Below are 51,582 nucleotides of genomic sequence, written 5' to 3' on the forward strand. Positions count from 1 at the left end.
GGTGCACACGAGTATTGAGCATAGTCGAGATTGGTGCAGATCACTTCTGATATTGAACTGTCAGGAGCTGGCTGCACAACAGCCATTACGCCCAATCAACTGGTGCAGTCGTCTTCTGAAAATGACACCCTCCATAGCGTCCACAGAACGACCGTTTGGGAGACGTGCGGCATGGGTGATATTCTGGGCTATGCCCGCGTCAGCACCGGCGATCAGGACGTTGCGGGCCAGACCATGCGTCTGGAGAAGGCTGGCGCCATCAAAATCTTCACCGATGTCATTTCAGGTAAGAGCATGGAACGGCCCGGTCTGGCTGAGCTAATCGCCTATGCCCGCAAGGGTGACACGCTGGCGGTGGTCTGCCTCGATCGGCTTGGGCGCTCGCTTGCCGAACTTCTCACCACGGTTGAGACGCTACGCAGTCAGGGCATCGCGCTCCTGAGCCTTGAAGAAAAGATCGACACTTCGTCAGCTGCCGGCGAGCTCATCCTCCATGTGTTTGGGGCCATCGCCCATTTTGAGCGACGGCTGATTTCTGAGCGAACCAGAGATGGTATTGCCGCCGCCCGTGCTAAGGGCAAACAGCCTGGCCGTCAGCCGCTGGACATGTCCAAAGTGGATGCGGCCATCAAGCTGGTCGAAGCTCGTATCTCGCCTACCGAAGCAGCGCGGCAACTCGGCATCGGCCGATCGACCATTTATCGCGAAATGCGTAGGATGGGAATCGAACGGCCCGCCTGATTAAGCGTCCGTCCGTTCGCATCGAGCGTTCGCCATGCGTTCTCGCTTAGCGTTGTTTAGCGTACTTTCCACGCTATGCCCTCCTGCTGGCATCTGCTCGAAGGGCTGCGTCCGGCGATGGGCTGGTGGCGCTGGCTGACCTTCGTCCTGCTGGTCGCCGGCATCGCCTGGTCTCCGCTCGGCCATGCGGGCTTCTACTATGTCGGCATGGCCTACAAGACGATCCTCGAAACGCCGGCCGCGGCCCATGGCGCGCTGCTCGATCTCGGCCAGCACTTCTACCATGTCCTGCTCATCGCCTGGTTGATGCCGATCGTGACGCTGGGCCTGGCGCTGCTGCTCCTCGGGATCGTCATCGCGCTGGGCCGCACCGCCTGGCCACGCTGGTTCGCAGCGCTGGCCAATCCCGTCTCGCTGGTCGCGATCGGCATGCTGATCGCGCGCATCCTGCCCGAGCCGGCGCACACCTGGCTTGACGGCGCCGCGTTCAACCTCGGCTGGCTCGTTGTCTATGCCGTCTCGACGGCGCTGCTCTGGAATGGTGGCCGTTCGCCGGTCGCATCACGGGACGAAGCAGCATGACCGAAGCTGCGACAGCGACAGGCGACGAACAAGTGGGGGAGGAAGCATCAGGCGCTTTCAGCATGAAGCCACTGATGTTCGAGACCTTCGTCTGCTCGATGGCGATGATGTCGTTCGTGGCGCTCGCGGGCCCCATCGCGCGCGTGCTCGGCCTCGAGCCATGGCAGGTCGGCGGGGCGATGACCGCGTCGGGCATCGCCTGGATGATCATGGCGCGGTTCTGGGGCGGCCTTAGCGATCGGCGCGGCGCTCGTCGCTTGACGGCTTGATTGGATCGGGGGCGCCGCGATCAAGCGTTACCGCTCGGTTAGAGAATGGGATGACCAAATTATCGCTGCAACTTTGCCATCGCTTCCACTTCGATGGTTGTAAGCTCGTCGATTGTCAGGTCGAGCGCAGAGCGCTGCGTCTTCAAGTCGACCAACCTTTCCCGGATGCGGGCAATCAATCGCTCCATTTGCTCCTTATGCTCGGGATCGGCATCGTAGAGATCGAGAAACTCCTTGATTTCCTTGATGGAGAAGCCAAGGCGTTTGCCGCGCAAAATCAGCTGTATGCGTCCGATCTCACGCCTGGAATATGCCCGGGTACTGCCTACCCGTTGAGGGGCGATAAGCCCCTCCTTTTCGTAGAAGCGTAGCGTGCGAAGTGTCAGTCCGAGTTCCTGAGCGACATCCTGGATGCCGTACACTTGTAAATCCGCATCCTTTGCGCGGGTTCTCCCCTTGTGCGTGGGGTTGTCGCGATCCGCGTCCTTAAGCGTTTCATCGTCCTCGGCGAGGTGGAGCGAGTTCCCCATGCCATCCACTCCCTGTCCTCCAATCACGGCTACCCTACCACTCAAGCGCATAAGCCTCGTAGCTTGACAGGGGATAGAGGCTCAGGCGAGCTTTTTGTTCTCCTCCTCGATCAAATCCTTCTTCGAAAGTTTGCCGATCAACGTCTTGGGCAGGCTGTCCCGGAATGCGAAGGCCTTGGGCATCTCGATCTTGCTGAGGCGATCCTGCAAAAAGACCTTGAGTTCATCGACGGTCAGGTTCGATCCCTCGTGCAGCGCGATGAACAACTTGGGAGATTGACCTCTGTAGGCGTCAGGAATCGCGATTGCGATCGCCTCCTTTACCGCCGGGTGCTGGTAGGCCGCATCCTCGATGATCCGGGGATATACATTATATCCGCCACAGAAGATGATGTCCTTGATGCGGTCGACGAGGAAGAGATAGCCATCCTCATCAAAATAGCCGATATCGCCGGTTCGTAGCGCGCCATCGACGAAGACAGCACTGGTTTCTGCAGGGCGCTGCCAATAGCCCTTCATCACCTGAGGGCCGCGGGCGCACACTTCTCCGCGTTCTCCCTGGGGAAGAACCCGCGAGGGATTCTCCGGATCTCGGATCTCGATGATGGTGCCGGGGAAACTTGGGCCGCAGCTATTGTCCTTCACCGTCCCAAACAACGGGTTGCAGGCGATGATCGGGGCGGTTTCGGAGAGCCCATATCCTTCCACGACCCTGGCACGCGTGCGTGCCTCGAACTCCTCGCGTACCTCGAGCGGGAGCGGTGCGCCGCCGGATATACAGGCGCGCACGGCCGAGAGATCGGGTATCTCGTCGTCCGGAAGCGCGTTCAGGGCAACATAGATCGTAGGCACGCCGAAGAACTGTGTCGGCGGCTTGCGCTTCATCGTGTTGAGAACCTGCTTCATCTCAAACCGTGGCAGCAGGACGATTTCGGCGCCGATTTCGACTGAGAAGTTGAGCACCGTCGTGAGTGCGAAGACGTGAAACATGGGCAGGACGCCGAGAGTTCTCTCCTGCTGCGGGCGAAGTCCTCCCACATGCACCACCATCTGGGCGCTGTTCGCCGTGAGGTTGGCGTGGGTCAGCATTGCGCCCTTGGGCACGCCGGTTGTGCCTCCGGTATATTGAAGGACCGCGACATCATCAGGGTGACGTTCTACCGCGTCAGGTTCGGCATCATGGGCGAGAAGCGCCTTGAGCCGGACATGAAGGCCTTCGTCGAGTATCCGCGCGTGGTCTTTTCGCTTGAATAGCGCAAAGCCCAGGCCTTGCAGCCAGGGCAGCATATCCCTCATGCCGCACAACACGATCTTGTCCAGCCCGGCACGTGGCGCGACGGCTTGCACTTTCTCGTGGATTATCCGGACGTCCGGTACCGCCATCATGCGCGTTCCCGAGTCCCGGATCTGATGCTCCAGTTCGCGCTCCGTGTAGAGCGGGTTGAAGTTGACCACGATCGCACCCACGCGCAGCGCCGCGAAGTACAATATCGCGAAATAGGGGCAGTTCGGCAGGCACAGGCCGAACCGATCGCCCTTGCGCAGCCCCTGATCCTGCAATCCACGTGCTGCACGGCGAACGAGTTGCCCCACCTGCGCATAAGTCCAGGTTCGCCCGAGAAAGTCGATGGCGACGCGTTCGGGATAAAGGTTCAACGCATTGTCGAGGAGGTCGGTCAGGAGCCGTGGCGGAATTGCCGGTTCCGGTATCGACGGGAAGGCGCTGATGGCGGGCTGGGGCATGGCGATCTCCAGCATCAGAAGTGGAAACGTCCGCCGAGTGACAGCACGACGGCGTGCGCGTCCTCGAGCTTGCCGTCCATCAGGATCGGCGTCTGCACGGCCGTGCCGGCATAGGCCGCTGTCGTGCGATCAATAGTCGTATCCTTGAACGTAATATACGCTGCGCCCGCATCGAGCGTGAACCGGGAAGACACGGCATAGCTTGTGCCGGCAGCGAAATTCCAACGGTTGCTGTCAGGCACTCGAGCGTCCCGATTGCCGTTGCGCGTCGGGGTCTGGGCGTGTTGAACGCCGGCACGAACGGTCCAGGCTGGTGTGACCGCGTAATCGATGCCGCCTGCGAAGCTCCAAGTGTCCCGGTAATTTTCCGGGATTGAAACGTTGAGCGGCGCGCCGAGCCGGATAGCGTCGAATTTCGACCAACCCATGCGGGTCACCTGACCGTTGAGGGTGACCTTGGGCGACACCGCCACGCGCGCTCCGAAGATCGCCTGCCAGGGGGTCTCGAACGTGGCGTTTGCATTCACTACGCTGTTTTGCCCGGCGAGCGGACCAAGAAGACCGGTCGTCGTCACCGAACCGTCGAGATTATGCTTCACGCTCGACTTGTAGCTGGCGCCCAGTTGCATGGGGCCGGCGCGATATTGCAGCCCGGCCGACCAGCCAAGATCCCAACCATTGCCTTTCAGCTCCTGGTGGCCGTCGGCGAGAAGAGGCGATAGGTTCGGCAGATAGTTGGACAATGATGCGTCGGCATATTCGATATTAAGCGCGGCGCCGATGCTGAGATTTGGCGTAACGAGGTAGGCGATCGATGGCTGGATGTCGTATGTTCGCAGCTTGGTCTTGTCGGCGCTATACCGTGCCCAGCTGTCGGCATCATAATTGGTTGTGAAGCTATAAGGGGAGGCGACGGTCAGCCCCAAAGCGAGCCGTGATGTCAGGCCGACGGCTATCGCGCCGGAGGGTAGTACGCCATTATTGATCGGATCACGAGAGCGTTGGCTCCCGCCTACAGCCGCAGCCGACTGCCCGGGACGGACAATGAGCGTGTTGACATTGTCAACCGACCCTTTGGGAAGGATTACGCTTACGGCCTGGTGGGCATCGACTCCTTCCATGCCTGCGATCGCAGCCGGATTCCACCAGAGGGACTGTACGCCCTGGTCGGCGACCTCGCCCGAAAAGGCTCGTCCGGCACCTCTGGACGATTGTTCCTGAAGGTAAAAGGCCTGCGCGCTCGCGGCTTGCGGCGCGAGCAATCCAGCCGCCACGGCCGATGTTGCGATCCCAACTTTCCAATTTTTGCCTGCCACGCCCATCTCCCCTTTCGTGATTGTCAAATTCCTCGTGCTTATCGGAGGCGCGTCCATGTCTGCGTCTTGCACAGGGGCCAGACGATGCAGCCCTTGAGGCGCAAATGATCCCGATCGGCTAACGTGACCGTCGCGCTGTATGTACCGCCATCCTCAGCGTTGTAGATGGAACCACCCGACCAACTGCCCGACTTCCACGTAAAACCCTGCAGAATCTGCAATCCACGAAGCGGACGACCGCGCAACGCAGCGGTCTTGTTCTTTTCGTCACGTAGTTCGGGGTTGGCTTTGATCCCGTCGGAACTGATCAAGGCACCGCAGATCGATTGCCCGCAGCGGGTGATTTCCACGACGCCATGACGGCTCTCGGTTTGCCAGCGACCGACAACGGTGTCGGCGGGCAATGCAGTGCTCGAAGCCAGTAGTGTCAGAATGATCGACATTGTTCCTCTCCGCGCGCCTTCAGGCGACCGTCTGTTTCACGTCTGGAGCCAATATGCGGCAAATCAGCGTCCCATAACCATCTCAATGACGTATAGGTAAGTCAATAGCTCAATGCGTCATCAAAATGCCTATTAGGTTGTGTGCGAATTGGAGGGGGCAGGCGCTGCTGGCCCCGTCGTCAGGGTTCGGGCGTGTTCGTGTGTGACGCCGTCAAGCTATTGATCTGTGCGTGCCTTCAAGCAAGGAAAGATTGCGATAATTGCCCAGTTCCTGAATGCGCTGGATGGAACGCGACACTTCGCCGTCAGCCGCCCCGTTCGCGGCAACGACCAGGCGCCCGTAGCCGCCGGCGTGAATGCGAAAGTCGCTCCAGATCCGGACGCTATCCCCGATGATGCAGGAGACGAGATGGCCCGGATGGAAGTCGGCCCGATCGACAACCGGCTCGGCGTAGCTATCGTTCGCCACAACGACGATGTGGGTTGCGCGGATGATCAGGCCCGGCAGCGTTTCCATCCACTGCAAGGTATCACTGAAGGGGCCGACGTCGGGAGCAGACCAGAACTGCGCGTCCGCGCTGACCGAGGTTGACGTTAGCGTCGTGGTGACCGCTTCACTGTGCCTTTCCCAGGCCAGCCGCCCGTTGGCGGACCACTCCGTTTCCAGGTGGCGCAGGTTGCGATCGAGTCCAGAGGCACATCGCTGCTGCAGGATCAGCCATTCCTTCTCCCGGTCATTCTCATCGACCAGGCGAACCGTCTGAAATGCCATGGCGGGCAATTCGAGTGCAGGAAAACGGCGCAGATGCATTTCGCCGACGATCTGACGCCGGAGGGGATGCTCAGAAAATCGCATGTGTGCGCCTTCGAAAACAGGTGCAGTGGCGCTTGGGGAGAGGCGCAGCCGTCGATAAGACGGGCGCGAGCATCATCGCCGGGATGAGAGTGCGCGGTTTTTCACTGGCGAGCATCCGTACGTTCCTCGGCCAAGACCTCCGATATCAAGCCTCCCGGGAACCGGTGCATGACGATTCCCTCGACGGCGTGAGAAGAGTGCCAAAGATTTTAGTTGACGTAAACGTCATTTCACGCACCATTAGGTAATCAGATGTCCGATTCCCTGGAGAGGCTATCATCGATGCGTAATGTGGTTGTTGCGGGCTATGCCCGGTCCCCCTTTCACCTGGCAGGCAAGGGCGCGCTGGCGCGCGTCCGCCCTGACGATCTGGCCGCTCAGGTCATTCGCGGACTGATTCAGCAGACCGGCGTGAAGGCCGAAGATATCGAGGATATCGTGCTGGGCTGCGCTTTTCCTGAAGGCGAGCAGGGCTTCAACATCGCGCGCCTTATCGGTCTTCTCGCCGACCTGCCGCTCTCTGTCGGCGGCATGACCGTTAATCGCTTCTGCGGATCGTCGATGAGCTCGGTCCACATCGCTGCGGGCCAGATTCAGCTTGGCGCCGGCGAGGCCTTCATCTGCGCGGGCGTGGAGTCGATGAGCCGCGTGCCGATGATGGGGTTCAATCCGCTGCCGAACCTCGAGCTCGCGAAGAAGAGCGCCGCCTATATGGGCATGGGCGACACGGCGGAGAATATCGCGACCAAATATCAGATCACCCGTGCCCAGCAGGAAGCCTTTGCGGTCGCCAGTCAGGACAAGGCGGCCGCGGCTATCGCGGCCGGCAAGCTCGAGACCGAGATCGTGCCGATCACGACCAAGGCGGGCGTGGTCGACAAGGATGGCACGCCGCGTGCCGGCACGACGACGGAAACCCTCGCCGGGCTGAAGCCGGCCTTCAGCCAGGACGGCACGGTAACGGCGGGAACGTCCTCGCCGCTGACCGATGGCGCAAGCGCAATCCTGGTCACGAGCGAGGATTATGCGCGCGCGCATGGACTGCCGATCCTTGCCCGCATCAAGTCGGTTGCTGTCTCTGGCTGCCAGCCGGAGATCATGGGCATCGGACCGGTCGAGGCCTCGCGCAAGGCGCTGCAGCGGGCGGGGCTCAGTGTGGACCAGCTTGACGTTGTCGAGCTCAACGAAGCCTTTGCGAGCCAGTCACTGGCCTGCATCAGCGACCTGGGGCTTGACCAGTCGAAGGTCAATCTGGACGGCGGCGCCATCGCGATAGGCCACCCTCTGGGGGCGACCGGTGCGCGGATCGTGGGCAAGGCCGCGGCTCTGCTGAAGCGCGAAGGCGGCAGCTATGCGCTTGCCACCCAGTGCATCGGCGGCGGTCAGGGCATCGCCACCGTGCTGGAGGCGGCGGAATGAGCGAGCAGGCCATCAAGCCAGTCGGCGCCCCGCCGGAAACCATCAAAAAGGTCTGCGTGATCGGCGCAGGCGTCATGGGCGCCGGCATCGCAGCGCAGGTCGCCAATGCCGGCGTGCCGGTGCTGCTGCTCGATATCGTGCCCAAGGAGGGCGGCGATCGTGACGCCGTGGCGAAGGGTGCGGTCGCGAAGATGCTGAAGACCGATCCGGCGCCCTTCATGTCGAAGGCTGCGGCGAAGCTCGTTGAAACGGGCAATATCGACGACCATCTCGAGCGGGTGGCCGAATGCGACTGGATCGTCGAGGCGATCGTCGAACGGCTCGACATCAAACAGGCGCTCTACGCCAAGCTCGAGCAGCTCAAGCGTCCGGGCACGGCGGTATCGTCCAATACCTCGACGATTCCGCTTGGCCATCTGGTCGAGGGGCGGGACGATCAGTTCAAACAGGACTTCCTGATCACCCATTTCTTCAATCCGCCGCGCTACATGCGGCTCAGCGAAATCGTGACCGGCCCCGACACTGATACGGCTGTGGCGAGGCGCGTCTCGGATTTCGTCGATCGAAAGCTCGGCAAGCGCATCGTGCCGGCGCGGGACACGCCGGGCTTCATCGCCAATCGCATCGGTACCTACTGGCTGGCCGTCGCGATCAATGCCGCGATGGACCAGGGGCTGACGGTGGAGGAAGCCGACCAGATCGGCGGAAAGCCGATGGGCGTGCCCAAGACCGGCATTTTCGGCCTTGTCGATCTCGTTGGCGTCGACCTCATGCCGCTGCTCACGAAGAGCCTGTCCTCGACGCTGCCGGCAGGTGACGCCTATTTCGACACGGTGAGGCCGATGCCGCTCGTCGACAGGATGATCGCGGAAGGCTTTACCGGGCGGAAGGGCAAGGGCGGTTTCTACGCGTTCGACAAGGCGACGAAGACCAAGAAAGCGCTCGATCTCGCGACCGGCGAATATCGCGTATCGGTGAAGCCGGCTTCCTTGCCGGGCCGGGCCGAGAAGGACCTGGCAGCATTGGTTGCTGCGTCCGGCAAGGTCGGCGCCTATGCCTGGGAAATTCTCGGCAAGGTTCTTTCCTATGCCGCGAGTCTGGTCGGTGAAGCTGCGGACAACATCGTCGGCATCGATGACGCGATGAAGCTCGGCTACAACTGGAAGTTCGGGCCGTTCGAACTGATCGATCGCCTTGGGCCGGGCAAGCTCGCCGAACGGCTGGCCGCCGAGGGGCGGGATGTTCCCGCGATCCTCAAGGTAGCCGGAGATCGGCCTTTCTACCGGGTGCAGGACGGCCGTCGGCAATATCTCGATGCCGCCGGCGACTATCATGATGTCGTGCGGCCCGAGGGCGTGCTGCTGCTGGAAGACATCAAGCTCCATAGCCAGCCGATCCTCAAAAATGGTTCGGCGGCACTCTGGGATGTCGGCGACGGCGTTGCCTGCCTTGAGTTCACCGGCAAGATGAACGCGCTCGACGGCGATGTGATGAAGCTGATCGGTCAGGCGATCCCGGTCGTGCAGGACAAGTTCAAGGCGCTCGTCGTCTATAATGAGGGCAGCAATTTCTCCGCCGGCGCCAATCTCGGTCTTGCTCTGTTCGCACTGAACATCGCGGCATGGGGCGAGATCGAAAAGCTCGTCGCGGGCGGGCAGCAGGCCTACAAGGCGCTCAAATATGCGCTGTTCCCGGTCGTGAGCGCTCCGGCCGGCATGGCATTGGGCGGCGGTTGCGAGATCCTGCTCAACAGTGATGCCGTGCAGGCCCATGCCGAAAGCTATGTGGGTCTGGTCGAGTGCGGCGTGGGTCTGATCCCTGGCTGGGGCGGATGCGGTGAAATGATCGATCGCTGGCGCTCCAGTCCCGGCATGCCCAAGGGGCCGATGCCGGCCGTAGCCAAGGTCTTCGAGACGGTATCGACAGCCACTGTGGCAAAGTCGGCCGCCGAGGCGAAGGAGCATGGCTTCCTGCGTCCCTCGGACGGCATTACGATGAACCGGGACCGTCTGCTGGCGGACGCCAAGGCGAAGGCACTGGAACTGGCCGACGGTTACAAACCGCCTGTGGCTCCGGAATTCCGCTTGCCTGGCGCGGGAGGCAAGTCCGCTCTTTCGATGGCTGTCGAAGGCTTCCAGGCCCGTGGCCTCGCCACATCTTACGATGGTGTCGTATCCGGCGCGCTCGCCGACGTCCTGACGGGCGGCGAGAAGGATCTCATCGACATCGTGACCGAAGAGGATCTGCTGGCGCTCGAGCGCAAGGCCTTCATGCAACTGGTGCGCGACCCGCGGACCCAGGCGCGCGTCGAGCAGATGCTCGTCACCGGCAAGCCGCTGCGTAACTGATTGGCGGCCGGCGGCCGGATGGCCGACCGGTCAGGAGATATAAATATGCAAGTCTATGACGCCCCGTTGCGCGACATGCGCTTCGTGCTCAACGAACTCCATACCGATGACGGCTTCGGGGATATTCCCGCGCTGTCGGAGTTCACACCGGATCTGACCGATGCCATCCTCGAGGAGGCGGCGCGCTTCTGTCGCGACGTCCTGTTGCCGATCAACCGGTCGGGCGACGAGGAGGGGTGTCATCTGGAAAACGGCGTTGTGCGGACGCCGGCGGGGTTCGCGCAAGCCTATAAGCAGTTCGCCGAAGGTGGCTGGACCGCGCTCGCATCCGATCCGGAATGGGGTGGGCAGGGGCTGCCGGAAGCGGTCAACAAGCTGGTCGAGGAGATGATCTGCTCGTCCAACCTCTCCTTCGGCCTCTACCCGGGCCTCACCCATGGTGCCACCACTGCGATCGAGGGCCATGGCAGTGACGCGCTCAAGCAGGCCTACCTGCCCAAGATGGTGAGCGGCCAGTGGTCCGGCACGATGTGCCTGACCGAGCCTCATTGCGGTACCGATCTCGGGCTCCTGCGCAGCCGCGCGGTCCCGCAGGGCGATGGCAGCTACAAGGTCACCGGCTCCAAGATCTTCATCTCCGCCGGTGAGCATGACCTGACCGAGAATATCATCCATCTCGTGCTCGCCCGCCTGCCCGACGCCCCCAAGGGCGTGAAGGGCATCAGCTTGTTTCTCGTCCCCAAATATCTGCCCAGGGAGGACGGTACTCCCGGTCAATCGAACGGCGTCGCCTGCGCCGCGATCGAGCACAAGATGGGTCTCAAGGCGTCGGCGACGTGCCAGATGAACTTCGATGATTCGATCGGCTGGATCGTCGGTGAGCCTGGCAAGGGCATGGCCGCCATGTTCACGATGATGAACACGGAGCGTGTCTCCGTCGGCATCCAGGGCCTGGGTGTGGGCGAGGCGGCGTATCAGGCGGCGGCCTGGTATGCGAAAGATCGTATTCAGGGTCGGGCGCTCTCGGGACCCAAATATCCCGATCAGGCAGCCGATCCGATCATCGTTCACCCCGATGTTCGCCGCATGTTGATGACGATGCGGGCTTATAATGAGGGATGCCGGGCGCTCTCGGCCTGGGTCTCGCGCGCCCTGGACGCGGAAAAACATTCTCCCGAACCCGAAGTGCGCCAGCGTGCGAGTGACTTCATTGCGCTCATGACCCCCGTCGTCAAAGCGCTCTTCACCGACCTTGCGTTCGACAGCGCGAACCTTGCGGTCCAATGCTATGGTGGCCACGGCTACATCCGCGAAAGCGGCGTCGAGCAATATGCCCGTGATGCCCGGATCACCATGATCTATGAGGGGACGAACGGCGTTCAGGCGCTCGATCTCGTCGGCCGCAAGCTCGGCGCCCATATGGGCCGCTATCTGCGCAGCTTCTTCCATCCGGTGTCGGCTTTCATCGAGGAAAACAACGTCGACGGACCGATGAAGCCGATGATCGAGGCGCTCGCCAAGGCGTTCGGGGCGCTGCAGCTTTCGACGGCCACGGTCGCGCAGCGGGCGCTCAAGGATCCCGAAGAGGCGGGCGCGGCGTCGGCGGACTATCTGCGTCTGATGGGCCTGGTGGCCATGGGCTATTGCTTTGCCAAGGCGACCAAGATCGCAGGCTTGCAGCTCTTCTTCGGCAGCGAGGACAAGCGCTTCTACGATGCCAAGATCAAGACGGCGACGTTCTTCTTCGAGCGTATCCTGCCTCAGGCGACCGCCAGCTTCCTGGCGATCAAGGCGGGCAAGAAGTCGCTGATGGCGCTGGAAGACGACGTGTTTTGACGCTTCCGGCAAGCCTCGAAAAGCGGCTGGCCATTCCAGCCATCGTTGCGCCGATGTTCCTTGTGTCGGGACCGGACCTTGTCGTCAGTTGCTGCGAGGCGGGACTGCTTGGTACTTTCCCGGCGCTCAACCAGCGCACCAGTCAAGGTTTCGGTGAATGGCTGGATGAAATCGAGGAGCGGCTGGCTCCCATGCCGGGAGCGGCGCCCTTCGGCGTCAACCTCATCGTCCATAAGAGCAATCCGAGGCTCGACGCCGATCTGGAACTGATCGTTCGGCACCATGTGCCATTGGTCATCACCTCGCTCGGCGCCATCGCGGATCTTGTCCAGGTGGTTCAGGGCTATGGCGGGCTGGTCTTTCACGACGTGACGAACGTGCGTCATGCGGAAAAGGCGCTCGAAGCTGGCGTCGACGGTCTGATCGCGGTCGCTGCCGGCGCGGGGGGACATGCCGGCACGATGAGCCCGTTCGCACTGGTTGACGAGATACGGCGCTTCTTCCAGGGGCCGCTGGCGCTTTCCGGCGCCATCACGCGCGGCCACCAGATCGCGGCCGCGCAGATGATGGGGGCCGATCTTGCCTATATCGGATCCCACTTCATCGCGTCGGAAGAGAGTCTCGCCTCGCCGGCACAGAAAGACATGGTGATCGGGGCCGGACCAGCGGATATCGTCTATACGGACCGGGTCACCGGCGTCGGGGCCAATTTTCTCCGGCCCTCGCTGGAAGCCGCGACTCTCCCTGAGCCACATGGCGCGCTTTCGGCTTCGGAGGAGGCCAAGGCCTGGAAGACGATCTGGTCGGCAGGCCACGGTGTCGGCGCTACCACTGCCGTCCAACCGGCCCGATCCATCTGTGAGAGACTCATTGCCGAATATCAGGCGGCATTACAATCAGAGTAGGATTGATCCATGAAGGTGCTTGTGCCCGTCAAGCGGGTTATCGATTATAATGTGAAACCGCGCGTGAAGGCGGATGGGACGGGCGTCGATTTGGCGAACGTGAAGATGTCGATGAACCCGTTCGACGAGATCGCCGTCGAAGAGGCTATCCGCCTCAAGGAAAAGGGAGTCGCGACCGAAATCGTGGTGGTGTCGATCGGCGTCGCCAAGGCGCAGGAAACGCTGCGCACCGCGCTCGCCATGGGGGCCGACCGCGCGATCCTCGTCCAGACTGACGATGAGGTCGAGCCGCTCGCCGTCGCCAAGATCCTGAAGGCCATCGCCACCGAGGAGGCTCCGGGCCTGGTGATCCTCGGCAAGCAGGCCATCGACGATGATGCCAATCAGACCGGCCAGATGCTGGCAGCCCTTCTCGGTTGGGGGCAGGGCACATTCGCCAGCAAGGTCGAAGTATCGGGCGAGACTGTCGCGGTGACCCGTGAGGTGGATGGCGGTCTGGAGACCGTAAGCCTCAAACTGCCGGCGATCGTGACGACCGATCTGCGTCTCAACGAACCGCGCTATGCGAGCCTGCCCAATATCATGAAGGCCAAATCCAAGCCGCTGGCGACGAAGACGCCGGCCGATCTCGGTGTTGAGATCGCCTCGCGCCTCAAGACGCTCAAGGTGACCGAACCCCCCAAGCGCTCGGCGGGCATCAAGGTGGCCGACGTCGATGAATTGGTCGCCAGGCTCAAGGAAATGGCGATTTGATAAACTTTCAAACGCGCCGAACTTGCCGAACCTCTCCCATGCAAGTGACGGCGCACCCCGCTTCATCCTGTGCGCACAGAGATGAAGCGGGGGCGGATTTCTCGGAGAATAAGTTATGAATACGCTCGTCTGGGTTGAACATGACAATGCGTCGGTCAAGGATGCGACGCTATCGGCCGTCACCGCCGCTGCCAAACTTGGTGAGGTCCATCTGCTGGTTGCCGGTGCGGGCATCGGCGGCGTGGCCGAGGCTGCTGCGAAGGTCGCGGGTGTCGCCAAAGTCGTAACGTTCGACGATGCGGCGTTCAAACACGCTTTGCCCGAGAATGTCGCGCCGGCCGTCGCGGACCTGATGCGCGGCTATGACGCGTTCGTGGCGCCTTCCACTTCGAATGGCAAGAACATCGCGCCGCGCGTGGCGGCCTTGCTTGATGTGATGCAGGTCAGCGACATCCTGTCGGTGGAAAGCGCTGACACGTTCACGCGTCCCATCTACGCGGGAAATGCGATCGCGACGGTCCAGTCGTCTGATGCAAAGAAGGTTATCACGGTGCGTGGCACAGCCTTCGAGAGGGCGGCCCGCGAGGGTGGCTCGGCCAGTATCGAGGCTGCGACGGGCACGGATGCGGGACTTTCCAGCTTCGTGGGTGCCGAGATCGCCCAGTCCGAGCGCCCGGAACTCACCTCGGCCAAAATCATCGTCTCGGGCGGGCGAGCGCTGGGCTCGGCCGGGCAGTTTCATGGCGTGATCGATCCGCTGGCCGACAAGCTGGGCGCGGGTGTGGGCGCAAGCCGCGCGGCGGTCGATGCTGGCTATGCGCCCAACGATTTTCAGGTCGGCCAGACCGGCAAGATCGTGGCGCCGGAAGTCTATGTCGCCGTCGGCATATCGGGTGCGATTCAGCACCTTGCTGGCATGAAGGATAGCAAGACCATCATCGCGATCAACAAGGATGAGGACGCGCCCATCTTCCAGGTCGCCGATATCGGCCTGGTCGGCGACCTCTTCAAGATCGTTCCTGAACTGACCGAAAAGCTTTGAGGTAAGCGATGACCGGTCTGGAAGAGATCGAACAGTTTATGGCGGCCGGCACCCGGCCGCCCATGATGGACCTGTTCGACATCGATCTGCTTGAGGCGGAGGAGGGGAAGGTCGTCTTTGTCGCGACGCCCACCTCGCAGACCTACAATTTCATGGGCATCGCCCATGGTGGCTATGCCGCGACGCTGCTGGATTCGGCCTGCGGCATCGCGGCGAACTCCGCGGCCCAAGTGCCCATCAACTGCGTCACGCTCGAACTCAAGGTCGCCTATCATGCGCCCTTGACCGACAGGGTCGGGATGGTCCGTGCAATCGGCCAGGTGGTGTCGATGGGCAAGAGGGTGGCGCATACCGAGGCGCGTCTGATCGACATGGCCGGCAAACTCTATGCCTCCGCGACATCGACCTTGCTGCTCGTCGATCGGACGGCCTGAACAGGAAAGAAGATATGGAAGTCGTTATCCCGCACAGCCTTGGTAAAATCGAAGCGAAGAGCAGGATCGAGGCCGGCCTGCCCAAGCTGGCAGCGCATATCCCGGGAGGCGGTTCGCTCAGTTCCGAGTGGGTATCGGACTACGCACTACACTTGGTCATCGGGGCGATGGGGCAGAATATCCCGGTGCAACTCGACATTGAGGATAGCGAGATTCGCGGCGACGTCAGCGTACCGCTGTTCCTCAAAATGATGTCAGGACAGATTTCGGATTTTGTGAAAACGAGCGCCGAGAAAATGCTCAGCAAGGCATGATGAATTTACTGGCCGCAGGACAATATCGTTGCTCTGCGATGATTGAGTTTACGAGAATCTGCCCTGTTTCCTAGCCGATAGTGTCCGCGCGAGGGCTTTGTGATGGAAGAAATCGCTCCCCGAGTTTTCAGGATCATTAGCCGTCAGCTCGGCGTCTATCCGGATCAGATTGCCCTTGCTTCGTCTTTCTACGATGACATCGGCGTGGATAGTCTCGATGTGCTGGAAGTTGTGATGGCGCTTGAAGACGAATTCGGACTCACTATCCCGGATGAAGCCGCCGGTGAGGTCAAAACAGTAGAGGATGCGGTCAAGCTGGTCGAAGCATGGATAGCCAAGTGAGATAAAACCCACGATCCTCTGAAACCGCAATTCACGACGACAATGAAATCTAGACAGCTCTTTGGTCGCCTGACGTATCACTTCCATGATCAAGGCTACCGTGATCGCGCATAGCCGCCATATGCTTTGCGCCAGAAACGGGATTTCATCTATCGCTTTGCCCACTCGATGACGGAATGGTGTTTCCGAAAAGAATATAGCGAACCATGTTATCTAATGACGAATCGCTGTCTTCTCACATTTGACGAACTGGCTGGTAACGTCGGAGCGGGAAGATGCATGAAAGAGGTAGATCATGCGATACCGTTCATTAGGCCTGGCTACAGTCTTGATTGTCACGAGCACCGCTTGGGCGCAAACGCCGTCGGATAACCAACATGCGCTGATCGGACCGCCCCAACTCCACGCCCTTCCCGTCACCGCTCCGACGCTCGTCGAGGCCTATGGTCCTGATCCTCTGCAGATCGGTGAACTGCGCTTGCCTGCAGGTCCTGGCCCGTTTCCCGTCGTCATGGTCATTCACGGTGGCTGCTGGACCAAAGGCTATGAGACACTGGCAGGCACGGCGCCGTTGGCGAGCGCCTTGACGGACAAGGGCGTGGCGACATGGAATATAGAGTATCGACAGGTTGGTGACACCCGCGGCGGGTGGCCTGGGACCTTCCAGGATTGGGGAGCGGGGCTCGATCACTTGAGGGTGCTGGCACGAACCCAGCCTCTGGACCTGAAGCATGTGGTGACGGTGGGACATTCGGCCGGCGCCCACGCTGCCCTGTGGCTGGCGGCCCGTCCCAGATTGCCTGCCGACAGCGAGGTCCGCGGCGCTGATCCACTGAAGGTTTCCGCCGCGGTCGCCATCGACGGCCCAGGCGACCTGCGAACCCTGTACGGGTTCGACAAGGATATTTGCGGCCGCCCGATCTTCGTCAACCTGTTCGGGGGCGCTCCTGACGCACAGGCGGGCCGCTACCGTCAGGCAAATCCGATCGAATGGCTGCCTCTGGCCGTGCCTCAATTCATGGTCGCTTCCGTCGTGCTGGAGCCTTCAGCCGCGCAAGCCTATGCAGCAGCCGCACAGTCGGCCGGCGATAAGGCGACGGTGATCACCCTGGAGAATGCGGGCCACTTCAACATGCTTTCGCCTGCGGACCCCACCTGGGCGCCGGTAGAGGCCGCGATCCTCGCGGCGGCGAAAGCAGAGCAATAGTCGAGGCAGCCTCCGGTTTATCCCCATCTCGGTGATCTCTATCTGATGAAGCCCTGCAGAGGTCCGCTTCGAACACCTCCCCCTGGGTTGCGCCAAGGTCGCGTCGGCCGGGGCGAGAGGGTTGCACTTGGGGTGCCCCTGACGATCTCGTTCCATTGAGGCGTCAGTCAGGCTTGAGAGGCTGAAGGTCCGGCGCGGAAATCTTCGTGAAGCGCCACCAGGCCAGGCCTCCGTAGACCAGAATGAGGATGGCGAGGTTGAGCACCTCCCGCGTCTGCTCGGCAAGGCTCGCGCCCATCTGATTGAGCCCGACCATGAGATGAATGCCCGCGGTGGTTGGCAGGAGGCGCGCGAGGAGCGCCAGCCAGGCCGGCGTCGCCTCCGCCGGCCAGGAGAGACCCGCGAGGAAGAAGATGGCGAGCGACGTGCCCATCCACAGTTGCAGGGGTCGTTCCCGTGTCCGGAAGAGGCTGGCCAGCGCAAGCGCCGCCGCCACAGTCGCGCCCACGAACAAACTGCCGCCCACGATCAAGGCGCCAGGAGAGCCGGCGGCGCGGGGATAGTCCTGAAACCAGAACACAAAACCCGCATAATAGGCCACGTCGGCCCAGCCGATCACGAAGAAGGCCAGGGCAATTCCGATAAGGGTGCGCGAGGGCAGACGAAAGCGTCCCAGTGTCTCGCGCAGGGTGGCGGCGAGCATCGTCAGGCCCATCAGCAGGGTCTGGTGAATGATGAGGAAGCCGACCCCGGGGAACACCGTGCTGCCATAGCCTTCGCGCGTGTTGAACAGCGGGCGCTGAACGAGCGACAGGGCAGGGCGGGCGGGTGCGCCCTGCGCCATGGCCTGATCGCTCGCCGCCTCGCCGGCGATCGTGGTGACCGCCAGGCCGATGCCTGACAGCGCCGTGCTGCTGCGCAGCAGATAGGCGCCGTTGCCGTAGAGCGCGACCGTGCCCTGGGCGCCGTTCAGAATATGTCGCTCGAACCCCTCGGGGATGATGACCACGGCCCCTGCGCCGGTCGTCTCGAGCCAGAGCCGGGCGGCTCCTGGAGAGGCCGGGCGCGCGGCAAGATCGGCCTGCTGGAGCGCTGCGATCCGGCGCACGAGACTGCGGCTTGCGCCGCTGTCGTCGAGATCGACGACGGCCACCGGAATGCGGACCGCGACCTCCCCGGAATAGGCTGAAGGGTAGAAGAAGGAATAGAGGATCGTCGACACGACGATCAGCATGAAGGCGGAGCGGTCGGAGAGAACGGCGCGGAAGGTAGCGAGGAAGGCGCGGCCGATCATCGTCGTCCCCAGACCTCCGGGCTCATCCGCGCCGAGACATAGCGCGGCAGCCCGGCGCCCGAGCCGACGACGAGAAAGGCAAACAGCGCCAGGATCGATCCAAGAGATGCGAGCACGGGTGCGCCGATCATCCATTGCTCCGCGACCAGCCGCGCGAAGCGGGTAAAAGGCAGCAGCGCGCTCCATAGCCGGGCGAAGGCGGAGGCCGACTCGATCGGGAAGATCGCCCCGGCGAAGGCGAAGGAAGCGCCCGCATAGAGGGCGGTCATCGACAGCGCCTGCCCCATGGAAAGGGTGGCCCCGACGATGAACAAGGCCATGCCCGCATAGGCGAGATAGAGGGCGAGATAGCCGCCCATCAGCATCGCCACGCTCCCTTGCACGGGCCAGCCCCGGTAGACCGCGAGATAGCCGGTCGCAAGCGCCCCCCAGAGCAGGAAGATGAGGATATAGGGCGCGATCTTGCCGGCGACGGCGGCGACCGCCTCGCCTCGAGGCCCTGCAAGCCATGCTCCGATGGTCCCGTCCCGCAGCTCGCGACCGAGCGCGCTCACGACCGCGATCATGAACAGCAGGTGCAGGAGTGCGGGGTGGATCAGGGCGACGAGTTGCAGCTCGTAACTGGCCTGCGGGTTGTAGAGGATCCGGCTCTGCACGCTCACCGGCTGCGGCCGCACACGCGCGGGACCGGCGATCGCGGCGCTTTGCTCCCCGGCCAAGGCCTTTGCGTGGGCCTGGACCACGGTGCCGACTTCACGCAACACCGAACCCGAGGGCGTGGAATAGCTCGCATTGTAGAAGAGGAGGATCTTGCCGGTCTCGCCGCGCAGCACGGTGCGCTCGAGATCACGCGGGATCAGGACCACGGCATAGGCGGCGTTGGAGCGGACCAGATGCTCGGCCTGTGCCATGTCCGGTGGCCGCGCCGCGACCTTGAGCCCGGGTGACGCCTCCAGCTTGCGGGTGAGGTCGCGCGCGACGCCGCCGCCGTCCTCGTCGACCACGACGATCGGCAGGTTCCGCATGACGCCTGCCGACAACTGGACCGCGACGATCGCCAGCAGCAGCAGAGGCAGCCAGGTGACCAGCGCCAGATCCCAGACGCTGCCGCGCAGGAAGGCGGTTTCGCGCCGGGCGCTATCGACGAAGGCCCGGATCATTGCGGCCAGTCGAACAGGACCGTCATGCCGGGGCGCAGCCCATCGACCCGCGACACGGGCGACAGGCGCACGTCAAAGCTCTTCACGTCAAAGCCGCTCGACTGGCGGGTCGCGCGCCATGTCGCGAAATCGCCGGCGGGCGCGATGTAGAAGACCCGAAACTGGGCGCAACGATCGCCGAGCGCAGGTATGCGGCCGGTCAGGACCCGTCCCCGGCGGATCGCACTGAACTGATCTTCTCTCAGGGTGAGCGTCACCCAGGGATGATCGATGTCGGTCAGGACGAAGACGGGAAATCCCTGCGGCACGAGTTCGCCCGACTGCGCCAGCCTGCGTCCGATCTCACCGTCCGACGGCGCGAACACCCGGGTTTCCTTCTCGGCCGCCTCGACTTCGGCCAGGGCGCCGCGCGCCTGGCGCACCTGTCCGCTCGCGGCCTGCCGATCCTGTCGCCGCGCCCCGGCCAGCGCCAGATCATATTGCGCGCGCGCCGCTCGGGCCGCTTCATTGGAGGCCAGGGCGTTTGCGCGGCTCTCGTCGCGTTTCTGCCCCGCCAGCACACCCTGTTCAAAGAGGCGCTCGGTGCGCTGATAGGTGGTCTGGGCGAGGTCCGCCGCCGCCTGCGCGCGTCGCCACTGGGCCTCGGCAGCCCGGATATCCTCCGGCCGTGCGCCTTCATCGGCCTTGTCCGCATTCGCCTGCGCGGCGGCGAGCGCGCCGCCGGCCTGTTCGGAGCGGGCTTCGACCTCGGGACTGTCGAGCGTATAGAGCAGCTGTCCCGTCTTCACCGGCTGGCCTTCCTCGACATGAAAGGCCGTGATCCGAGCCGAGACCTTGCTCGTGATCCGCAGTTCGCGGGCCTCGACCATGCCCTGGAGCTGATCGGGAACCGGGCGATAGGCCAGCCAGAGACCGAGGCCGAGAATGACCACGACGAGGAAAGCAATGAGCGGCAGCAACTTGCGCTTCCGCCCGGTCGGAACCGGCGGAGCCGTCTCGTCCGGGGTGACCAGGGTTTCCGATGTGGCGGTCATGGCGTGACCCTTTCACCCTGGTCGATATAGTCCGGCAATGTGGCGATCTGACCGCTGACGTGGAGAAGCTGGGCGAGCGCGACAACGAAATCATATCCGGCCTGGGCGCGCTGGATCCGGGAGCGGGCAAGACCGAGCTGCGCATCGATCACGTCGAGCGAGGTTGTCTGCTGCTCCTGATAGCCGAGGGTCTGGACCCGCAGATTCTCCTGCGCCGCAGTGATGGCCGTGTCGGTCAGCTCAAACCGCCGTCGCGCGGCTTCCGCATCGTTCCAGGACCGCGTGACGCCGATTTCGATCTGGGTGCGGGCTTCGCGCAGGCCCGCATTGGCTTGCGTCACCGTTTCCCGCGCGGCCTGCACCGCTTGCGAGCGGCCCACACCGGAGAAGAGCGTGTAGCGCAGCCCGACGCCCACCGACCAGTCGGGATCGGTCAACAGCGTGTCGCGCCGATCGAAATTATACTGGGCGAAGCCATAGATCGTAGGCCGGAGCTTGGCGCGCTGAAGGGCCACCCCCGCTTCAGCCTGGTCTTCCAGCGCGCCGAGCCGATCCAGTTGGGGATGGGCGCGCAGGGCCGCGTCCACATAGGTGTCGAGCGAACGGAGCGGCTGACGGATCACGAAGATCGGGGAGACGGGATCGACGCCGGACGGCGCCCGCAGCGCGCCGGCAAGCGCTACCTGCGCACTCGCGAGATCGGCCTGCGCCTTTTCCAGTTCGCGCGCGGCGTCGTCGCGCGCTACCTGCGCCTGGAGGCGTTGGGCCCGGCTTATGAACCCTTCCTGTTCGAGCTTGAGGGCGTCCGCGACATGCCGCTCTAATCCCGCAAGCGCATCACGGCGAACATCGCGCACGCGCTCGAGCAACTGCTGGCCGAAATAGAGCTGGGTCATCTGCAACAGACCGTTGTCGATGACGATCTGGCGTTCGGCGCGCGACTGTCCCAGTTGCGCCGCGGCGCCCGCCTGGGCGGCGGGAATCTGGCCGCCGGAATAGAGCGGCAGCGTCGCCGTCACGATCGGCCGGGTGCTGGTGCGCTCGATCTCGAAGCGCAGGGGGTCAGAGATGGAATAATCCTGGGCCACGTCCGCCAGCGGGCCGAGCGGCAGATAGAGGGTTTTCTGATAGCGGATCATCTGTCCTTCGAACTCGACGGTCGGACGCCGCAACGTGCTCGTGGAGCCTTTCTGGGCCTCCTTGCTGCGCACATCGGCGTCGGCGCCCTGGATCGCGTCCGACCGCTCGAGCAGCCTCGCCTGGGCGCTTCGATAATCGAGATCAAGCCTGTCGATCGTTTGCGCCTGCGCGCCCTGACAGACCGCAGTCGCCAGCGCGGCAACCAGCATCGAACATCGCAAGGTCATGAAGAACGTCTCCTGCTCCCGCACGGTAACGTTGACATCCAACCGACTCAATACATATTTGTATCGAAATGCTCCCGCCCGTGATCCCGTGAGCCGCCGCCCGGCACGAACGCGCCCGACCCGGGCGCAGACCCGGGAGCGCATCCTGGATGGCGCTCTCGAGGCCTTCGCCGAACGTGGCTTCCATGGCTCCACCCAGGAAGATATTTGCGAGCGCGTCGGTCTGAGCCGGGGGGCCTATAATTCCAGCTTCCGATCCAAGGACGAATTGTTCTTCGCCCTCTATGACCGGGTGATCGAGCGCTTGCAGTCGAGGCTGGAGGAGGCGACCGCTTGCGCCCTGTCCATGCCCGGCTCGACGGCCGACAATTTCCTCAAGGCCTTTATCGCCAGCTATCCGTTCGATCGGGACTGGTATCTGCTCCAGGCCGAGTTCGGCCTCTATGCCTTGCGCCATCCTGCCATGGCGAGCCACTATGCCGAACGGCAAGGACGGATCCTCGCCATCATCGAGGGCGCGCTCGCCGACATCCTTCGCGAGGACTCCCGCATCGTTGCCCGGGGCCTCCCGCGCATCGCGCGACTGATCCTGGCTGTCCACGAGGGAAGCATGTTCCAGGGCCTGCTCGAACCGCACGAGGTCGCAAGCGGAGAGCTTCTGGACTTTCTCGTGGATCTCATGCTGGCGAGGGCGGCAACGAGAGTCGACTAAGAATGGATTGCTGATCTTGCCTTGCGGGAGGCCGCGCAACAGCATGCCTGCCTCTATTTGTGACGTGGGAGATCGTTTAGTGAAGGAGACCGCGCTGTATCGCCGTGGCGACGGCCTGGGTGCGCCTGTTGACAGCGAGACACTTGAAGATCGCGCGAAAATGCCATTTTACGCCATCTTCGCCGATACCCAATATGTTGGCGATCTCCGCGCTCGTAAGACCATCCCGCGCCAGGCCGAGGATATGGAGTTGGCGGCGAGACAGGTCGGATCCTTCGGTATGTTGTGAACTCGGCAAGTGATGTTGTGCTGCGGACCGATCAAACCTCGCCTTTACGGCCCATCCCGCGTGAATATGCTCCAGGATATTCCGGAACTCCCGCGCTGTTTCCTTCAGTCCTGTGCTGTCGCGAATTTCCGAGGCCTCTTCCGCTGACCGTATGGAAAGTTGCAGCGCCTCTTTACGTAGATGCAGCACCGAACGCAGCATGAGGGTTTTGAGTATGATATGTTGCCATCCTGCCCTGCGGATGCGGGCCAGGATACGGTCCGTCAATTGGCGCGCGAGGTGATCCTTCCCGTCGGCAAGCGCCCGCGTCGCAGACAGAAGCATGCACTCGACGTCCGCAATGGCGAGGTGAGCCGAAGTGATGGCGTCGTTCCTGGGAATATTGGGGATGGTGACCGATCGACCCGACGCGATTTCATGTTCCGCAGTCAGGATATCGGCCATGAGTTGCAGTCGCGGCATGTGGTCGCGTACGGCTTTCACGTTCAGTTCGGTCAGGATTTTTTTCGCAGAGGTCCGCATCTCCGGCCAGACGAGCGGCCCGTAATATGGCCCGTGCCGTATGAATGCGGACGTCGACGATCTGGTCGCAGAAAAGCAACGGCCATTCCAGTTCTGCCAGAGGCACGCCGCTTTCGGCCAGCACAGCGAGGCGCAATGTTTTCAGCGTCTGCTCGGCGACCGGGGAGACCATATCCGTCAGATGCGCGTCGATCCTATTTCGTGCGGGAATGATCTGCCCCTGCGTCAGCAGGAGCAGCACTTCGGCAATCTTTGCCCAGTCGCGGGAAAAGCCCTGATCGGCCAGGGCACAGGCTTGATCCAGTAGGGGACGTAGTGCCGCGAACTCGGCCGCGTTCGACTGGCTCGCCACGATGCTCGCGAGGCAGGCCAGGGCGGAGGCCTTCATCATCGGATTTTCCCGGGCGTGCAGCTCGAGCCATTGCCGGCAGAGCATTTCCGCCCGGACGACATCGTCCCTCAGCGCCGCTGTCGTCGCACCGAGCAGCGTCAGCAATTCCTCATGCGCATCCGTGCGTGACAGCAACTTCAAAAGGTGCGTCGCCCCTGCATGCTGCTGCTGGAAGGAAAGGGCCCATATCTTTCCCAGGCCAGCCATGGGATTGGTCAGCAACGCTGTGTCGGGCACGCCCTCGAGCCAATGGGCCAACTCATCGATACGGCCTTGTCGCAGGGCGACATCCATGACGATCTCACCGCCCAGCCCCCGCGCCCAGGCCGGATCGCCGGCCCGCAGCGAAAGCGCTATCGTTTGCGCTGGCCGGCCGGCGCGCCAGTGATGAAAAGCCGCACGTTTTAGAAGATGGCTTGGAGAGGAACGAAGCTGCGACTGTCCGCTCAAGGCAAGATGGTGTCGCAGCGCCGGATTGAGCGCAAACATTCCGTCACTGTCCGGCCTCAATAGGAGGCATTCGCGTTGCGCACGTGCGATCCATTGCGCGCCGTCGTGGACGCGCAGGGCAAAATCGTGGCTTTCGGCATCGAGGGGAGCGATTAATGCCGCCTTTTTCAGCCATGTGCGCAGAGCGGGCGATAAGGGCGCCAACACCATCTGATCGAGATAACAGATGATCTCGGGCCATAAATGCAGTGGCTGCATCCGGTAGGATACACGGCCCGCGATGCGGCACAATGCGGGCCAACCCTGTGTGTCCGATATGATCCGGTCGAGGGCTGAAGGGACCCGGATCAATTCCTTCAGATCCTGGGCGCGGCAGGCCAGGGCATCGGGGCCGACTTCCTGCCAGTCAGCGTTGAGGACGCCAAATCCCCAGGGGGCGGAGGTTGCAAGGACCGCTCGCCAATCATCGGGAAGAGCATCCATCATGTCTCTTGTCAGCGTTTCGAGATGCGGCGCTTCCTGAACATCATCGAGGCAAATAATCCCGGGCCTGTCCTGATGCCATATCCATTGGAGAATGGACTCGATGTCCGCGGCGGTTCCGGCCTGAAAGGCGAGGCGACGCAGGGTGCCCTTCTTTGTGTCGTCGCTTGCAAGACTTGCCCAAAGCGCCGGGCGACCAGTGTCCGCCGCCTCCTTCCAACCGGCCGCGAGCGTCGCCGATTTGCCGTAGCCGCAAGGTGCGCGCAGCAGGCTGACGCGCGCGGTCAATTCCACACGGCGAAGTGCCGTTTCCGCCAGTCGCGAAAGCAGCGTTGGAGTCCATTCGGTTCCCAGGCATGTCGGGTCGATACTACATGTTCGTGTAGTTCCTTATTGCTTTTGCGCTCGTAAGACTCGCGCGAAGGTCATGTTTTCGACGAGAATGAAATGATTGAAGAGAGCCATTCGATTTCGCAGGAACCCTGTGATGGCCGCCCGGTGGAAATGCTCTTCACCGCGCAAAAGGCAATGTCGGACGAGCGCCGGATGCGCTTTGGCCTTGCTGAAAGACGCGCTGCGCTGGCGCGCCTCGCGGCTGCCATACGAAAGTTCGAAGGGGAGATCGTCCAGGCCATGGCGACCGACTTCGGCAAGCCGGAGGCCGAAGTGTTTCTGACGGAAATTCTTCCGGTCATGCAGGAAATCCGCCACAGCCGTCGTAATCTGCGCCGATGGATGCGGCCAGTCCATGTCGGACCGACATTGATCGGTTTCGGCACGGCCGGACGGATCGTGCCGCAGCCACGCGGCGTGTGCCTTATCATCGCGCCCTGGAATTACCCATTCAATCTCTGCCTGGGGCCGCTTGTGTCCTGCCTTGCTGCCGGCAACAGCGCTATCCTGAAGCCTTCGGAGATGACACCTGCTACCTCGGGCGTCATCGCGCGGCTGATCGCCGACACATTTCCGCCAGACTTGGTTACCGTCGCCCTCGGCGGGAAGGAGATGTCTCAGGCCCTGCTCGCGCTGCCCTTCGATCATATCTTCTTCACCGGCAGCCCCGAGGTCGGGAAAGTCGTAATGCAGGCAGCCTCCCGCCACCTGACCTCCGTTACGCTGGAACTGGGTGGCAAGTCGCCCACGATCGTGGGACCGGATGCCGACATAGAGACGGCCGCCAGTTGGATCGCCTTCGGCAAATTCTCCAATGCCGGTCAAACCTGCATCGCGCCCGATCATGTGTTCGTCCACGCTTCGATCCGCGACCGGTTCGTGGAAGCGCTGCGCCGCCGGATCGCCGCCGCTTATGGTTCGGGCATGACGAGCCCCTATCTCGCAAGGATCGTCAATGATCGCCATGCGGACAGACTGGGGGGCCTGATTGCGGATGCCCTGGCCACGGGCGGGCGGATCATTGTCGGCGGCGAAAGGCAGGGAAGGGCGCTGGCGCCCACAGTGCTGGAGGCGATCGCTCCCGAGGCGGCGATCGACCATGAGGAGATATTCGGTCCCGTCCTGCCGGTCCTGACCTATGATGACATTGAAACCGTGATCGGTCGGATCAACGCAAGACCCAAGCCGCTGGCGCTTTATGTGTTCGATCGTGACCGGGCGAGAGTGGATCATATCCTGGCGGCCACGACTTCCGGCAGTGCAGGCGTCAACCTTACCATCGTCCAATACGTCCACGATCATCTGCCGTTCGGCGGTGTGAACAATTCCGGGATCGGGGCGGCACATGGCCATCACGGGTTCCGGACTTTCAGTCATGAGCGCGCCGTTCTCCAGAACCGCTTCTCCGCTCTGCCTCTCGTCTTTCCTCCCTATTCGGGCCGGGCAGCGCGTCTGATCCGACTTGCCAAACGCTTTCTGGGGTAAATCCATGTACGATTATATCACGATAACCGATAGCCTAACTATCTAAATTAACGTGGCTTTTCCTGCCTTCTGGCGGTCGCCAGCATCTCACGGCGAAGTATGGCGTTCATGCGGGCTTGGTAGCCCTTACCCTGCGATTTGAGCCAGGCGAGCACATCAGCATCAAGGCGTGCCGTCACCTGCTGCTTGATGGGCTTATAGAAGCGCCCACGCTGCCCGTTCCGCCAGAAATCCTCTGTCAGCGCCGGAGAGTCGCTATAGTCGATCCCGCTATCCGGCATCGCCTGCAGGGCATCCAGTTCGGCCTGTTGCGCTTCGGTCAACGGCGGCAGATTGTCCGGATCGAGTTGGAAACGGACGGTATCAGCGTCTTTCTTCTTCATAACGTCGCCTTTCCGTTCGATCGGCCTTTCGAGCCGAAATGATATGAATGATCTCCACATACTCGCCGTCATCGTCTTGCTCGACGACAGTGTGGGCCACGAGGAGGAGCAGATGCCCTTCCACGAGGCCCAAGGTTTGCCATCGTCGCTCGCCACCTTCGATCCGATCCTGATCGCTCAGCGCGAAAGGATCTGTGAACGCACGAGTAGCGATCGCAAAGCTGACGCCGTGCTTCTTCAGATTGCTCTCGGCTTTGGCCGGGTGCCAGGAGAAGCGCATGGATGGCATTACGGAAATATAATTATGTTTTTGTCGTTACGCAAGGCGCGGCGGTTTGAGCCATCCGGCCCGCGCGAGCGTATCTGCGAGGGTCGATCGGGGCACGTTGAACGTGCGGCTGATCGACGACTTGCTAGCGCCACCGGCAAGGGCGGCGGTGATCTGATCGAGCTTTTCCGCATCGATCGTTCGCGGGCGGCCACCGTAGCGCCCGCGCCGTCTGGCGGCCGCAAGGCCTGCCATGATGCGCTCGCGCGTCAATGCCCGTTCATACTGGGCCAGCGCGCCGAACAGCGAAAACAGCAGCTCGCCATGCGGCGTTCCCGTGTCCATCTGCTCGGTCAATGACCGGAATGACACGTCACGCTCCCTGAGATCGGTCAGGATCGACAGCAAATGCGGCAGGGAGCGGCCGAGCCGATCCAGTTTCCACACGACCAGCGTATCGCCGGCTGCGAGATATTCGAGGCAGGCCCGCAGGCTCGCCCGGTCCTCGCGAGCGCCGGATGCCTTGTCGGAATAGAGATGCCGGCTATCGACGCCGGCTGCGATCAGCGCATCGCGCTGAAGATCGACCGATTGCCGGTCATCTGTTGAAGAGACGCGCATGTAGCCTATAAGCATGTCGGAAAACCCCTGATAGCTTGTTGTGGGACAGTCCTCCTTTCCGGCAGAGTTTATCGGACGCTACGGATTTTGGGCGTGCGTAGATTGCTGGAATTTCCGGGGGGATGCCTGCTAGCGGCGGAATGTGTCGTCGGGCGCATCAGGCGGGGCGCTTATCGTGTGATTTCCATTAGGTTAATCTGTTCGTGCAGCCGCTGCCGCAGCGGACCGTCTTCTGGCCGCGACGATCAATAACGGATTATCCGCCTGCTTACGCTGACCAAGTCGCATGCCCGTCGCCGAATTGATCCCGTGGCGGCTGCACACATCGCTGTCGCCATGCCCGCTTCCTGCTCCGCGCCTCTTCAATTTATCGTAGAAGCTTTTGATGTGTCTTATTAAAATCCTTGGCTTGCCGCTCTCGGTCAGACGATGATTGGACGGATTTCAGTTCACTTTCGTCCATATCTGCGATTTGCACATGATCCGCCCTGTCAGGCACCCCTTTCCCTCCATCCGCCGATCGTCGAGCGTGGTGATTGTTCCAGAGAAGGTTTGGCCGATGTCGGGTACAAAAACACTGCCGCGCCACACGCCCTTCTTTTCAGGAACAAAATCGCGAAACAGGATCAGACCTACCAGATCGTTTGTCCCGCCGCGCCGCGCATCCGCCTTGGCTTTGTCACTTGCCCAGACCACGACCCCGCACATTCTGCTTCCGCACGGCTGGGCTCGCACATGTACGCTGTCCTGCGGATTCTTCCACACTCCGAAAGAAGCGCGCTGTGCCTCGACGGACGCAGATGCTGCAAGTAGCAGCATGGCTGCCAATACGAAACTGAACCTCATCGCCATTCTTCCTCAAGGCCGGATCATCATTTGCGCGACATTTTCCGCGATCGCCATGGTAGGCGCGTTAGTGTTGCCCGACACGATCGACGGCATGATCGATGCATCGACCACGCGCAAACCGTCAATGCCACGTACACGGGCTGCCGGATCGACCACGGATGCCGAGTCACTGCCCATGCGGCATGTTCCTACCGGATGATAGATTGTTTCAGCGCGCGCGCGGATGTCGTCGATCAGAGCCTCGTCGGTCTGGACCGCGGGTCCCGGTCGCACCTCCTCGCGCAAGTGACGGGCGAGCGCCGGCGCATGAAGGAGCTTGCGGGCTAGCTTCGCGCCATTCAGCAAGACGCCCACATCATCGGGATGACTGAGATAATTGCCCTCTATGCGCGGATGAGCCGTGGGATCGGCGATCTTGAGCCCGATCCTGCCGCGGCTCTTCGGTAGAAGGTCGCAGACATGCACGGTCATTCCGTAGCCGAAGGCTGTCTTGCGGCCATGGTCACGCAGGATCGCCGGCAGGAAATGGAATTGAAGATTGGGCCGCTCCCGGCCGGCGTCGGATTTGAGGAAAGCGCCGCCCTCCGAGGCATTTGACGTCAATTCGCCTTCATGATGAAGGAAATAGCTCCATGCGCCGCGTATCGCACGAGGCAGGAAACTGGGCGCCACCCCAAATCCTTCGCGATCGGCCGTGGTTGCCACAGCCGTATAGTCGAGGTGATCGGCGAGATTGGCTCCGACTTCGGGCGCATCCAGAACGATCTCTATGCCATGCTGCCTGAGTTCGCTCGCCGAGCCGACGCCCGACAGCATCAGAATCTGCGGCGAATTGACCGCGCCAGCCGAAAGGATCACCTCTCCACCGGGGCGCAGCAGCAGGTCCCGGCCGCCGACGCGGACCCCGATGGCGCGACGGTCCTTGAACAGTATCCGTTCGACGAGGCCGTTCGTTTCGATGGCGAGATTCTTGCGCGAGCGAGCCGGATCGAGAAACGCTCGCGCCGTGCTGAACCGTTGCCCGTCTTTCTGGGTCACCTGATAGACACCAAAGCCTTCCTGGCTCACGCCATTGAAGTCGGGATTTCGCGGGTAGTGCAGTTCCACCCCAGCTTCGACGAAGTCTTCCGTAAGTGGGTTCACTCGCCCAAGATTGGAGACGCAAAGTGGCCCGGCATTGCCATGATGCTCGTCGTGGATAGCCTGATTGTTTTCGAGCGCGATAAAAAGCTCGCGCATGCGCGGCCAGTCCCAGTCAGCTCCGGCGGCCGCCCCCCAGCCCTCATAGTCCGCCCGATCGCCGCGAATGTAGACCATTGCATTGATCGAGCTGCTGCCACCCAGCGTCTTGCCGCGCGGCCAATAGAGCCGCCGGTTGTTAAGGTGAGGCTCGACTTCGGTCTCACAGTTCCAGTTCACCCATCCCGTGCGGGCAATGACGCCGACGCCAAGCGGCATGTGAATGAAGGGATTGCGATCGCGCGGCCCCGCCTCGATGAGGCAGACAGCTTTATCCGAATCAGCAGAAAGGCGGTTGGCCATGACGCAGCCGGCCGAGCCGCCGCCAATGATGTGGTTTCCGTCAGCGCCGAACCGTAACATCTAGCTACTCCTCTTCTATCCCCATCGCTTTCAAGTCCAATCCCAATTCCTTTAAACTGGGCAGGGGAGGAGGATCGAAGGCTATCAGTGCATCGATAAAGTCATGAAAGCTGTCGTATACGGGGGTTATCGCCCTAGAAGGCAGAGCTTCATCGTGCAGCCATACGGATATCTTTCCATCAATTCTGTCAATTAACAGCATATTACCCAGACCGATTTCCGCAAAAACCACAGATGTTTTTGGAATCTGCATGGATAATTGTTCGTTTATGCGAATTATTCCTAAGCTTCCGTCAACAGGGCCATATATAACTGAAACGCCAATTCTTCCTGAATCATCGGAATAGGCGCATTTTTCCGCAGGAAATTCAACATCATTATTGAAAACTATCGCTGATCCGAATTCAATAAATAAGTCACGAAGCTCAGACGGCAGCAATATTCTTAATGAACTCTCTATCTGGTCTAATTCGATCAAAGAATCTCCCGGCATGTGGAGTGATTCTGCATCGAATGATGGATCAAACTGAAAGGTCATATATTTTCTGCCTTACATCATTAGGGCGTCGCTATCGTGTCCGTTCCGCACCGCGCCTCAATCACGCCACCTGATTGGTATAGCCGTTAGCGGATGGGCACGACAATCAGGTCAATCTTGGCGCGTCGATGCTTTGATTGGTGCTGCGCTCCATCTACGATTGAATATCCGCCATCCGACTAAGCCCGCGACAACGCCCAGCAGGCCGCCCACGAGATAGGCGGTTGGCGCATCATTCGGCACAAAAAAGCAGCCGCCAGCAACATAGCCGCCGATTACGGCGGTGCGTGTCACCGCACCATAGATCGCGGCGACCTTGCCATGATCGGCGGGCGGGCATTCCGACTGGAACAAGGTTCGGACAGCGACGTTGTGGATGCTGTTTGCGCCGCCGCCTAGGATGAAGGCGACGGCAACGATTGCCAGCCCGATCGGCGCAAGGCCGATCCACAGCATGGTCGCGCCCATGACAGCGGCCGTGCCGAACGCCGCCAGTCCGACCCTATGGCCAATAACCCTTTCGGCCAGCCCAGCGCCGATCAACATCCCAACCGCCCATAGTGCCGTCAGCATTCCAAACGCGGTCGGCCCGCTCCCAGCGTCACCATCACGAGAAACACGAAAGCAACGTCGGCTATGGCGGTCGCAAACACTTCGAGGCTGAGCGCACCCGTAACCACCATCAACCGTCGATTGCGGAGCAGCGGCAGGTAGTCCGCGAATAGGGTCTCTTCCTCCTGATCGTCCCGTTGTGGCTTGCGGCGAAGCCTGCTCGCCATCACGACGAGGGCCAAAAGGGCAAAACTGGCGGCATCGGCTAAAAGCGCATTGCGCGATCCGATCCATCCCACCAGTACGCCCCCAGCGACTGGACCAGCGAGCATTCCAAGGCTGCGAACCATTTCCATAAGGGAATTGGCGAGTGCGAGGTCATTCCAAGCCGCTTGCCAGCACTGGAATCAACGCGAATGTTGCGGCGCTGCTGATCGTGAACAGCACGCTCAACAGCGCGGCCCCGGCGAGCGTGAACATGGGATAATAGGCGATAAATGCTATCACGCCCGCTTGCAGAACTGACACCATGACCAGAATGCGGGCCGCCTCCCGGCGGTCGATCAAGCGGCCCGCCCAGGGTGCGGCGATCAGACCGGGTAGTAGCTCCGCGGTCAGCAGCGTCGGCACCGCATAGCCGGATGCGTTCTCGGCAGTGCGGAACATCAACGTCAGCAACGTGATTTCATCGCCGGTCGTCGAAATCGTAAGCGCCACAAGGACCAACCATCCCCAGCCTTGCCGAAACTCAACTCCCACTCACTTAACCTTCCGCACAGCCCCGCACTTTCCGGGTCACTCTGCACACTTCAAATCTCAACCGACAATCAGGTGAATAGCTTTAGCGTCGTTCTGCCAACCACTTAAGCGCCGATAGGCTTGGCATGAACAGATATTCGCCTCCCTTCATGACATTGAAAGTCTGCACACCGTCGATGCGCTTGCGCGCGGGCGCCTGCGGGATGGTGAACCGACCGTCCTCCTCATGCAGGCCGACGATTGGATCGCGCTCTTCGCCAAGGTCGACGAAATTCCCGCGATTGATCCATTCCTGCTGCATGAACTCGATCGTGTCATAGGCACGCGCGCTGATGAAGATGAAGAACAGGCCGCGATCGCCTTTCTTATCGTCCTGCGGCGTGACATCCTCGGAATAGACCGGCCCGAAGGTCGAGGAACGACGGATGATCCTGTGGATGTTGACGTCGGTGAGCAGCGTCAACTCGGAGTCGCGGGGATTGAGCCGGCGCATATGGCAGCCAAGCGGCACAACGCGACCTTTGGGGTCATCCTTGAAGCTGAAGTCGTTGTTGCGCTGCGGGTCGGCGCCGAGGTCGGGATCGTCGTGATCGGGCGACAGCGTCAAGGGCGCGCCGGAACGCCAGCGACCGAACATCTTGGCGGCTAATAGCTCGCGTTCCTCCGGCGTCTCGCCATGCGCCTTGAGGAAGGCGTTAAAACAGCCGACCCGGCTGTTGTACTTGCGCATAACGACGAAGGTGCCGTTCTTGCCCAGCCCGGCGGGCTCGGGCATGCCAAGCGGTTGGCCGTTCTCGCTTTCATATCCAAGAATGAACTCGCCCGCCTTGATCGGGCGCTCCTCGCCCGGCAGCGGATCGACGCCGCTACCCTCGACGGCGGGCTGGGAGATCGAATCCCGGAAACCGAACGGGTTTTTCGCGCCATCCGGCGCGCCGAAACGATGCTCGCCGAGCAGGGTCACGCCGCTGCTCCGGTCGAGTTCGGTGCGCGCCGTCGCCAGCGCCTTATCGAGCGCAGCATCATCCACGGCGTAGATAGTCAGCGCGAGATGGCAGTTGCCGGGCTTGAACACCTCTTCCCAGTTTTCAGGCGCGTTGGGCCCGAAGTCGCGAAGCTGCTCCGCGCGTGCGGCCATGCCCTGCTGGAAGGGGAGCGGGAATGTCTTGAGCTGCGCTTCGGGAACGCCGAGCGCCTTCAGCCCCTCGAAGCTGAGTGCGGCCCCGATCCAGAAATCAAGATCCTCGCTCCAGTTGTCGGCAGATGCGATATGGGGCGCGAGCCGGCCGAGAAGATCGCGCGCGCCCTCCGCCTCGTCGAAATGGAGCATGGCGTGGATACCGACATAAGGCTCGGGCCGGCTTCGCAGGATCAGCGCCTGAATGTCGTGCAGATCGAGCGTAACGCTGTCGCGCCGGAAGCGCTCTTTCAGTTTCTGAAGGATCGCCATGGCTCAGCCCACCTTGTCCAGGAATTCGTTGACCGCATGCTCCATCCGCTGAAGGCGGCGCACGTCGACGACGGTCACCTGCGGGTTGGCGACGAACCAGCCGGCAGCGGTGATCTGATGCTCGGCGATGAAATCCTTGACCTTGGGGCTTGCGATGCCAGGCCAACCTTCGACCGAAGCGAAAAGCAGGTCCATCAGGTCGGGGATCTTGGTGGCGAAGTCGTTGATATAGGTGTCCCAGTCGCCGTCATAGGCGGTGGCGAACAGGATGCGTGTGTCGTTGTCGAAGAACACGAACCGCATATTGTGGAGCGTGCCGACCTTCTGCGCGCCATCGAAATTGCCGTTCACCAGCCCGAAGATGCGTTTCAGCCGGTCCGCGCCGCCTGGCTTCAAGTTTGCGATGGCTGTGAGCTCGGAGACATTGCCGGACTGGGCGCCGACACGGCCAGCCGAGCCCGCCGTGCCCTTGAGGTCGGGATTGTGCTTCGTCACCATCTGCTCAAGGGCGAGCTTGGCGAGCTGCGGCGCGTCGCCGGCCACTTCCTCGATCCGCCGCCGGATGGCTTGAAGGCGGGTTTCGTCGATCTGCGGGGTGTCTTCGGTTTCGGCCATGGCTGGCCTCCTTTCGTGATTGCGTGTGACGATCGGTGCGTCAGTCCGGGATGGCGTCGATGTTTGTCGGCTCGACACGAGGCTGGGCGTTCATCTCATGGCGGTAGCGGGTGGATCGCTCATAGGCGGCGATGCGCACCCGCATGATCGATCCGAGCGGCTGATGATCGCGGATACCGTGCCAGGGATTGAACGACAGCACGTCATCGCCATAGACCCGCCGCGCCGGCGAATAGGCGTCCTGCGGCGGGATGCGCAGGGTCGCGATCGGCTGGTGCGGCGAAAGGTCTTCCGGCCAGAGCACGGCGGCGTCCTCGACCGGCATCCTGTCGAGATCGGCACAGAGCTGAGCACGGAGCTGATACTCTGCGCCTTGCTCGCGGAAATGTTCAACCACCAGATCGCGCATGGTGGAATCCTCAACCGCGCCGACATCCTTGCCGGTCAGTGCACGGACGTTGTCGGAGAACGGCGCGGCACTGATCTTGGCGATATGGTCGCCGAAGCGGATCGCCGCCATCGAATGATAGGTTTCGCCCAGCAGATGGTTATTGTCGCGAGCGAGCCCGCGCAGCGTGGCGCCGGGCTCGACGCCGACCGCTTCGACTGCCGCCTCCACGCCGCGCGCGACCCCAGCCATCGCTCGCTGGAGAAAGGCCGGGTTCTGGGCATTCTGCTCCAGAAGGCCGATGAGCTGGCGATATTTACCGATCGTGCCGAAGCTCAAGGTCGGGATGTTGACGAGCAGGAAATCCTGGTTGTGGCCCTGGTCTTCGGGGAGAAGCCGCTCGCCATCGACACCGATCACCTTGATCGCCATGCCGCGTGGGGCGGGAATGGTATCGGAGTGGATGTCGCCCGGCGCCGAAGAGAGGCGGATCACCACGGAATAGGTGGCCGGGCGAGCGAAAAGCCCCTGGCGCAGATGCTCCGGCAGTTCCGGGACGACGAGTTCGCCCTTCAGGAACCCGTGGCTCTTGGCATGGGCGTCGCGCACCGCATGCCGATGGCGCTCGAACGCCTTGCGGTTGGTGCTCGCCATGATTTCGAGGATTTCGGCGGTGAGCCGCTCCTCGTCTTCGCCGAGCACTTCGACGCTGGTGGAGTAGGGGATATAGGTCTCAGCCAAGGGCGATCCTTCGAACCGGATTTTCGTTGCATTCGAGATATCAGGTGATATCTGGTTTTACGGTGAACGCCGACATGGGTGAAAGGTTTCCATGCCGTGCTGAATTGGAGGTCGATCGCTCATGCGCCTCACGCGAAAGGAAACGCAGCGCCAGACGCGGGATAAGCTGCTCGCCGCAGCACATTCGTCCATTGTGGAAGAAGGGGTGGCGGCCATGTCGATCCGCAACATCTGTAGTGCAGCGGGTCATTCGCAGGGGGCCTTCTATTCGAATTTTGCAAGCAAGGACGATCTGCTGGTCGAGATTCTGCAGGCTCATATCCAGGACGAGGTCGTGCTTCTGCGCGATCTGGTCGCCCACTGCTCCGGCGATGATATCGAGGCGACTCTGCAAGTGCTTGCGGCGCGGCTGGCTAAGCTGGCTGACGAACAGCATTGGTCGCTGCTTTCGATCGAATTGCAGCTTCATGCGCGGCGGGACCCCGCGTTCGCTGAACGGCATCGCGAAGGAAAGGCCGCCTGCCACCATTTGTTCGGAGAACTTGTGGCGGATCTGACGCGGCGCTTTGCGCTTCGGCCTGCCTTGCCGCCGCTGCAGACCGGGATCGGCCTCTATGCACTGTGGATGGGACTGGCGGTCGAGGGCGATGTCGAAGGCGCTATTCCCCGAGAGCAAATGCTTGTCGGCTTCTTTCGCGCGATGGCAGGCCTCGATGCGCCATCCACCCGGTCATGAGCCTTCCTGGCGAAGGACGCCGCAGGATCGGCTGCGATGCTTCAGGCGTGCCCTTGGCTGGAAAAGTGGACGAACGTCGGCGCTTCCATATCCGTTTCCAGGCAACCGAAGAAGACATCGATGAACTCGGCCATGTCAACAATGCGGTCTGGGTGACCTGGATTCAGGATGTGTCGGTGGCGCACTGGCTGACAGCCGCGCGTCCGAGGGATGCCGACACCTATGTTGCTATGGTGCTCAGGCACGAGGTCGATTACCGCGGCAATATCCGGGCGGGCGAAGAGACCTTTGCCATAACCTGGGTCGAAGGGAAGCCGCGCGGAGCGAGATACGCCCGGTGCGTCGAGTTCAAAGACAGTAACGGTCAGACGCTCGTCGCGGCCCTGTCGCAATGGGTGCTCATCGAGAAAGCTACCGGCAAGCTGGTTCGCGTGCCCGCCGAAGTCGCTGCGCCGTTTCTCTATGAAACCCGACGCAAGGAAGAGAATGAATGAGCGACATCCTGAAAGTGACGGTGCTAGGCACCGGTGTCCTCGGCAGCCAGATCGCCTTCCAGGCCGCCTATAGTGGCTTTGACGTTACCGCTTATGAGATCAGCGACGAAGCACTCGACCAGGCGAGGCATCGGTTCGAAACGCTTGTAGAAACCTACGTGAAAGAGGTGACGGGTGCGGCTGACGGCAAGGCAGCCGAAGCTTCGAGACGCATCACGCTCACCGCCGATCTTGGGGCTGCGGTTGCGAATGCCGATCTGGTCATCGAAGCGGTTCCGGAAGTGCTCGAGATCAAGCAGGCGCTCTACGAGAAACTGGCGGGGCTCGCGCCTGACAGAACGATCTTCGCCACCAATAGCTCGACTTTGCTGCCGAGCGACCTCAAAGCCTTCACCGGCCGCCCGGACCGTTTCGGGCGCTGCACTTCGCCAACAGCATCTGGAAGTTCAACACTGCCGAGGTGATGGGTACGGACGACACCGATCCGGCCGTGTTCGATACCCTGATCGCCTTCTCCTCCGCGATCGGCATGGTGCCGATCCCGGTGCGCAAGGAAAAAGCGGGCTACGTCCTCAACTCCCTGCTGGTGCCGTTCCTGAACGCGGCCACCGATCTGGCTGCCGGCGGCTATGCCGAGCCGGAAGATGTCGACAAGGTCTGGCGGATCGCCACCGGCGCGCCGATGGGGCCGTTCCAGATCTACGACATCATCGGATTGAACACCCCCTACAACATCCTGTCGCACGGTGATGAGCACGCACAGTCGCTCGCCGCGTGGCTGAAGGAAAACTACATCGACAAGGGCAAGCTCGGCATCGCGTCGGGCGAAGGCTTCTACAGCTACAAGCCCGCCGACTGATCCCAACAAGAAAAACAGGAGTTTGCCATGCATTATAGCAGTGGAAACTATGAAGCCTTTGTCCGTCCACGCAAGCCGGAAGGCGCCGACAAAAAGACGGCGTGGTTCGTCGGCTCGGGCCTCGCGGGGCTCGCCGGCGCCGCCTTCCTGATCCGCGACGGCGGCGTTTCGGGCGACCGCATCACCATATTGGAAGAGCTGGAAATCCCCGGCGGCGCGCTCGATGGTCTGGACGTGCCCGAAAAGGGCTTCGTCATTCGCGGCGGCCGCGAGATGGAGGAGCATTTCGAGTGCCTGTGGGACCTCTATCGCTCGATCCCCTCGCTGGAGATCGAGGATGCCAGCGTGCTCGACGAATTCTACCGGCTCAACAAGGACGATCCGAACTTTTCGCTCCAGCGTACGACGCAGAACCAGGGCCAGGACGTGCCCGACAAAGCGCTGTTGACGCTCAACGACAAGGCCCAGAAGGACCTGCTCTCGGTCTTCCTCGCGACGCGCGAGGAGATGGAGAACAAGCGTATCAACGAGGTCTTCGGCGAAGACTTCCTCAAAAGCAATTTCTGGCTCTACTGGCGCACCATGTTCGCCTTCGAGGAATGGCATTCCGCGCTGGAGATGAAGCTCTACCTGCACCGCTTCATCCATCATATCGGCAGTCTCGCCGACTTCTCCTCGCTCAAGTTCAACCGCTACAACCAGTATGAATCGATGGTCCTGCCGCTGGTGAAGTGGCTGACCGATCACGGCGTCACGTTCCGCTACGGCGTCGAGGTCACCGATGTCGATTTCGACATCCAGCCCGGCCGCAAGCAAGCGACCCGCATTCACTGGAAAGAGCGCGGCGTCGAAGGCGGCGTCGATCTCGGGCCAGACGATCTCGTCTTCATCACGATCGGGTCGCTGACCGAGAACTCGGACAATGGCGACCACAAGACGCCAGCGAAACTGAACGAGGGACCGGCGCCGGCCTGGGACCTGTGGCGGCGGATAGCTGCCAAGGATCCGGCCTTCGGTCGCCCCGATGTATTCGGGGGCCATATCCCGGAAACGAAATGGGCCTCCGCGTCGATCACTGCCCTCGATGCCCGTATTCCGGCCTATGTCGAGAAGATCACGAAGCGGAACCCCTTCACCGGCAAGATCGTCTCAGCGGGTATCGTCACGGTGAAGGACTCGGCGTGGCTGCTGAGCTGGACGGTTCATCGCCAGCCGCATTTCAAGAAGCAGCCCAAGGACCAGATGATCGCCTGGTTCTATGCGCTCTTCGTCGACAAGCCAGGCGACTATGTGAAGAAGCCGATGCAGGAATGCACCGGCGAGGAGATCACCCAGGAATGGCTCTATCACCTCGGCGTGCCGGTCGAGGACATTCCCGAACTCGCAGCCTCCGGCGCCAGCACCGTGCCCACGATGATGCCCTATATCACCGCCTTCTTCATGCCGCGCCAGGCGGGTGACCGGCCGGACGTGGTGCCGGAGGGCGCGGTCAACTTCGCCTTCATCGGCCAGTTCGCGGAATCGAAGCAGCGGGACTGCATCTTCACCACGGAATATTCGGTGAGAACCCCGATGGAGGCCGTCTATACGCTGATGAATGTCGAGCGCGGTGTGCCGGAGGTCTTCAACTCGACCTATGACATCCGTACGCTGTTGGCGGCGATCGGTCCGCTGAGGGACGGCAAGGGTATCGACCTTCCCGGACCGGCCTTTCTGCGCAAGCTGCTGATGAAGAAGCTCGAAGGCACCGAGATCGCCAAGCTGCTCGAAGAGTTCCATCTGATCGAGGAGTGAAGGCAAACCAATAGGCCCGCGGGGCGTGCGAAAGGTGATGAATGGCCGACGACGATCAGAAGAGCGAACGCGCCGCCGAGGTGACTGGGGCGCACGGCCATCATCACCATCATGAGCCGGACGGCGAAACGCCGTCCGGTCACGTCGACCATGATCCGGTCTGCGGCATGGTGGTCGATCCCGCCAGGACCGCTCACAATGCTGAGTATGAAGGCGAGCGCTACGTCTTCTGCTCGGCCGGCTGCAAGGCGAAGTTCGACGCCGACCCCGTGCATTATGCGGCACTGGCAGCGCATGCTGCACATCACCATGAGGGTGCTGCCGCCCATGGCGATCATTCCCACCATAGCCACACGCATGGACCTGATACCCATGAGCATCACCACGTTGCGGCAGTAACGGCAACCGCAACGGAAGGGACGATCTGGACATGCCCGATGCATCCGGAAATCCGCCGGGATGCGCCGGGTAGTTGCCCGATCTGCGGCATGGCGCTGGAGCCGCTGATCGCGGCGGCGGATGCCGGATCAAGCCCCGAACTCGCCGATATGACCCGACGCTTCTGGATCGGCCTCGTGCTCGCCTTGCCCGTGTTCCTGCTGGAGATGGGCGGTCACCTGATCCCGGCGCTGCACCATTTGGTGCCGATGCGCATCTCGATCTGGATCCAGTTCGCGCTGGCGACGCCGGTGGTCCTGTGGGCCGGATGGCCGTTCTTCGAACGTGGCTGGGCGTCGATCGTCAACCGCAGCCTCAACATGTTCACGCTGATCGCGATGGGCACCGGGGTCGCCTGGGGCTACAGCATCGTCGCGACATTCGCGCCGCAGCTCTACCCGCAGGCTTTCCGAGGCGCCGATGGCACGGTCGCGGTCTACTATGAGGCCGCGGCCGTGATCACCGTGCTGGTGCTGCTCGGTCAGGTCATGGAACTGCGCGCCCGGGAGCAGACCTCCGGCGCAATCCGCGCGCTTCTCAATCTCGCGCCGAAAACCGCCCGGCGGATCGGGCGGAACGATGCTGAAGAGGATATTCCTGTCGAAGCCGTCGTCATCGGTGATCGGCTCAGGGTCCGGCCCGGTGAAACCGTGCCGGTTGACGGCGTGGTCGAGCAGGGTCGCTCATCGATCGATGAATCGATGGTGACCGGCGAATCCATGCCGGTGACGCGTGTAGTCGGCGAAGCGGTCGTAGGAGGTACGCTGAACCAGACCGGCGCGCTCGTCATCCGGGCTGAAAAAGTCGGGCGCGACACCATGCTCGCCCGCATTGTCCAGATGGTCGCGGATGCCCAGCGCTCGCGCGCGCCGATCCAGCGCATGGCTGATCAGGTGTCGGGCTGGTTCGTGCCGGTCGTCATCGCCGTCGCGCTGCTCGCCTTCGCGGCCTGGGGTGTATGGGGGCCGGAGCCGCGGCTGGCGCATGGCCTGATCGCGGCCGTTTCCGTGCTGATCATTGCCTGCCCCTGCGCGCTCGGGCTCGCGACGCCGATGTCGATCATGGTGGGTATCGGCAAGGGGGCGGCCGCCGGCGTTCTGATCAAGAACGCGGAGGCGCTCGAGCGGATGGAGAAGATCGATACTCTGGTGGTCGACAAAACCGGGACGCTTACGCAAGGAAAGCCGGCGGTGACCCGGATCGTCGTGGCCCCGCGATTTGTCGAGGAGACCATCCTGCGGCTTGCAGCCGGCGTGGAGAAGGCGTCCGAGCATCCGCTTGCGCGGGCGATCGTGGCGGCTGCCGACGAGCGAAAGATCACCATCCCCGATGTCGCCGACTTCGACTCGCCGACCGGCAAGGGGGCGATCGGTCGTGTCGAGGGCCGGCATGTGGTGCTCGGCAGCACCACCTTCCTCGCCGAACATGGGGTTGATACAGCGCCGCTCGCGGCACAGGCCGATGAGCTACGCCGCGACGGCGCAACCGCCATCTATATCGGCATCGATAAAGCCATCGGCGGCATCTTCGCCATCGCCGACACGATCAAGGCGACCACGCCTGAGGCACTGAAGGCCCTGCATGCGGAAGGCATCCGCATCGTCATGCTGACCGGTGACAATCGCACCACAGCCGAAGCCGTTGCGAGAAAGCTCGGCATCGATGAGGTCGAGGCCGATGTGCTGCCGGACCAGAAAGCCGCGGTCGTCGAGCGCCTGAAGGCGCAGGGCAAGGTGGTGGCGATGGCGGGTGACGGCGTAAATGACGCGCCGGCGCTTGCCGCCGCCGATGTTGGTATCGCCATGGGATCGGGGACCGACGTTGCGATCGAAAGTGCGGGCGTGACGCTGCTCAAGGGCGATCTCACCGGCATTGTCCGCGCGCGACGCCTGTCGCAGGCGACGATGGCCAACATCCGCCAGAACCTCGCCTTCGCGTTCATCTACAATGCGGCAGGCGTACCGATTGCGGCCGGTGCGCTCTATCCCACGTTTGGGCTGCTGCTGTCGCCGATCATCGCTGCTGCCGCGATGGCGCTGTCGTCCGTCAGCGTCATCGGCAATTCGCTGCGGCTCCGGACAGTGAAGGCATGACGGACCGAGGCCCCGACCTTGTGGCGGGGTCTTGCGTGGGGTCTTAGTCGGCGCGCCTGCCGTTGGGGCGGGACCAGATCAGCGAGAAGGTGTCTTCGCCCTCGTTGTCGAAGAGGTTGGCATAGATCAGAGCGCCGATCTTCTCATGATGCCCTCGGCTGTCAGGGCGTCCGCGATCTGACGGTCGAGTGATCCCACAGCATTGAGCGTTCGCACCATCTCCTCGATGCGTGCGAAGTGAGCCAGATCGTCATAGTTGGCGGTATTGCGGATGATCACATGCTCTGTTCGCGCGCCGGTCTGCCACAGGATCGCGAACCAGATACGGCCTTGCGCACGGCTCTTGTCGACCGTCACGCTGTCGATCACGAGCCGCATCATCTCTTTGCGTTCGTCGATGCCAGCCCGCTTCGAGAACGCGGGCAACAGGGTCGGCAATGGTCAGGATACGCGTTCGCGCGGCGGCGGCCAGGGCGTTAACCTGCTCGACATGCCACCGCGCGTAATCCTGTTAGACGCGTCGGCTTCGCGTATTTTCTCTTCCCACAACGTTTCCAGCGAACGTGCGACGAGCCGCTTTTCCGACTCCACGGCATCATATTGTCGGCGTGCACGCTCCGCTTCGTAATGCGCCTTCTCCCGATTCAGCGCCCATTGACGTTCCAGCAGCCGGTTTTCGCCGTTCATCTGTTCATGAGCCGCAAGCGCAAGGTCGATGCGATCGGGTTGCAGAGCTTCGATCAACAGCCGCTCGACCTCTGCATCAACCTGGTTTGCGCGCACATTCTGGCAGTGCCCGCTCTGCTCGCTATCGATGCAGTGATAGACGGGGGTCTTCTTATGGGCAGAGTGAGTGAAGACCCATGCGGTGTCCGCATATCCCGCAGACCACGATGCCTTGAAGCATCGCTGCGCCACGCAGGGCGCTCCGCGCCGGCCAGCGCTGAAGTTGCCGATATTGTCGGCGAGCCGCCCGACGTTGCTCATATATGCCTCCCATTGGCTATGCCGATGAGCCCGCGTAGGTGGTGACGCCATAGCCATATAGACGACTGGTCTATTATTCGTTATATATGCTGATCATGAATTTGACACCCAAAGCAGAAGCGACCCGGCAAAACATCCTCGACACGGGCTACAGCCTTGTGTTGAGCAAGGGCTTCTCCGCGCTCGGCCTTCAGGAAATCTTGAAGGTTTCCGGCGTGCCGAAGGGGTCTTTCTATCATTATTTCCCGTCCAAGGAGGCGTTCGGCTGCGCACTTCTTCGTGATTACGTGGACGGTTACGGCAAGAAACTGGACTCGCTGTTATCCGCGGAAGCCATAAGCGGTCGCGAGCGGTTGATGCGCTATTGGCGAGCGTGGCTCGATGATCCCGGGGAAGGTGATCAAGCCGGAGACGGCTGGGCCGAGGATTGCCTCGCCGTCAAACTGTCCGCCGAAGTCGCGGACCTGTCGGAGGCCATGCGGGCCGTTCTGAGCGATGGCGTCGCACGATTGCTGCAACGCATCGCCTCCATGATCGCCGAGGCGCGCGAGGACGGATCGCTTCCACCGGGGGCGGAGCCGTCCGCGCTGGCGCAGGTTCTCTACCAGATGTGGCTTGGCGCTGCGCTGCTCGCCAAACTCACCCGTTCTCGTGCGCCGATGCAACGGGCGATGATCGCCACCGAGCAGATTCTGGTCTGCACGCCGCAATCCAACCATCCGTGAAAGGAACCGAAGAATGAAAATTTTCTACAAGACCCGCGCAACGGCGACCGGTGGCCGTTCAGGCCACACGGCGCTCGACGACGGCAGCCTCGGCCTCGATCTCGCCATGCCGAACTCCGGCAAGCCGGGCGCCAACCCGGAGCAGCTGTTCGCGATGGGGTATGCAGCTTGTTTCGACAGTGCGCTCAACCATGTCGCCCAGCAGAAAAAGCTGGCGCTGATGGGTAGCAAAACGTCCGCGGAGGTCGGAATCGGGCAGACGCCTGAGGGCGGCTTCAAGCTGGACATCGACATTCATGTGGAAATCGCGGGTCTCGATGAGGCCGCCGCGCAGGAACTGGTCGAGGCGACGCATCGGGCCTGCCCCTATTCCAACGCCACACGCAACAACATCGACGTGCGCCTGCACGTCATCACGGTTTAAGGAGGCGTCATGCGTAGCGCCATTCACACCACATTCGGCGAACCGGCCGACGTTCTCGCTTTGGAAGAAAGCCCGGTTCCCGAACCCGGCCCGGGCCAGGTGCGGATCAAGACGATCCTTTCGCCGATCCACAATCACGATCTTTGGACCGTGCGCGGCAGCTACGGCTACAAGCCTGAACTGCCCGCTATTGGCGGTTCGGAAGCCGTCGGTACGGTCGATGCGCTCGGTGAAGGCGTGACCGGCATCACCATCGGTCAGCGCGTCTCGGTCGCCTCGGTTCATGGCTCATGGGCTGAATATTTCCTCGCGCCCGCTGCCGGGTTGGTCCCTGTCCCGGATTCGATCTCCGATGAGGCGGCGGCGCAGCTTATCGCCATGCCGTTCAGCGCGATCACTCTTCTGGACTTCCTCGAAGTGGCAAGTGGCGACTGGGTGATCCAGAACACCGCCAATGGCGCGGTCGGCAAAACGCTGGCAATGCTGGCGGCCGCGCGCGGTGTGCATATCGTCAATCTCGTGCGCCGCGATGCCGGCGTGGAAGAGCTGGCGGCTCTCGGCATCGCCAATGCCGTCTCGACTGCGACCGATGGTTGGCAGGATCGGGTGCGTGCGATCACCGGCGATGCGCCGATACGCGCGGCTGTGGATTCGATCGGCGGACAGGCCAGCGCTGAACTCCTGTCGCTTCTGGGTGAGGATGGGCTGCTGGTGTCCTTCGGCACCATGGCCGGAGAGCCGATGCAGATTTCCTCTGGCAATCTTATTTTCAAACAGGCCGTCGTGAAGGGCTTCTGGGGCTCCAAGGTGAGTGCCGCCATGCCCGCCGAAGCCAAGCGCCGGCTGCTTGGAGAACTTATCCGCCTCGTCGCCAGTGGCGAGCTGAAACTGCCGGCAGGGGCGGTATTCGGGCTGGATCAGGTCGCTGACGCCGTTCGCGCATCGCTGACAGCGGGCAAAGCAGGCAAGGTTCTTCTCAAGCCCTGAGCGACGAAGGAAAGACCGGCGATCGCCAACATCCTGATGTTCTCCAGCCATCAGCGTTGCCAAGGGCCAGACTATCCGTGGTTTGGTCAGGCGACGGAGAGGACGATCTTGCCCTGGATATTGCCACGGGCGGCGCGTTCGTGGGCACGGGCGGCGTCGGCGAGCGGGAAGATGCTGTCGACGACGATGCGGATGGTGCCGTCGTCAAGCAGGCGGGCCGCCTCGGCCAGTTGCGCGCCACTCGAACGGACCTGTGTCGTCGAGACGGTAATGCCCAGCGTCTCGGCTTCGGCATGTCCGGTGAAGCCCAGCGGATAGACCGGGTATAGAGAACCGCCACGCTTCAGGGTGCGGAAGAAGCGGCCGGTATCCGGTCCGCCCACGGCGTCGAGCACGACGTCCACGTCGCGCACGATCTCGTCGGCCGCCGTCCTGGTGTAATCGATGAACTGATCGGCGCCGAGCTCGCGCATCAGCGCCTCGTTCCTGCCCGACGCGACCGCGATGACGCGCGCGCCCTTCCACTTCGCCAGTTGCACGGCGAGGTGCCCGACACCGCCGCCGGCGCCGTTGACAAGGACCGTTCGGCCTTCGAGCTGCGCGTGTGCATGGGTAAATGACTGGAACGGGTTGGGTTCGTCATGACCCAGATCGATCAGGAACTGCCAGGCCGTCAGCAGCGACATGGGCGCAGCCGCCGCGTGAACATGGTCGATGCCCGGTTTGCGCGCGAGGTCCGATGCCGGCACGCTGACATATTCGGCATAGGCCTTGCTGCCTTCCATGACGTTTTGCGGGAAACGGACCATCGCGTAGACCTCGTCGCCGACGCTAAATCCCTCCACGCCATCGTCGAGCGCGGCGACGACGCCGGACACGTCCGATCCGAGGATCAGCGGAAAGGCGGGATGCGGTTGCCACTCGGGGGGAAGCGAGCGGTAGCCGTCACGGAGATACCAGTCCGGCGGATTGAGGCCGACCGCGTGGACGCGGACCAGTACCTCACCAGCCGCCAAGGTGGGGCGGGGCGCATCCTCGTAGCGGAGCACGTCCGGGCCGCCGAACGCGTGCAGGCGAACCGCCTTCATTGTCTCGCTCATCATTGCCTCCTTCGGAAACTTCTAAACTGAAGGAGATGTGGCGACGCGCATTAAGATTGATAATATTGGTAGAAATCGTTTTAGTATTTCCATGAAGGAACAAATAGCATTTGAGCGCCTCACGGGGTTGATCGCCTTCGCCCGTGTCGGGTCGCTGGGCAGCTTCACGGCCGCCGCCCGGTCGCTGTCGATTTCGCCATCGGCGGTCAGCAAGAGCGTCCAGCGTCTCGAGCAGACGCTTGGGGTGCCGCTTATCACGCGCACCACCCGTTCGTTGGCTCTGACGCCCGAGGGCCGGGATTTGCATGAACGGGCGCTCCTGCTTCTTCGCGACGCGGAGGAGATCGAGCAGATGGCGATCACGGCGCGCTCGGAGCCGGCTGGCACGCTGAGGATCGCCGCCTCGCTGCCGATCGGCATCCATGTGCTTGCTCCGAAGCTGCCCGCATTCCGGGAGCGCCACCCCCAGGTGATGGTCGAGCTTCGCCTGAACGACCAGTTCGTCGACCTCGTCGAGGCCGGGATCGATATCGCGGTACGGATCGGCGATCTCGCGGACACGCGGCTCCTGGCGCGCCGGCTCGCGCCGCATCGCTTTTGCTGCTTTGCATCGCCCTCCTATCTGGCATCCCGGGGCAGGCCGTCCCATCCGGACGAACTGGTTGGCCACGATACGGTGAACCTGCGCTACCAAAGCAGCGGCCAGGTGTTGCGCTGGCCTTTCCGCGTCGGGGATCGCGAGGTCGAGATCGTGCCGTCGTCGGGTATCGTCATGGACGCCAGCGAGGCGCTGATGGCGGCGCTGGCCGCCGGTGGTGGTGTCGGCATCAGCGCGGACTTCGTCGCGGCGCCTTACGTGGCGCGCGGCGAGCTGGTGCCGGTTCTGTCGGAATTCGCTGTCGAGCGGCACAATATCACGGCCGTCTGGCCGGAGAGCCGTCGCACCAATCCGGCGGTGCGCGCTTTCCTGGCCCATCTGCAGGGCACCATGCCACGATCAAAGAATATCCACCCCTCATGATCTTCGGCCGCGATGTGATCTGCCATCGCCATCTCGGTGGCGCGGCGCAGGAAAGCCGCCGGATCGGCCCAAGGTAACGCGCTGCCACCGGAGGCCAGTTCTTCGGCTATGATGCGACGGCCACGTTCCTCGACGATTGTACGGCCGCGCGCGCTCAACTCAGCCAGAAGAGTCGATTTCCCGCCGCTTGAGCAGCCCGAAATTGCCACAAGGCCTTTGTTCAACAAGCACCATCCTTTCGTGCCACGTCGGTGGCTGCGAGACGGGCTTCCAACCGCTTCCTGGCCGAAAGTCGCGACCACCGTTTCGATAGACAGAAACAGGGTGCGGCTGTCCTGCGGATAATCGATGAGTTCGGCGCAGCGCAAATAGAAACGACGTGCAGCGTTGTCCTTCGCGTGGACCATCACCGCGCCGAAGCCGATAATCCGGGACGGCGATGCGATCCGCCTCAGCGCATCCGACAGCACGTTCTCCCCAAGCCCCTGGCCGGCGTGATCGAAGCTTACCGCCAGCCGTCCCAACGGGAGCACATTATGCGGCACACGGGGATGCTTCTCTTGATATGCCAGCGTTACGTGTCCAAAACATCAGCAAAGGCTTCCAGATCCTTGGCAACGAAGTCCCAATCCTGCTCGGCAGAAAGATCGCTCGTTTGTTTGGGGCCGTGTTCGGTAATGCGGGGCACGCAAGCAGTCCTGAAGCCGCAATTCCTCGCGGCGAGAAGATCGCTGTTGTGCGCGGCCACCAGACAGACCTCGTCAGGACGCATTCCCAGTATCTCCGCGGTCCTCAGATAGGCTTCAGGGGTCGGCTGATAGGCGCGAGCGACTTCGGCACCCAGGATGGCGTCCCATGGCAGGTTTGACCGCCTGGCAATGTCGATCATCAGGCTGATGTTGCCGTTTGAAAGCGGAGCTATGATGAAACCGGACTTCAGCCGCCGAAGACCGGAAACGACGTCGGGCCAGGGGTCGAGCTTGTGCCAGGCCATGTTCAACGCGTCAATTTCCGAGGACGGGATCGTCTCTGGATCGAGCCCGACATCCAACAACGTCAATTCCAGATTCTCCCGATGCAGAACGTCCAGCCGGGTAAAAGGCCGGCGGCCACTGCGCACTTCCTCCATCGACGGGGAATAACGGCGGCGCCAGGCATCGGCGAACTCTGCCGGATCGCAAGCTACTTCGTATCGGCGGAGGAATGGCGCCACTTCACGCGCAACGCCGCCGCGCCAATCGACAAGGGTGCCAAAAACATCGAACACGAGGGCTCGCACGCCTTTCAGGATCATGGCGCCAAATCTCCGCTGTCAGTCTGAGACAATACCCGGTCGAGAGCAGCGATGAGCGTCCTGTCCGCGTCCTTCGCTATGCTCGCGAAGATTTGGGAGGCTGCATCGAAAATGCCGGAGGCCGGATCGTTTTCTCCCAGGAAAGCGGTGATCTCGCGCATTTCCGGAACCCATCGGTAGGCTTTGCCATACATGTCCGGAATAGCATGCATCAACTGGCCCCGGAGGTTGGGGAGGCTTTCACTCATTTGCTGCGACAGGGCCTGTGCGCAGCCGGCGCGCTCCGAAGCCAGAAACATCGCGGTCCCCAAAGCAACAAGTCCTTTGTTGATCCCGGCGTAGACCATCTTCAATGCCGATGCTGCACCCACCGGACCATCGATCTGGCGCAGCTTCAGGCCAAAGCTGGCGAGGACATCGGCACGACCGTCCGGGTCGCCGCTGATGTAGAATGTCGGGCCGTCCCGGCCCTGTTGCGGAGGAAGGCCGATGATCGCTCCATCCAGCACATCGCAGCCCGTTCCGGACAGTGCCGCCGACACGTCTTGCATGGTAGCCGGATTGATCGCGTTGAAATCGATGAACGCCGGTTTCGTCGGGCTCTGGCGCAGCACGGGTGCCAGCATTTGCGCCAGACCGATCGCCGCGTCCGGCGGAACGATCGACAGGATGAGGTCGCAGCCGGGCAGATCGGACAGGTCGGCGGCGATCATGCCTGCATCGCGTGCGCGCAACGTGCTCCGCTCACTGCGGCTGTCGATGACGGTCAGAACCTGCGCGCCTCTGCCGACAAGTTCGCGTGCGACAGCACTTCCCATCGCTCCCGGCGCGATGACGGCGAGACGCGTTGTCATCTGGTCTCCCTTCAGGTTGCCATCGTTGTGCTTTGAACTGTACATTCATCAAACGAGATTGTTTATGATATCTGCGATCTCGAATCTGGATGACAAAATGAACACGCTCGATCTCGATGCGGTGAAAATCTTCCTGATGATCGTCGAATTGCGCAGCTTCACCAAGGCAGCGGCGGCAATGGATCTGGCGCAGTCGGCGGTCAGCACAAAGCTCCGGAAACTGGAAACGGAACTCGGCCACCAACTGGTCGAGCGTACCCCGCGTTCCGTGCAGCTATCGGCAGCCGGTGCAATGTTTCTCCAGCCTGCCCGCGACCTGATCACTGCCCATGATCTGGCCCTGAGCTCCTTCGGCAGCCGACAAAGAAGGCTCTCCATTGGCTTCAGCAATCATATCTTCGGTCCGCAGATCCCGGCGATGCTTTCCCGCCTGCATTCTCAGGATCCCGGCCTCGTTCTGGAAATGAAAGTCGGTACGACCCGTGAAATCATGGAAGCAATGGATTGTGGTTCGATCGGTGCGGCCTTCGTGCTCCCGCTCGATGAAACGAGACGCGGGGGAGAGGTCGTCGGACAACAGGCGTTCGGCTGGATGGCAGCACCGGGATGGACATGGGACCGTTCGACGTCCTTACCCATCGTCGTTCAGCCTAGCCCCTGCGCCGTCCGGGCGATGACAATCCGTGCGCTTGAGGATGCATCTATTCCATGGATGGAAGCCTTCGTCGGCGGCGGGGTTGCGACGATTGCGGCTGCCGCCGCCGCGGGGCTGGCTGTTGCCGCCCTTGGGCGGCAGGTCGCACCAGCGGACGTGATCGACATGGGGGCGGCGCTGCACCTGCCACCATTGCCTGCTCAGGATATCCTTCTGTATTCCAGCTTGTCTGACGGAGCTTCGAGAAAGTCGCTGCGTCTGATCGGCGCTATGTTCGGCTCGGTCCTGTGACGCGGCACAGAGGAAAAGTCGCCTGACGTCATAAAGATCAGCGATTTCACACCGTTTCCCCTCAGCTTTGGATCAGGAAGGGGAGGGGAAATCGCTGGTCGACTGCGTATCCGACGCAAACAAGGTCGAGCAGTGTCAAGGCTGCGCCATGCGAATTGTCCTGCCCCGATCGGGAGCAACGAGGCCTCCGCGCTCCATGAAGGTTGCAAAGCGCCCCGTGTCGCGCTCGCTCGTCGGCTCGCGGTCATCATGCATGCCATGCTGCGCGATGGCACTTTGTTCCAGGCGTGAGGTAGGATAGAACCAGTTTGCCAGCGGTGCAGCGTCAAAGCTGATCCGAGGGCGGTGTCCGCAGAGGGAACGCAGGGACGAACGATCTGCGAAGGCAGTCAGTTGTTTCAAAGCCCGCACCGAGTCAATGCAACGTTCGCCTCTGTGAGACCCGATACAGCACGACCAAGCTCCAGTTCGGCCAGATCCATGAGAACCTTAAACGATCGGCACCGCCTAGCAACTGCAATTACAGATCCTGACCCTGAAGCGCGGGGGCGTCGCGGCGCTCGATTGCATGCATGCCACGAAAGACTATGGGCAGGGCATTGGTCATCGGCTAGATCGGGGCTGATCCGTTGCTCCTGAAAGATAGCGCAGTCCCTCTGAAGGTCATCACCAAAGCAGCCCCAGGAGGCTGTTCGCCCACTTGACGTATTGCCATGCAACCAAGTGTACCCGCGCTATCGCTTGGGAAGGTCAGCAAGTAATGCTGGTCTCGATCAGACTGACGCCATGACGTTCGCATGTGGAACGGAGATTCGGATCGTCGATCCGATCAGTGACGAAGAAATCGATCACATCCATTCCACACACGCGCACTGGAGCCGAGCGCCCCACCTTGCTGGAATCAGCTACAAGGATCACCTTGCGCGCGTTACGGATGATCGTCTGCGAGACTTCCACTTCATCGATCGCGAAATCGAGCAGACTTCCGTCAATATCGATCGCCGAGATGCCGATGAGCGCATAGTCGACGCGAAAATTTTCGATGAAGCGCATTGCGAGCGCTCCCACCACGGCACGATCGCCGGTGCGCACCTTGCCGCCTACGCAGACAAGTTCCATCGCCTGATGATCTGAAAGGGTGTCAACGACGTTGAGATTGTTCGAGACCACCATGAGGTTGCGATGATGCACAAAATTTGCAGCCACAGCCTCGGTTGTGGTGCCGATATTCACGAACAGGGAAGCGCCATTGGGGATCAGCGCGGCAGCTGCTGCCCGGCTCTGTTGCAAAAATCGTGAAGCTTGAGCATGCTTGGCGGAGATTGGACGGACGGAACGATGACGGATTTCAAGTGGCGCCATTTCCAGGGTGATGTGATCCTGTGGGCGGTGCGCTGGTATTGT

54 protein-coding genes and 2 pseudogenes are annotated in these 51,582 nt (G+C 62.0%); 26 read left to right on the forward strand and 30 right to left on the reverse strand.

The features are described 5' to 3' along the window. Nucleotides 1–171: 171 nt before the first annotated feature. From BRX37_RS21675 to BRX37_RS21685, 3 genes are all read left to right on the forward strand, one after another. On the forward strand, nt 172–741 hold the full coding sequence (locus BRX37_RS21675) for a recombinase family protein (RefSeq protein WP_125989405.1): 570 nt from the start codon (nt 172–174) through the stop codon (nt 739–741). Nucleotides 742–816: 75 nt separating this feature from the next. After that, nucleotides 817–1,323, forward strand: a complete 507-nt coding sequence (locus BRX37_RS21680) for a DUF6796 family protein (RefSeq protein ID WP_234791899.1) — start codon at nt 817–819, stop codon at nt 1,321–1,323. Continuing rightward, nucleotides 1,320–1,592 (forward strand): hypothetical protein, encoded by a 273-nt coding sequence (locus BRX37_RS21685; RefSeq protein ID WP_017503288.1) that lies wholly within the window; start codon nt 1,320–1,322, stop codon nt 1,590–1,592. The genes BRX37_RS21680 and BRX37_RS21685 overlap by 4 nt, the downstream gene beginning before the upstream one ends. Nucleotides 1,593–1,651: 59 nt before the next feature. Here BRX37_RS21685 and BRX37_RS21690 read toward each other — a convergent pair whose 3' ends face one another. The 5 genes from BRX37_RS21690 to BRX37_RS21710 form a co-directional block, all read right to left on the reverse strand. After that, nucleotides 1,652–2,122, reverse strand: coding sequence for a MerR family transcriptional regulator (locus BRX37_RS21690; RefSeq protein ID WP_017503287.1), 471 nt, complete (start codon nt 2,120–2,122; stop codon nt 1,652–1,654). Nucleotides 2,123–2,203: 81 nt separating this feature from the next. Continuing rightward, entirely contained in the window at nt 2,204–3,880 is a 1,677-nt protein-coding gene (locus BRX37_RS21695; RefSeq protein WP_017503286.1) for a long-chain-fatty-acid--CoA ligase, read from the reverse strand. Continuing rightward, complete coding sequence (locus BRX37_RS21700) at nt 3,880–5,187, reverse strand: OmpP1/FadL family transporter (protein WP_036526777.1); 1,308 nt, start codon at nt 5,185–5,187, stop codon at nt 3,880–3,882. Before BRX37_RS21700 ends, BRX37_RS21695 begins: the two co-directional genes overlap by 1 nt. A gap of 32 nt (nt 5,188–5,219) precedes the next feature. Continuing rightward, nucleotides 5,220–5,624, reverse strand: a complete 405-nt coding sequence (locus tag BRX37_RS21705) for a DUF2147 domain-containing protein (protein WP_026109759.1) — start codon at nt 5,622–5,624, stop codon at nt 5,220–5,222. Between the two features lie 211 nt (nt 5,625–5,835). After that, entirely contained in the window at nt 5,836–6,480 is a 645-nt protein-coding gene (locus BRX37_RS21710) for a DUF3422 family protein (protein ID WP_125989406.1), read from the reverse strand. A gap of 282 nt (nt 6,481–6,762) precedes the next feature. On the opposite strand from BRX37_RS21710, the gene BRX37_RS21715 reads away from it, so the two are divergent. The 10 genes from BRX37_RS21715 to BRX37_RS21760 all read left to right on the forward strand — a co-directional run bounded on the left by BRX37_RS21715 (nt 6,763) and on the right by BRX37_RS21760 (nt 17,080). Further along, nucleotides 6,763–7,899 carry a thiolase family protein gene (locus tag BRX37_RS21715; RefSeq protein ID WP_125989407.1) on the forward strand — a complete coding sequence of 379 codons (1,137 nt, stop codon included), beginning with the start codon at nt 6,763–6,765 and terminating at the stop codon, nt 7,897–7,899. Next, nucleotides 7,896–10,247, forward strand: a complete 2,352-nt coding sequence (locus BRX37_RS21720; protein ID WP_125989409.1) for a 3-hydroxyacyl-CoA dehydrogenase/enoyl-CoA hydratase family protein — start codon at nt 7,896–7,898, stop codon at nt 10,245–10,247. The genes BRX37_RS21715 and BRX37_RS21720 overlap by 4 nt, the downstream gene beginning before the upstream one ends. A 45-nt stretch (nt 10,248–10,292) precedes the next feature. Then, nucleotides 10,293–12,083: an acyl-CoA dehydrogenase C-terminal domain-containing protein gene (locus BRX37_RS21725; protein ID WP_125989411.1), complete on the forward strand. Its 1,791-nt coding sequence runs from the start codon at nt 10,293–10,295 to the stop codon at nt 12,081–12,083. Then, nucleotides 12,080–12,988 (forward strand): nitronate monooxygenase, encoded by a 909-nt coding sequence (locus tag BRX37_RS21730; RefSeq protein WP_164522506.1) that lies wholly within the window; start codon nt 12,080–12,082, stop codon nt 12,986–12,988. The genes BRX37_RS21725 and BRX37_RS21730 overlap by 4 nt, the downstream gene beginning before the upstream one ends. A 9-nt stretch (nt 12,989–12,997) precedes the next feature. After that, nucleotides 12,998–13,741 carry an electron transfer flavoprotein subunit beta/FixA family protein gene (locus BRX37_RS21735; RefSeq protein WP_004206977.1) on the forward strand — a complete coding sequence of 248 codons (744 nt, stop codon included), beginning with the start codon at nt 12,998–13,000 and terminating at the stop codon, nt 13,739–13,741. A 115-nt stretch (nt 13,742–13,856) separates the two neighbouring features. Next, entirely contained in the window at nt 13,857–14,783 is a 927-nt protein-coding gene (locus BRX37_RS21740) for an electron transfer flavoprotein subunit alpha/FixB family protein (protein ID WP_125989413.1), read from the forward strand. A gap of 8 nt (nt 14,784–14,791) precedes the next feature. Then, nucleotides 14,792–15,217, forward strand: a complete 426-nt coding sequence (locus BRX37_RS21745) for a PaaI family thioesterase (protein WP_103096772.1) — start codon at nt 14,792–14,794, stop codon at nt 15,215–15,217. Between the two features lie 14 nt (nt 15,218–15,231). After that, nucleotides 15,232–15,531, forward strand: a complete 300-nt coding sequence (locus tag BRX37_RS21750; RefSeq protein WP_004206980.1) for a polyhydroxyalkanoic acid system family protein — start codon at nt 15,232–15,234, stop codon at nt 15,529–15,531. A gap of 102 nt (nt 15,532–15,633) precedes the next feature. After that, nucleotides 15,634–15,873: an acyl carrier protein gene (gene acpP / locus BRX37_RS21755; RefSeq protein ID WP_004206981.1), complete on the forward strand. Its 240-nt coding sequence runs from the start codon at nt 15,634–15,636 to the stop codon at nt 15,871–15,873. Nucleotides 15,874–16,168: 295 nt separating this feature from the next. Further along, a complete protein-coding gene (locus tag BRX37_RS21760; RefSeq protein ID WP_125989415.1) occupies nt 16,169–17,080 on the forward strand; it encodes an alpha/beta hydrolase family protein in 912 nt (303 codons plus the stop codon). A gap of 163 nt (nt 17,081–17,243) precedes the next feature. On the opposite strand, the gene BRX37_RS21765 is transcribed toward BRX37_RS21760, so the two are convergent. From BRX37_RS21765 to BRX37_RS21780, 4 genes are read right to left on the reverse strand one after another with little or no spacing between them, the layout of a single operon-like run. Beyond that, a complete protein-coding gene (locus BRX37_RS21765) occupies nt 17,244–18,374 on the reverse strand; it encodes an ABC transporter permease (RefSeq protein WP_004206985.1) in 1,131 nt (376 codons plus the stop codon). Then, entirely contained in the window at nt 18,371–19,534 is a 1,164-nt protein-coding gene (locus BRX37_RS21770) for an ABC transporter permease (protein WP_004206986.1), read from the reverse strand. The genes BRX37_RS21765 and BRX37_RS21770 overlap by 4 nt, the downstream gene beginning before the upstream one ends. Then, entirely contained in the window at nt 19,531–20,568 is a 1,038-nt protein-coding gene (locus BRX37_RS21775; RefSeq protein ID WP_004206989.1) for an HlyD family secretion protein, read from the reverse strand. The genes BRX37_RS21770 and BRX37_RS21775 overlap by 4 nt, the downstream gene beginning before the upstream one ends. After that, nucleotides 20,565–21,917 (reverse strand): TolC family protein, encoded by a 1,353-nt coding sequence (locus BRX37_RS21780; protein WP_237449773.1) that lies wholly within the window; start codon nt 21,915–21,917, stop codon nt 20,565–20,567. Before BRX37_RS21780 ends, BRX37_RS21775 begins: the two co-directional genes overlap by 4 nt. A gap of 16 nt (nt 21,918–21,933) precedes the next feature. Between BRX37_RS21780 and BRX37_RS21785 the strand changes: the two genes are divergently transcribed. Beyond that, nucleotides 21,934–22,647, forward strand: coding sequence for a TetR/AcrR family transcriptional regulator (locus BRX37_RS21785; protein ID WP_237235357.1), 714 nt, complete (start codon nt 21,934–21,936; stop codon nt 22,645–22,647). Between the two features lie 76 nt (nt 22,648–22,723). Here the strand turns inward: BRX37_RS21785 and BRX37_RS21790 are convergent, their stop codons facing one another. Next, nucleotides 22,724–23,380: a helix-turn-helix transcriptional regulator gene (locus tag BRX37_RS21790; protein ID WP_164522507.1), complete on the reverse strand. Its 657-nt coding sequence runs from the start codon at nt 23,378–23,380 to the stop codon at nt 22,724–22,726. Further along, complete coding sequence (locus BRX37_RS21795; protein WP_125989419.1) at nt 23,352–25,076, reverse strand: hypothetical protein; 1,725 nt, start codon at nt 25,074–25,076, stop codon at nt 23,352–23,354. Before BRX37_RS21795 ends, BRX37_RS21790 begins: the two co-directional genes overlap by 29 nt. A gap of 210 nt (nt 25,077–25,286) precedes the next feature. On the opposite strand from BRX37_RS21795, the gene BRX37_RS21800 reads away from it, so the two are divergent. Next, the gene (locus BRX37_RS21800) at nt 25,287–26,660 is read left to right on the forward strand and encodes an aldehyde dehydrogenase family protein (protein ID WP_277788685.1); all 1,374 of its coding nucleotides are present in this window, start codon (nt 25,287–25,289) and stop codon (nt 26,658–26,660) included. 47 nt (nt 26,661–26,707) lie between these two features. Here BRX37_RS21800 and BRX37_RS21805 read toward each other — a convergent pair whose 3' ends face one another. From BRX37_RS21805 to BRX37_RS21850, 12 genes are all read right to left on the reverse strand, one after another. Continuing rightward, complete coding sequence (locus BRX37_RS21805; RefSeq protein WP_004206995.1) at nt 26,708–27,043, reverse strand: BrnA antitoxin family protein; 336 nt, start codon at nt 27,041–27,043, stop codon at nt 26,708–26,710. After that, nucleotides 27,024–27,323, reverse strand: a complete 300-nt coding sequence (locus BRX37_RS21810; protein WP_228221671.1) for a BrnT family toxin — start codon at nt 27,321–27,323, stop codon at nt 27,024–27,026. The genes BRX37_RS21805 and BRX37_RS21810 overlap by 20 nt, the downstream gene beginning before the upstream one ends. A gap of 36 nt (nt 27,324–27,359) precedes the next feature. Beyond that, nucleotides 27,360–27,947 carry a recombinase family protein gene (locus BRX37_RS21815; RefSeq protein WP_025290601.1) on the reverse strand — a complete coding sequence of 196 codons (588 nt, stop codon included), beginning with the start codon at nt 27,945–27,947 and terminating at the stop codon, nt 27,360–27,362. A 429-nt stretch (nt 27,948–28,376) separates the two neighbouring features. Next, nucleotides 28,377–28,778, reverse strand: coding sequence for a DUF2147 domain-containing protein (locus tag BRX37_RS21820; RefSeq protein WP_004207001.1), 402 nt, complete (start codon nt 28,776–28,778; stop codon nt 28,377–28,379). A gap of 12 nt (nt 28,779–28,790) precedes the next feature. Next, on the reverse strand, nt 28,791–30,383 hold the full coding sequence (locus tag BRX37_RS21825; RefSeq protein ID WP_025290602.1) for a GMC family oxidoreductase: 1,593 nt from the start codon (nt 30,381–30,383) through the stop codon (nt 28,791–28,793). A gap of 4 nt (nt 30,384–30,387) precedes the next feature. Then, on the reverse strand, nt 30,388–30,921 hold the full coding sequence (locus tag BRX37_RS21830) for an SMI1/KNR4 family protein (protein WP_125989421.1): 534 nt from the start codon (nt 30,919–30,921) through the stop codon (nt 30,388–30,390). 111 nt (nt 30,922–31,032) lie between these two features. Next, nucleotides 31,033–31,467 carry an MFS transporter gene (locus tag BRX37_RS27415; RefSeq protein ID WP_232313827.1) on the reverse strand — a complete coding sequence of 145 codons (435 nt, stop codon included), beginning with the start codon at nt 31,465–31,467 and terminating at the stop codon, nt 31,033–31,035. A 20-nt stretch (nt 31,468–31,487) separates the two neighbouring features. Beyond that, nucleotides 31,488–31,823, reverse strand: coding sequence for an MFS transporter (locus BRX37_RS27420; protein ID WP_234831925.1), 336 nt, complete (start codon nt 31,821–31,823; stop codon nt 31,488–31,490). Between the two features lie 28 nt (nt 31,824–31,851). Then, nucleotides 31,852–32,190 (reverse strand): hypothetical protein, encoded by a 339-nt coding sequence (locus BRX37_RS27425; RefSeq protein WP_017503244.1) that lies wholly within the window; start codon nt 32,188–32,190, stop codon nt 31,852–31,854. Between the two features lie 124 nt (nt 32,191–32,314). Continuing rightward, entirely contained in the window at nt 32,315–33,682 is a 1,368-nt protein-coding gene (locus BRX37_RS21840) for a Dyp-type peroxidase (RefSeq protein WP_017503243.1), read from the reverse strand. A gap of 3 nt (nt 33,683–33,685) precedes the next feature. Next, on the reverse strand, nt 33,686–34,297 hold the full coding sequence (locus tag BRX37_RS21845; RefSeq protein ID WP_017503242.1) for a hypothetical protein: 612 nt from the start codon (nt 34,295–34,297) through the stop codon (nt 33,686–33,688). Between the two features lie 40 nt (nt 34,298–34,337). Continuing rightward, nucleotides 34,338–35,426 (reverse strand): catalase family protein, encoded by a 1,089-nt coding sequence (locus BRX37_RS21850; RefSeq protein WP_318276849.1) that lies wholly within the window; start codon nt 35,424–35,426, stop codon nt 34,338–34,340. Between the two features lie 121 nt (nt 35,427–35,547). On the opposite strand from BRX37_RS21850, the gene BRX37_RS21855 reads away from it, so the two are divergent. The 6 genes and pseudogenes from BRX37_RS21855 to BRX37_RS21875 all read left to right on the forward strand — a co-directional run bounded on the left by BRX37_RS21855 (nt 35,548) and on the right by BRX37_RS21875 (nt 41,840). Further along, nucleotides 35,548–36,162, forward strand: coding sequence for a TetR/AcrR family transcriptional regulator (locus BRX37_RS21855; protein ID WP_103096775.1), 615 nt, complete (start codon nt 35,548–35,550; stop codon nt 36,160–36,162). Then, nucleotides 36,159–36,656: an acyl-CoA thioesterase gene (locus tag BRX37_RS21860; RefSeq protein ID WP_004207018.1), complete on the forward strand. Its 498-nt coding sequence runs from the start codon at nt 36,159–36,161 to the stop codon at nt 36,654–36,656. The genes BRX37_RS21855 and BRX37_RS21860 overlap by 4 nt, the downstream gene beginning before the upstream one ends. Then, nucleotides 36,653–37,149, forward strand: a pseudogene (locus tag BRX37_RS27430) (3-hydroxyacyl-CoA dehydrogenase NAD-binding domain-containing protein); the annotation flags it as partial. The gene BRX37_RS21860 and the pseudogene BRX37_RS27430, both read left to right, overlap by 4 nt. Before the next feature lie 36 nt (nt 37,150–37,185). Further along, nucleotides 37,186–37,515, forward strand: a complete 330-nt coding sequence (locus BRX37_RS27435; protein WP_318276859.1) for a 3-hydroxyacyl-CoA dehydrogenase family protein — start codon at nt 37,186–37,188, stop codon at nt 37,513–37,515. A 27-nt stretch (nt 37,516–37,542) separates the two neighbouring features. After that, nucleotides 37,543–39,309, forward strand: a complete 1,767-nt coding sequence (locus BRX37_RS21870; protein ID WP_103096776.1) for an oleate hydratase — start codon at nt 37,543–37,545, stop codon at nt 39,307–39,309. Between the two features lie 41 nt (nt 39,310–39,350). Beyond that, entirely contained in the window at nt 39,351–41,840 is a 2,490-nt protein-coding gene (locus tag BRX37_RS21875; RefSeq protein WP_039996361.1) for a heavy metal translocating P-type ATPase, read from the forward strand. Nucleotides 41,841–41,966: 126 nt separating this feature from the next. Here BRX37_RS21875 and BRX37_RS21885 read toward each other — a convergent pair whose 3' ends face one another. Both BRX37_RS21885 and BRX37_RS21890 read right to left on the reverse strand, forming a co-directional pair. Beyond that, a complete protein-coding gene (locus tag BRX37_RS21885) occupies nt 41,967–42,278 on the reverse strand; it encodes a hypothetical protein (RefSeq protein WP_099232143.1) in 312 nt (103 codons plus the stop codon). A 3-nt stretch (nt 42,279–42,281) separates the two neighbouring features. Beyond that, a complete protein-coding gene (locus BRX37_RS21890) occupies nt 42,282–42,827 on the reverse strand; it encodes a hypothetical protein (protein WP_245892595.1) in 546 nt (181 codons plus the stop codon). An 86-nt stretch (nt 42,828–42,913) separates the two neighbouring features. Between BRX37_RS21890 and BRX37_RS21895 the strand changes: the two genes are divergently transcribed. The 3 genes from BRX37_RS21895 to BRX37_RS21905 are packed head-to-tail and all read left to right on the forward strand — an operon-like array spanning nt 42,914 to nt 44,963. After that, entirely contained in the window at nt 42,914–43,552 is a 639-nt protein-coding gene (locus BRX37_RS21895) for a TetR/AcrR family transcriptional regulator (RefSeq protein ID WP_004207029.1), read from the forward strand. 13 nt (nt 43,553–43,565) lie between these two features. After that, nucleotides 43,566–43,976, forward strand: coding sequence for an organic hydroperoxide resistance protein (locus BRX37_RS21900; protein ID WP_025290610.1), 411 nt, complete (start codon nt 43,566–43,568; stop codon nt 43,974–43,976). A gap of 9 nt (nt 43,977–43,985) precedes the next feature. Then, nucleotides 43,986–44,963: a zinc-binding dehydrogenase gene (locus BRX37_RS21905; protein WP_004207037.1), complete on the forward strand. Its 978-nt coding sequence runs from the start codon at nt 43,986–43,988 to the stop codon at nt 44,961–44,963. An 86-nt stretch (nt 44,964–45,049) separates the two neighbouring features. Here BRX37_RS21905 and BRX37_RS21910 read toward each other — a convergent pair whose 3' ends face one another. Next, the gene (locus tag BRX37_RS21910; RefSeq protein ID WP_025290611.1) at nt 45,050–46,066 is read right to left on the reverse strand and encodes an NADP-dependent oxidoreductase; all 1,017 of its coding nucleotides are present in this window, start codon (nt 46,064–46,066) and stop codon (nt 45,050–45,052) included. A gap of 34 nt (nt 46,067–46,100) precedes the next feature. On the opposite strand from BRX37_RS21910, the gene BRX37_RS21915 reads away from it, so the two are divergent. Beyond that, entirely contained in the window at nt 46,101–47,084 is a 984-nt protein-coding gene (locus BRX37_RS21915; protein ID WP_125989423.1) for a LysR family transcriptional regulator, read from the forward strand. A 23-nt stretch (nt 47,085–47,107) separates the two neighbouring features. Here BRX37_RS21915 and BRX37_RS27445 read toward each other — a convergent pair. From BRX37_RS27445 to BRX37_RS21935, 3 genes and pseudogenes are all read right to left on the reverse strand, one after another. Then, nucleotides 47,108–47,491: pseudogene (locus BRX37_RS27445) on the reverse strand (AAA family ATPase); the annotation flags it as partial. A 167-nt stretch (nt 47,492–47,658) separates the two neighbouring features. Beyond that, nucleotides 47,659–48,378 carry a haloacid dehalogenase type II gene (locus tag BRX37_RS21930; RefSeq protein ID WP_103096777.1) on the reverse strand — a complete coding sequence of 240 codons (720 nt, stop codon included), beginning with the start codon at nt 48,376–48,378 and terminating at the stop codon, nt 47,659–47,661. Continuing rightward, entirely contained in the window at nt 48,375–49,232 is an 858-nt protein-coding gene (locus BRX37_RS21935; RefSeq protein WP_025290612.1) for an NAD(P)-dependent oxidoreductase, read from the reverse strand. The genes BRX37_RS21930 and BRX37_RS21935 overlap by 4 nt, the downstream gene beginning before the upstream one ends. Before the next feature lie 97 nt (nt 49,233–49,329). Here BRX37_RS21935 and BRX37_RS21940 point away from each other — a divergent pair, with 97 nt between their 5' ends. Continuing rightward, on the forward strand, nt 49,330–50,178 hold the full coding sequence (locus BRX37_RS21940; RefSeq protein ID WP_245892597.1) for a LysR family transcriptional regulator: 849 nt from the start codon (nt 49,330–49,332) through the stop codon (nt 50,176–50,178). A 750-nt stretch (nt 50,179–50,928) separates the two neighbouring features. Here the strand turns inward: BRX37_RS21940 and BRX37_RS21945 are convergent. Then, nucleotides 50,929–51,540, reverse strand: coding sequence for a DeoR/GlpR family DNA-binding transcription regulator (locus BRX37_RS21945; protein WP_125989425.1), 612 nt, complete (start codon nt 51,538–51,540; stop codon nt 50,929–50,931). Between the last annotated feature and the right edge of the window lie 42 nt (nt 51,541–51,582).

The sequence above is a fragment of the Sphingomonas sp. S-NIH.Pt3_0716 genome (assembly GCF_003950715.1).
GTDB lineage: Bacteria > Pseudomonadota > Alphaproteobacteria > Sphingomonadales > Sphingomonadaceae > Sphingobium > Sphingobium yanoikuyae_A.

What these genes read in the sequence shown, in the direction of transcription:
- BRX37_RS21675 (WP_125989405.1), top strand. Translation starts at nt 172, where the DNA reads ATGGGTGATATTCTGGGCTATGCCCGCGTCAGCACCGGCGATCAGGAC.
- BRX37_RS21680 (WP_234791899.1), top strand. Translation starts at nt 817, where the DNA reads ATGCCCTCCTGCTGGCATCTGCTCGAAGGGCTGCGTCCGGCGATGGGC.
- BRX37_RS21685 (WP_017503288.1), top strand. Translation starts at nt 1,320, where the DNA reads ATGACCGAAGCTGCGACAGCGACAGGCGACGAACAAGTGGGGGAGGAA.
- BRX37_RS21690 (WP_017503287.1), bottom strand. Translation starts at nt 2,122, where the DNA reads ATGGGGAACTCGCTCCACCTCGCCGAGGACGATGAAACGCTTAAGGAC.
- BRX37_RS21695 (WP_017503286.1), bottom strand. Translation starts at nt 3,880, where the DNA reads ATGCTGGAGATCGCCATGCCCCAGCCCGCCATCAGCGCCTTCCCGTCG.
- BRX37_RS21700 (WP_036526777.1), bottom strand. Translation starts at nt 5,187, where the DNA reads ATGGGCGTGGCAGGCAAAAATTGGAAAGTTGGGATCGCAACATCGGCC.
- BRX37_RS21705 (WP_026109759.1), bottom strand. Translation starts at nt 5,624, where the DNA reads ATGTCGATCATTCTGACACTACTGGCTTCGAGCACTGCATTGCCCGCC.
- BRX37_RS21710 (WP_125989406.1), bottom strand. Translation starts at nt 6,480, where the DNA reads ATGCGATTTTCTGAGCATCCCCTCCGGCGTCAGATCGTCGGCGAAATG.
- BRX37_RS21715 (WP_125989407.1), top strand. Translation starts at nt 6,763, where the DNA reads ATGCGTAATGTGGTTGTTGCGGGCTATGCCCGGTCCCCCTTTCACCTG.
- BRX37_RS21720 (WP_125989409.1), top strand. Translation starts at nt 7,896, where the DNA reads ATGAGCGAGCAGGCCATCAAGCCAGTCGGCGCCCCGCCGGAAACCATC.
- BRX37_RS21725 (WP_125989411.1), top strand. Translation starts at nt 10,293, where the DNA reads ATGCAAGTCTATGACGCCCCGTTGCGCGACATGCGCTTCGTGCTCAAC.
- BRX37_RS21735 (WP_004206977.1), top strand. Translation starts at nt 12,998, where the DNA reads ATGAAGGTGCTTGTGCCCGTCAAGCGGGTTATCGATTATAATGTGAAA.
- BRX37_RS21740 (WP_125989413.1), top strand. Translation starts at nt 13,857, where the DNA reads ATGAATACGCTCGTCTGGGTTGAACATGACAATGCGTCGGTCAAGGAT.
- BRX37_RS21745 (WP_103096772.1), top strand. Translation starts at nt 14,792, where the DNA reads ATGACCGGTCTGGAAGAGATCGAACAGTTTATGGCGGCCGGCACCCGG.
- BRX37_RS21750 (WP_004206980.1), top strand. Translation starts at nt 15,232, where the DNA reads ATGGAAGTCGTTATCCCGCACAGCCTTGGTAAAATCGAAGCGAAGAGC.
- acpP (WP_004206981.1), top strand. Translation starts at nt 15,634, where the DNA reads ATGGAAGAAATCGCTCCCCGAGTTTTCAGGATCATTAGCCGTCAGCTC.
- BRX37_RS21760 (WP_125989415.1), top strand. Translation starts at nt 16,169, where the DNA reads ATGCGATACCGTTCATTAGGCCTGGCTACAGTCTTGATTGTCACGAGC.
- BRX37_RS21765 (WP_004206985.1), bottom strand. Translation starts at nt 18,374, where the DNA reads ATGATCGGCCGCGCCTTCCTCGCTACCTTCCGCGCCGTTCTCTCCGAC.
- BRX37_RS21770 (WP_004206986.1), bottom strand. Translation starts at nt 19,534, where the DNA reads ATGATCCGGGCCTTCGTCGATAGCGCCCGGCGCGAAACCGCCTTCCTG.
- BRX37_RS21775 (WP_004206989.1), bottom strand. Translation starts at nt 20,568, where the DNA reads ATGACCGCCACATCGGAAACCCTGGTCACCCCGGACGAGACGGCTCCG.
- BRX37_RS21780 (WP_237449773.1), bottom strand. Translation starts at nt 21,917, where the DNA reads ATGCTGGTTGCCGCGCTGGCGACTGCGGTCTGTCAGGGCGCGCAGGCG.
- BRX37_RS21785 (WP_237235357.1), top strand. Translation starts at nt 21,934, where the DNA reads ATGAAGAACGTCTCCTGCTCCCGCACGGTAACGTTGACATCCAACCGA.
- BRX37_RS21790 (WP_164522507.1), bottom strand. Translation starts at nt 23,380, where the DNA reads ATGGCCGATATCCTGACTGCGGAACATGAAATCGCGTCGGGTCGATCG.
- BRX37_RS21800 (WP_277788685.1), top strand. Translation starts at nt 25,287, where the DNA reads ATGCTCTTCACCGCGCAAAAGGCAATGTCGGACGAGCGCCGGATGCGC.
- BRX37_RS21805 (WP_004206995.1), bottom strand. Translation starts at nt 27,043, where the DNA reads ATGAAGAAGAAAGACGCTGATACCGTCCGTTTCCAACTCGATCCGGAC.
- BRX37_RS21810 (WP_228221671.1), bottom strand. Translation starts at nt 27,323, where the DNA reads ATGCGCTTCTCCTGGCACCCGGCCAAAGCCGAGAGCAATCTGAAGAAG.
- BRX37_RS21815 (WP_025290601.1), bottom strand. Translation starts at nt 27,947, where the DNA reads ATGCTTATAGGCTACATGCGCGTCTCTTCAACAGATGACCGGCAATCG.
- BRX37_RS21820 (WP_004207001.1), bottom strand. Translation starts at nt 28,778, where the DNA reads ATGAGGTTCAGTTTCGTATTGGCAGCCATGCTGCTACTTGCAGCATCT.
- BRX37_RS21825 (WP_025290602.1), bottom strand. Translation starts at nt 30,383, where the DNA reads ATGTTACGGTTCGGCGCTGACGGAAACCACATCATTGGCGGCGGCTCG.
- BRX37_RS21830 (WP_125989421.1), bottom strand. Translation starts at nt 30,921, where the DNA reads ATGACCTTTCAGTTTGATCCATCATTCGATGCAGAATCACTCCACATG.
- BRX37_RS27415 (WP_232313827.1), bottom strand. Translation starts at nt 31,467, where the DNA reads ATGTTGATCGGCGCTGGGCTGGCCGAAAGGGTTATTGGCCATAGGGTC.
- BRX37_RS27420 (WP_234831925.1), bottom strand. Translation starts at nt 31,823, where the DNA reads ATGGTTCGCAGCCTTGGAATGCTCGCTGGTCCAGTCGCTGGGGGCGTA.
- BRX37_RS21840 (WP_017503243.1), bottom strand. Translation starts at nt 33,682, where the DNA reads ATGGCGATCCTTCAGAAACTGAAAGAGCGCTTCCGGCGCGACAGCGTT.
- BRX37_RS21845 (WP_017503242.1), bottom strand. Translation starts at nt 34,297, where the DNA reads ATGGCCGAAACCGAAGACACCCCGCAGATCGACGAAACCCGCCTTCAA.
- BRX37_RS21855 (WP_103096775.1), top strand. Translation starts at nt 35,548, where the DNA reads ATGCGCCTCACGCGAAAGGAAACGCAGCGCCAGACGCGGGATAAGCTG.
- BRX37_RS21860 (WP_004207018.1), top strand. Translation starts at nt 36,159, where the DNA reads ATGAGCCTTCCTGGCGAAGGACGCCGCAGGATCGGCTGCGATGCTTCA.
- BRX37_RS27435 (WP_318276859.1), top strand. Translation starts at nt 37,186, where the DNA reads ATGGTGCCGATCCCGGTGCGCAAGGAAAAAGCGGGCTACGTCCTCAAC.
- BRX37_RS21870 (WP_103096776.1), top strand. Translation starts at nt 37,543, where the DNA reads ATGCATTATAGCAGTGGAAACTATGAAGCCTTTGTCCGTCCACGCAAG.
- BRX37_RS21875 (WP_039996361.1), top strand. Translation starts at nt 39,351, where the DNA reads ATGGCCGACGACGATCAGAAGAGCGAACGCGCCGCCGAGGTGACTGGG.
- BRX37_RS21890 (WP_245892595.1), bottom strand. Translation starts at nt 42,827, where the DNA reads ATGAGCAACGTCGGGCGGCTCGCCGACAATATCGGCAACTTCAGCGCT.
- BRX37_RS21895 (WP_004207029.1), top strand. Translation starts at nt 42,914, where the DNA reads ATGCTGATCATGAATTTGACACCCAAAGCAGAAGCGACCCGGCAAAAC.
- BRX37_RS21900 (WP_025290610.1), top strand. Translation starts at nt 43,566, where the DNA reads ATGAAAATTTTCTACAAGACCCGCGCAACGGCGACCGGTGGCCGTTCA.
- BRX37_RS21905 (WP_004207037.1), top strand. Translation starts at nt 43,986, where the DNA reads ATGCGTAGCGCCATTCACACCACATTCGGCGAACCGGCCGACGTTCTC.
- BRX37_RS21910 (WP_025290611.1), bottom strand. Translation starts at nt 46,066, where the DNA reads ATGATGAGCGAGACAATGAAGGCGGTTCGCCTGCACGCGTTCGGCGGC.
- BRX37_RS21930 (WP_103096777.1), bottom strand. Translation starts at nt 48,378, where the DNA reads ATGATCCTGAAAGGCGTGCGAGCCCTCGTGTTCGATGTTTTTGGCACC.
- BRX37_RS21935 (WP_025290612.1), bottom strand. Translation starts at nt 49,232, where the DNA reads ATGACAACGCGTCTCGCCGTCATCGCGCCGGGAGCGATGGGAAGTGCT.
- BRX37_RS21940 (WP_245892597.1), top strand. Translation starts at nt 49,330, where the DNA reads ATGAACACGCTCGATCTCGATGCGGTGAAAATCTTCCTGATGATCGTC.
- BRX37_RS21945 (WP_125989425.1), bottom strand. Translation starts at nt 51,540, where the DNA reads ATGGCGCCACTTGAAATCCGTCATCGTTCCGTCCGTCCAATCTCCGCC.